This window comes from Acinetobacter sp. YH12041 (assembly GCF_013419975.1).
Classification (GTDB): domain Bacteria; phylum Pseudomonadota; class Gammaproteobacteria; order Pseudomonadales; family Moraxellaceae; genus Acinetobacter.
Window position 1 is genome coordinate 115,344 of sequence record NZ_VOZC01000008.1, and the last position, 57,671, is coordinate 173,014.

The following is a 57,671-nucleotide window of genomic DNA, read 5'->3' on the forward strand; positions in this document are numbered from 1 at the left end:
AATATTATTCATTGGGTACAGTCAGCCAGTGAGTACGGGTGAATTCCTCAAAAATCCAGCGTCCATTAAAACGCCCAAGCCCAGAGTTTTTCTCTCCCCCAAACGGAGCATTAGCCTGATCTGCCACACTAATACCATTGATATGAGTCATACCGATATCCAGCTGTTCTGTAAAACTGATACCACGTTCAATATTCGAAGTACAAACCGCACTGGATAAGCCAAAACGGGTATCATTGGCCAGCTTTAAGGCATGTGCTTCATCACGAGCTTTCAGTACTGGCAGAATCGGTCCAAAACTTTCTTCCTGAGCCAGTGGAGATTCAGGTGCTACCCCAGTAAAGATATGTGGATAGACCAGATTACCTTCTATACCCCCTTCATATACCAGCTCTGCACCCTGCTCTTTTGCACTCTGAATAATCTGCTGATGTTTTTTGACCTGACTCTGATTGATGATCGGCCCAATGATGGTCTCTTCCAGATTTGGATCACCCACAGCAACAGTTTTCACTCGCTCTAAAAGCTTTTCCACATAGGCATCATGGATGGATGCATCAACAATGACCCGATTGGTGCTCATACAGATTTGCCCCTGATGCATAAAGCGCCCCATGATTGTCAGTTCTACTGCCAGATCAAGATCAGCATCATCCAGAATCACCAGTGGTGCATTTCCGCCCAGTTCCAGTGCCAGACGTTTAATTCGAGGGCTGGCTAAGGCTTTGCTTCCTACATTCTGACCCACTTCAGTAGAACCCGTGAATGAGATCATTTTTGGAATCTGATGTTCGACAAAATAATCACCGATTTCACTGCCTGCACCTGAAACCACATTGAGCACACCTGCGGGTAAACCAGCTTCTTCAAACAATTTGCCTAATAAGGTTCCACCTGTCACTGGTGTATCACTTGCTGGCTTGAGTACCACACTATTTCCACAGGCAATCGCTGTTGCTACCGAACGCATGGATAAATGAAATGGAAAATTCCATGGGCTAATGACGCCAATCACACCCAAGGGTTTACGCAGTACCAGACTTTTACGTTGTGGATCTTTGCTCTCCAACTGTTCAGTCTTGATCTGTTCTGGAAATTTTTGACTTTCCTGAATAATAGATAAAGCAGCGCCAACTTCCAGACCAGCTTTAAAACGGGTACTTCCAGACTCAAGAATTAACCAGTCAATAATTTCATCTTGGCGTGCCTGAATCACCTGTTGTAGTTTTTGCAGGATTTGCTGTCTTAACTCAACTGATTTAATAGCACCCTGTTGAAAGGCTTTATCAGCTGCCGCATAAGCCGCATCAACATCTGCTGTACTGGCAGCCTGCAAAGTAAAAATCGTATCTTGAGTATAAGGATTCAAATTCTGAATCATTTTCTGGGAACGGCCAGGTTGCCACTGACCCGCAATAAACTGCTGATCCAAATTTTGATATGCCATGCTGTTCTTCCCTGCAATTTATTGATTTGCTTTTACTTTAGCAGAGCCATTTCAGGATGGAAATGACAGCGACGAATTGTTACGCTTTTATCTTTAGCTTTATAAGTAAGTGGAACTTACTGATGCATGATTCTCTTTTATCGCAGTTTAAATCTTCCAGTACATCAGCCAAAATACGATTCTTAGAAATTAAAAATTGAGAATTAAATTGAGTCTTAAATGTCATGATCCAAAGCTCTACAACTACCCAGCATGAGGAGCTGTAAACGCTCATAGGAATACCGACTGGCAGATATAAAGCTACTGTTTAACAGATAATTATTATTAAAGTTTTCTTCTGTGACATTGTTCTGTTTTAGGTGTTCAGTCAGTTAGTTTACCTTCCAAAAGAACATTTTTATCCTTAGATCTTTTTTAAGAGCAATAAAAAAAGCCTCCGAAGAGGCTTTTTTCAAGTTACAGGATTAGTCACCTGTATAACCTTTAAGTTTTAAACGTGCTGCGTGTAGAAGCGGCTCTGTATAACCTGATGGCTGTTCACCACCTTTGAAGATCAGGTCAGAAGCAGCCTGGAATGCAATACTATTGTCAAAATCAGCAGCCATTGGCTTGTACAGTGGATCATTCGCATTTTGCTCATCCACAATTTTCGCCATGCGTTGCATTACTTCTTCAACCTGTTCACGCGTTACAATTCCATGACGTAACCAGTTGGCAACATGCTGAGAAGAAATACGTAAAGTTGCACGGTCTTCCATCAAGCCCACATCATTGATGTCTGGAACTTTAGAACAACCTACACCCAGATCAACCCAACGAACGACATAACCCAAGATACCTTGACAGTTATTTTCCAGTTCTTTCAGTTTCTCTTCTTCAGACCAGCTAGTATCAGTTGCAAGAGGTGGAGTCAACAAATCATCTAAAGGCAACGCTTCAGTTGCAAGCAATTCTTGCTGACGGTTTGCCACGTTAATTTGGTGGTAGTGAATCGCGTGAATCACTGCACCTGTTGGAGATGGAACCCATGCACAGCTTGCACCTGCTTCAGGATGTTCAGTCTTGGTTTTGTACATGTCTAACAGCATGTCTGGTTTTGGCCACATGCCTTTACCAATCTGTGCTTTACCACGTAGACCTGTTTGTAGACCTACCATGACGTTACGGTTTTCGTAAGCTGGGAACCATTTTTGGCCTTTGATTTCGCCTTTACGAACAAATGGACCTGCTTCCATGAAGGTATGGATTTCATCACCTGTACGATCCATGAAACCGGTGTTAATGAAGATGGTACGGTCTTTTGCCTGAGCAATACAGTTTTTCAGGTTAACTGAAGTACGACGCTCTTCATCCATGATACCAATTTTCAGCGTTTTCGCAGGTAAGCCAAGCGCCTGTTCAGCACGTTCAAACAGTTCAACCGCAAATGCAACTTCTTCCGGACCGTGCATTTTTGGCTTAACGATGTACATAGAACCGGTACGTGAGTTCTTGATCGTGTTCTCACCACGGATATCAGCCACAGAAAGCAATGGAGTTACCAATGCATCCATAATGCCTTCATAAATTTCTTCGCCATCTACAAGGATCGCCGGGTTTGTCATCAAGTGACCAACGTTACGAAGCAGCATCAATGAACGGCCATGAACCTTGGTCTCACCGCCTTCAACATTTTTGAAAGTACGGTCAGCATTGAGTTTACGGGTAATGGTCTTGCCATTTTTTTCGATAGACTCTTCAAGTGTACCTTTCATCAAGCCTAACCAGTTACGGTAACCTTCTACTTTTTCTTCAGCATCAACTGCTGCAACAGAGTCTTCCAAGTCCTGAATCGTCGTTACAGCTGCTTCAAGCACAACGTCTTTTACGCCTGCTGCATCTGTTTGGCCAATTGGGCTGTTTGCATCAATCTGGATGATTGCATGCAGGCCATTATTTTTCAGTACGATTTCAGTCGGTGCAGAAGCTTCGCCATTGTAACCAACGAATTTAGAGCTATCCGCAACAGTTGTGGTAGAACCGTCTTTCAGCGTTACAACCAGCGCATTACCTTCAACTGCATATTTGGTTGCATCAGCATGTGAACCTTGTGCCAGCAGGAATGTTTCATTTAAGAAGTTTTTCGCGAATGCAATTACTTTCTCACCACGTTTCGGGTTATAGCCTTTACCTTTTTCAGCACCATCTTCTTCAGAGATCACGTCGAAGCCGTATAAAGCGTCGTATAAAGAACCCCAGCGTGCATTCGCTGCGTTCAGGCAGTAACGTGCATTACGTACTGGAACTACCAGCTGTGGGCCAGCCAATAGGGCAATCTCTTCGTCTACATTTTCAGTGCTGATCTGGAAATCTTCTACTTCTGGTAATAAGTAGCCAATTTCAGTCAAGAAAGCTTTGTAAGCTTGTAATTCAAATGTGTTATTGCGATGCCATTCATCAATTTTAGCTTGAATATCATCACGCTTAGCCAAAAGTGCTTTGTTTTTAGGGCTAAGATCAACAACGACTTGTTCAAAGTTCTTCCAGTATGTTTCGCTGTCCAAACCAGAACCTGGTAGTGCTTCATTTTCGATAAAATCGTAAAGTTCTTTAGCAATCGCTAACTTGCCTTTTTGAATACGTGCAGTCATTGTCTTTCCTGATATTGCTACTTTTTATACAAGAGATTCTAGTATACCGATTAAAATCTAGCTGAATAGTACTATCACACCGTAAAATAATGAGCATTTTTCCAATAAGAATACCCTCATATCCTTATTAAATGATGTCTCACACGATGCAATATCATCCTGCTAAATACCCTCATGACAGTGTATAAAGTTTTTGAAATGTAGAAATTAGACTTAAGTTCAGATTTTTGAATAAAAGTTGTCCGTTCTTTTTATACAAGGTCATATTTAGATCAAGATTAAGCCATGTTTGGCTGAGCTTGTCGATCTTTGACGCAATGGAATGCATAAAAAAGCGCCGGTCATGACCAGCGCTTGTTGTATTTATTCAGGCTCACTTGAAGCTATTTTCTCGATCTGGCGATGTTCTGAATGCAGATATTCATCTGATTGCATCTCTAGCAAACGTGAACGGGTCCGTTCAATTTCGAAAGCCAGTCGCTCACCTTTATAAAGATCAATAATATTATCTTCTGAAGTTAGCAGTAATTTGACTCCACGGTCATAAAATTCATCGACCAGATAAATAAAACGGCGTGTGGCATCATTTAGGAAATCGGTTAAATGCGGCACATTGCTGACCAATACCGTATTGTAAATATTCGCAATTTCAATGAAGTCAGCCGGACTACGCGGTTTTAGGCATAGTTCAGAGAACTCACACCACAACACATCTTCAGTATGTGCAACAGTTTCAACAATGCGGTTATTGATGATGATTGGTTCTTGAGAAGAGGTTTGGGTTTGAGTCAGTGCGGTATAGCGATGTGCCAACCAGTTTTTATTATCATGCGTTAGTGGATATTTGAATAATTGCGCCTGCTTTAAGACACGTAAACGGTAATCCACACCAGCATCTACATTCAGAATGACACAGTTTTTCTTGACCATTTCAATGGTTGGCAGAAAACGGTCACGGTGAATCCCGTTTTTATATAAACCATCCGGTGCAATGTTCGAAGTCGCTACTAGCGTAATGCCACGTTCAAACAGCTTCTGGAACAGATCGCTCAGGATCATGGCATCTGTCACGTTAGATACAAAAAATTCATCAAAGCAGATCACCACAGCATCTTTATAAATCTGATCCGCTACGAGATCCAGCGGATTACGCTGACCTGAAAGCTTGTTTAACTCACGATGCACATGCTGCATAAAATGGTGAAAGTGCATACGGGTTTTGCGGCGAAATGGAATCGACTCATAAAACTGATCCATGAGCCAGGTCTTGCCACGACCTACTCCGCCCCACATGTATACACCCTTCGGCGAAGTCTGACGGCGGAAACGGCGAAAGGCTTTCTTAGACGCTTTAAAGCGCTGAATTAATTCCAGCCAGGTACGATTTAGCTCATGTACTGCCATGGCCTGTGCATCATCAGGCATAAACTGTCCTGAAGACAAAGCCTGTGCATAACGTTCTGCAGGAGAGATCGGACTAAAAGCGGTGCTGTGCTGTGAATTAAAATCGGACATAGGTTTCGTACTATTCAGGATCTGTTTAATTATAGCGGAGTTTAGAACGCACACTATAACACTTTGGCATTAACTAACTTAGGCTATTTTATATATTGCCGAGGACTTTGCCCAAACCAGCGCTTAAAGGCATGGTTAAAAGCAGCCGGTTCGGAATAACCCAATAACTCTGCAATCATTTCAATCGAATACTGTTTATATTCAATGAGTCGCAAAGCTTTATCTTTAATAATCTCTTCGCGAATCTGTTTATAACTGGTATCGAACTGCTGTAATTGATGGCGTAAAGTACGTTCTGGAATATTCAGAGCCTGAGCCGTTTCAGCCATACTCGGCATCAAACCGGTTTGCAGCTCCAGATAGTCCTGTACTCGCTGTACCACAGTCGGGACATCCGCATCTTCCGCCAGACGTTCCAGTTCAGCCAGACACTTTGCTTCATAGACTGCAAAGGTCTCCGCATCTGCTGAAGGAATCCGGATATCCAGAATAGCCTCATCAAACCAGAATGCAGCTCTTGCAGCACCAAACTGTACCTGTGTTCCATAATAATCATGATAGATTTTCTGGGTAGCAGGTTGTTCCGGTGCGGCGAAAGGCAGTTCAATCTGCAAGTCAGGCTTGGACAAACCCATCATCTTGTAAATATCGCGAATGAACTTGAAAGTACCTGAAATCTCAGCTTGCGCGACCAGCATTCCCAGATGATCTTCCGTTTTCTTGGGATAATAGCAAAGCGCACTGCGGTACTCACTTTGCTCCACTCCCAACTGACCGGTAAGATGCGTCAATTGCTGAAAACGAATCACCTGATGCATCGCATCACGTACGGTTGGACTGGTCACCAGCAACATCAGCAAAGGCCCATAACCTGCCAAAGCATAATGCTGGCCGATCAATAAACCCTGTTCTGGCTGGATATCCTGACCCACCACCTTGAGCACATCATATTCCACGCTTGGGTGAATAATTGAAGTCGGATCAAGCGCATCAACACGCAAGCCGATATTTTGCAGTTTTTGATCGACCTCTATGCCAGCCTTGCGCATGCCCTGGATCAGATACATCAGACTGAGAACAGAACGTTTCATAACCATACAAATACAATGTGATAGCTCTAGTTGTACTATAAAAATAAGCAGTCGGCTATTGCCGTTTAGATCAATTTTATATCTAATAGCCAGTTAATAAATCAAGATAATTATCCATTATTAAAATAAGCAAGGAATGCGAAGATACTGGACAATACAAGCCCTACCCACACCCATCCTTATACCAAAGTGGCCATTATCGGTGCCGGTTTTGGCGGGATAGCGATGGCAATACGTTTACAGCAGCAAGGCATCCATGATTTTATTATTATAGAAAAAGATAGTGATTTTGGTGGAACCTGGCGCGATAATCAGTATCCGGGAGCGGCCTGTGATGTGCAATCACACATGTATTCCCTTTCTTTTGCCCCCAAAACTGACTGGTCAAAACGCTATGCCGAAGCACCGGAAATTTTTAGCTATATTCAAGATTTAGTCAGTGATTATAATCTTCGGGCTTTTGCTCGGCTGAATACCGAAGTACTTGGGGTTCATTACCAGCAAGACCGATGCTTATGGCAGATCCATCTGCAGGATCAAAGCATTCTGGAAGCCCAGTTTGTAGTATTTGCCTCTGGCCCTTTACATGTTCCTCAAATTCCCCATATTACGGGCATTGAAAAATTTAAGGGTAAAATCTTTCATTCTTCTCATTGGGATTATCATTATGATCTCAAGGGGAAAAATGTCGCATCGATTGGGACAGGTGGCAGTGCAATTCAATATATCCCTGAAATTGCACCCGAATGCAAACAGCTCTATGTCTTGCAACGTACTGCGGCTTGGGTCATTCCACGGGATGAACGCTTATATCATGACCTGGAAAAAAAGCTGTTTTCCAAATATGAATGGTTCCGCAAATTACACCGGATTCGGCTGTACTGGTCCAATGAATCGCGTGTGGTGCCTATCGTAAAACCAACTGTCATGAAATATGCTCAGAAACTCGCAGAAGCTTATATTCGCTATCAGGTCAAGGACAAGGAAACTGCCAAGAAGTTAACTCCAGGCTACATCATGGGCTGTAAACGGATTCTGGTGTCTAATCAATATTTCCCCACCTTTAACCGTAAAAATGTGGAACTGGTTACTGAAGGCATTCGTGAAGTGACCGAAAACAGTATTATTACAGCAGATGGTAAAGAACGTCCGATTGACTGCCTGATCTACGGTACCGGATTTATTACTGATCCTAGAATTTATCTGAAAAATTTTGATTGCACTGGCTTGAATGGCATTCACTTAAATGATGTCTGGAAAGATGGTGCCGAAAGCTATTATGAAATCTGTGTGAAAGGTTTTCCGAATCTGTTCCAGCTATTAGGACCGAATACTGTGCTGGCACATAACTCAGTGCTTTTCATGATTGAAGCCCAAGTAAGTTATATCCTGCAAATGATCGCTCTAGTGGATCAATCACATAGTGATGCAATTGTGGTCAAAGATCAGGTACAGGAAAAATTCAATCAGGATGTCCAACATATGCTGGACAATACGGTCTGGCAATCTGGCTGTGTCAGCTGGTATCAACAGGAAGGTGGGAAAAATTTTGCCTTATGGCCTACCTATACCTGGAAATACTGGCTCAAAATCAAAACCCTTAATGCGGCAGATTACTATTTTTTAAATAAAGCCAGTTAAAAGCCCTTCACATACATAGTGCTAGCGATGGCATAATAAAGACTGATTTATCATACTTTTTTATTATGCAATCGCTTTGGTTAGTATCCCAACTTCTGGTCTGTTTAGCACTTGGCTTTGTTTTTGCGAAACGGCTTCCTGCTCCCTTCACAAAAATCTGCTTTAAGGTTCTTCCTTATTTTAGTTATATCTTGCTGATTGCCATCGCTTTTGAGTTTTCTGAACTTTTAGCGGAATTACCTCATCCTGCTCAGATTCTAAATACCTCTATTACAATTGCTTTTCTCACCTCTATTGGGGCATTTGGCTGTTGTTATCTGCTCTTTAAATGGGCAGATTTTCAACCTTCTTCTGGCCGAGTCTCCACTGAGCTAGTGATTAAATCACTGATCAATATCAGTTATGCGTTCTTCGCCTTAGCCGCTGGCTACTTGCTGCATTATAGTTCCACTCAAATGGGTCTTTCTATTCAAATCAGCACCTGGCATTTATTACTGGTCTTTATGTTTCTGATTGGACTGGATCTTGCCTATTCACCACTTGATCGCTCATGGTTGAACTGGAAAATCCTGCTGGTTCCGGCAGGTTGTATTGCTGGTTCATGCGTGGCAGCAATTGTCTATTCTTTCTGGAATCCAGATATTCATTTAAAAGACCTGATTATGCTGTCGCAAGGTTATGGTTTTTATTCCATGTCGGGTGTTGTCGTCACAGAACTGAGAAATGCAGAACTGGGTAGTATTGCCCTGATGAATGACCTGTTTCGGGAAATTTTTGCGATTTTACTGATGTATTGTGCCGGCTGGCGTTACCCAAGATCAGCAATTTCTGCTGCAGGTGCGACTGCGATGGATGTGACTTTACCCATGGTCAAACAGGCCTGTGGCAATGATTTTATTCCACATGCCATGGTGAGCGGTTTTATTTTATCTGTATTGGCGCCAGTAGCGGTAAGTGTGTTGGCGGTAATTTAAAAACCCCTCCCGACCTCCCTTTTTTAAAGGGAGGAGAAGTCCCCCTTTCATAAAGGGGGATTTAGGGGGATTCAATTAGAAATAAAATAAACTACGGAATATTAAAAATTCAAATCAACCCTACTCAATGAATCTCCTACTGTCTCCATCATCTCTGAAGCGAGTTCTACAATATCTATGCTATCAAGGCCTGACATCCAGTCCCATGAACCCGACTGTGCCTGTTGTTTATATTTTTCCTGCTGTTCGAACTGATCTGCTATTTTTTCCATCTCCAGCCTTTGTTCTAGCATTTTTTGTTCTGGTGTCTTTATTATTCTCATTTGAAATTCCTTTTTATTTTTATACAGCTTTTCTCAATGTATAAAAAAAGCCTTTCATATGAAAGGCTTTTCATCAGGTAACCGGAATTACAATGTTGCCAGAATATCTTTTAGGGTTTGACGAGGATTTTCAGACTTGGTAATTGGTCGACCAATCACCAGATGTGTTGATCCGTCCAGCATTGCCTGCTTTGGTGTCACAATACGTTTTTGATCGTCTGCATTTGAACCTTCAGGACGAATCCCAGGAGTGACCAGTGCAAAGTCTTGTCCAATGGTTTCACGCAGCATTTTCGCTTCTTGTGCGGAACAGACCACCCCATCCAGGCCACTGTCTTTGGTGAGTTGAGCCAGACGTTTTACATGTTCATTAGGCTCGATATCCAAGCCAATATCTTTCAAGTCTTCACGCCCCATTGAAGTCAACACAGTTACCGCAATGAGTTGAGTCTTATAGTTACCTGCTTTTAAACGCTCAACACAGGTCTCCATCATTTTACGACCACCTGAAGCGTGGACATTGACCATCCACACGCCCAAGTCTGCCGCAGCACATACCGCTTGTGCAGTGGTATTCGGAATATCATGGAACTTCAGATCTAAAAACACGTCAAAACCTTTGTCTTGAAGTGCTTTTACAATGATAGGACCTTCATGAGTAAATAACTCTTTGCCCACCTTTACTCGACATAAGGCAGGATCGAGCTGCTCTGCAATCGTTAAGGCATCAAATTGACTTTTAGCATCCAGTGCAACGATGATACTCATGAGAAGACCCTTCAAATTGACAAAATTAAACCATTATACGGATTAGCCCTATAACAACCAAGAATATTTTCGCAAAAATGATTTTTTGATTCAAATTAAGTCATTTATTTATATAATTTTTATATATTTTTTCTAAATATAATTTAACAATAAAAAAACGCCTTAGAAGCTAAGCTAAAAGGCGTTTAATCAAAACAGGCGAAGTAAAAAAATCAGTAGATTACTTCGACTTCTCATTTTTGTCTAAAGCGGTGCCGATGGCCTGTCATTAGAATTAATATCTAATACTGTTTTCTCATGTCGTGTATGAGCTGCCGCTTCTGCTGCCATCATCTTGGCAGTATTCAACTGTTCCTTACGTAGATGTTCAATATCTTTACGTAGTCGTTTAATTTCCCAATTACTCTGAAAAACGCGGAAAACCTGCACACCGAGTAACAAGCCAACCACTATTCCTAAGGAAAGAGTCAAAAGGAGCAATAACCCTAAGCGCATTGCAGGAACTTGAGTAAATAACAAGTCCACTGAGACCTCAGTCCCGTTTTGCAACACCAAAGCTAATGAATAGCCAAAGACGAGCAATAAAAGAATGACCAGAACGTAACGCATGAACACCCCGTAAATATCTTATTTATTTGTTTGCAGATTCGTTTACTGCATCACGAAGTGCTTTACCTGGCTTAAAGTGTGGAACAGCTTTTGCTGCAACTTCAACAGATTTACCTGTTTTAGGATTACGACCCACACGAGGCTCACGATGATGCAATGCAAAGCTGCCAAACCCGCGAATCTCAATACGGTTATCAGATGATAAAGCTTCAATCATTTGATCAATCATAATTTTAACTGCTTCTTCCACTAAAGGTTCAGCCAAATGCGGATTCTTTAGCGCGATGCGCTCTATTAAGTCAGACTTATTAAGTGCTTCAGTAGTCATCTGCGACCTCTTTAATTATCAAGCTACTCGGGATCTATTTTCCGATAATAACCTGTTTAAATACAAAACGGTAGCGCAATAATTAAATACTACGCTACCGTTTACAGTATTTGTGTAAAAAGTATTACTTAACTTACATTAACAATACAATTCACCATCTACTCTTAGTGATTCATTTGCGCTTTGATCAAGTCACCAATAGTTTTAGGACCATTGTCTTGACCAGCAGCAGCTGTTTTCAGGTTAGCAACAGCTTCTTTCTCTTCAGCTTCGTCTTTCGCTTTGATAGACAAGTTGATAGAGCGAGATTTACGATCTACATTGATGATCTTAGCTTCAACTTCTTGACCAACTTCTAGGAATTTAGTCGCATCTTCAACGCGGTCGCGGTTGATTTCAGATGCTTTAAGAGTTGCTTCAACTTCATCAGCTAACTTAACAGTAGCGCCTTTAGCGTCAACTGCAGTTACAGTACCTTTAACAAGCGCACCGCGTTCGTTAGCAGCTAAGAAATCGTTGAACGGATCGCTGTTCAATTGTTTGATACCAAGGCTGATACGGTTGCCTTCAGCATCTACAGACAGGATAACTGCTTCAACAGTGTCACCTTTCTTGTAACGACGGATCGCTTCTTCGCCTTGTTCGTTCCAAGAGATGTCAGACAAGTGAACTAGACCATCGATACCGCCTGGTAAACCGATGAAGATACCGAAGTCAGTGATTGACTTGATAGTACCTGAAACTTTTTCACCTTTGTCGTGGTTCTTAGCAAACTCTTCCCATGGGTTAGCACGAGTTTGTTTGATACCAAGAGAAATACGACGACGCTCTTCGTCTACTTCAAGAACCATAACATCAACTTCGTCACCGATCTGAACTACTTTAGATGGGTGGATGTTTTTGTTAGTGTGGTCCATTTCTGAAACGTGTACTAAGCCTTCAACGCCTTCAGCGATTTCTGCGAAACAGCCGTAGTCAGTCAGGTTAGTTACGCGAGCTTTAACGATAGAACCTTTAGGGTAACGGCTCATGATCGCTAACCATGGATCTTCACCTAATTGTTTAAGGCCTAAAGATACGCGGTTACGTTCGCGGTCGAATTTAAGTACTTTAACAGTAACTTCTTGACCCACTTCAACAACTTCTGATGGGTGCTTGATACGTTTCCAAGCCATATCAGTGATGTGAAGAAGACCGTCGATACCGCCAAGGTCAACGAATGCACCGTAGTCAGTAAGGTTTTTGATAGTACCAGTAACTGTTTGACCTTCTTCAAGCTGAGCAAGAAGCGCTTCACGGTCAGCTGAAGATTCAGCTTCCATAACAGCACGACGTGAAACAACAACGTTGTTACGTTTAGCGTCAAGTTTGATTACTTTGAATTCTAACTCTTTACCTTCCAAGTGAGTAGTATCACGGATAGGACGAGTATCAACTAAAGAACCTGGAAGGAACGCACGAACTGGACCGATGTCAACAGTGAAACCGCCTTTAACTTTACCAGAGATAACACCAGTAACGATTTCGCCGTCTTCAAAGATTTTTTCAAGTTTAGTCCAAGTCTCAGCGCGTTTAGCTTTTTCGCGAGAAAGAACTGTTTGACCCATACCGTTGTCAAGTGCTTCAACAACTACGTCTACAGTGTCGCCAACTTGAACTTCAAGTTCGCGCTGTTCATTTAAGAACTCAGCACGGTCAACAACGCCTTCAGATTTAAGGCCAGTGTCAACAGTTACCCAATCAGAGTCGATGCTTACTACAACGCCTTGGATGACTGCACCCTTTTCAACGTTGAGGTTTAATTCGCTTTCTTCAAAGAGGGCTGCAAAAGATTCGGTCATGATATATCCGATAAAGTCAGCGGTCTTGGATCAGACAAGGCCGGTTTAATTAAGCATCTACATAGTCCATATAAAACTGATCAAGCTATGCGTCTGCTGAAATAATAGGGTTATTGAGCTAATTGCTGATCCACATACGTGGTCATCAGCTTGAATACTTCATCGATATTCAGATCTGAACTGTCGATGATGTACGCATCAGTAGCAGGTTTGAGCGGAGCGACAGTGCGTTCCATATCTCGTTTATCCCGCGCTTCGATATTAGCTAAAATGTCGTTTATTTTAACATCCAGCCCCATACCCTGCAACTGCTTTACACGTCTTTGCGCACGGGATTCAGCCGAAGCTGTCAAATAAATCTTGGCTTGTGCATCTGGGAAGATACTGGTCGCCATATCGCGGCCATCTGCCACTAGACCAGGAGCTTGAGCAAAAGCATGTTGACGGGCCACCAGAGCAGTTCTAAGTTCAGGAATTGCAGCAACTTTTGAAGCATACTCACCCACCCGTTCGGTACGGATAGTTTGGGAGACATCTTCACCATTCAGCCATACCTGAACACCTGATTCAGTGCTGACAAATTGGATATCCAAATTTGTTGCAATTTGTACGCATTCAGCCAGTTTAGTATCCAGTTCATCGAGTAAATTATGGTGATGCAATGACAGTCCTAATAAACGATACAAAGCCCCTGAATCCAGTAAATGAAAATGGTAATGTGCTGCAAGTTTTGCAGCCAGTGTGCCTTTGCCAGATCCACTTGGACCATCAATGGTAATAATTTGAACTGTCATTACTTTCCCGTTATTTATACAGATTTTGCAAGTTTTGCGAGGCCTAGTTTAATCCCTGTCTTGAGCTGTGCAAGAATTAATTTACTGACAAATGGAAGACGTGCCTGCAATTCTATCGTATAAGTCACCAGACTTTTGTTATCGTCCAATGCTTCAAACTCAATAATACCCAAATGATGTTTAATCAAAGGATTCTTTACGATCTTGTATTCAATACGGGAGTTCGGCTCTAGCAAGGTAATTTGCTCTTTTAGCGGCTTGACTGGACCTAAACCCATGCTACGCACAGAACCCACACCATCTGGGCGCTCAGGGTCTGCCGAATCCTTAATCCGTTCCACCTGCATTGGTGCAAAAGCCACGTTATAAGCATCGTGTTTAGACAGTAATTCAAAAACCTTATCAATCGCTGCTGGGAATTCTTTTTTTACCTGAATCGCATTTTTCATTTTTCTTTTTCCTAAAAATAAATGATTTTAAAGTGAGCAAAGTTTAACGAATTAGATTCGATTTATTTATGAGCATTCAGTAATTTTTCTTGCAATTTCAGCTGGCGTTTCTGTTCACGGCGCAACTTGAAAAATGCACTGAGCTGCTCAGCACACTGCTGCTGCATACAGCCCGAGTCAAATGGAAATACATGATTATAGTAGCCAGTCTCAAAAAGCTTGCGTGCACTCACCAAAGAACCTGCTTTGGGCTCAGTTGTACCAAAGACGACCCGTGAAATACGCGAATGCACCAAAGCCCCTACACACATAGTGCAAGGTTCTAAAGTGACATAAAGAACAGCATCTTCAGGCAGGCGGTAGTTTTTCAGGTTCTGACAGGCTTCACGCAATGCTATGATTTCAGCATGCGCAGTCGGATCATTTAAAGAAATTGGCGCATTGTAGCCACGGCCAATGACCTGATTTTGGCTGACAATCACAGCACCTACAGGAATTTCACCCTGCTCAGCAGCAAGTGCAGCCTGCTCATAAGCAAGCTGCATCCAGTATTCATCGGTAAATTGTGTTTCGGACATTCAGACTTAAATCACACCATAGTGTTTGAGTAGCTCATTCCAGCTTTCAATAGTGGTCACCGGTGGATTCTGAGACAGAATGCCTTTCAGGCTTAAATCACTGCCTTTTTGCCATTCTGGAGACAGATCCTTATCGACCAGACGTGCACGTACGCCTTCAACAAAATCAGGATGACGGATTTTCCAGTCTGAAATCTGGGTTTCTAGTTCAAAAATTTCATTCCATGAATGAACCTGTTTACCCCATTGCCACAACAGCCAGCTTAAAGCAGCGGTTGCAGGTGAACCTTTTTGCAGGTTTTCGCTGGCCTGACGCAACCAGTCACTGCGCGCATCACTTAAACCAATAATCGATTCATAATCGTGCTCGAAGTTTACGCCACGACATACACTGTGGATTACATCCAGTGAGTTTTGCAAAGGACCCGGGCCTACCGGACGGTGCATGCTGTTCAAAGTGTCATCAATCGCACGGAAATCCCCAGCTGGATAATGTTCCCAGTCTATATTTACGACCTTATCTAATACTGAATCACGCTGTGCATCACAGATATGAGTCGCCCAGCCAATACCGTAAGCACCCGCAGCAGTCATAATGGAACCCGTTAAACCTGTAAACAGGCCAATCGCTCCACGGTCTGCCAGGAAGCGGGTCGCACCCACATCTGGATATAAACCAATATTAATCTCAGGCATCGCCAGACGCGAATACGGCGTCACCAAACGGAATGGAGCCGCCATAAACAGGCCTAAACCGCCACCCATGACATAACCTTCCCCCCAGACCAATACCGGCTTGGCATAGTTATGCAGCAATAGATCTAGCGCATATTCCTGTTCAAAAAACTTATTAGCGGTTGCCACTTCATCATTAATTACTAACTGACGCAGCTTACGTACATCGCCACCGGCACAAAATGCTTTCGGGGTAGTTGAATCTAACCAGATCGCTTTTACGCTGTCATCTGTATGAAAGTCCTGAAAAACTTCCAGTAGTGCAGAAACCAGAGATTCATCTAAAGCGTGTAATGATTTTGGACGATTCAGGCGTACAATGCGCCAGCCATTGTTGGCTTGTTCAACAATCAGGTCCGGATGGTAAGGTTTAGTTACAGGAGAATAAGTCATGCGTCCAGCTGCCAATCTATAGGCTCAATGCCATGTTGTTTGAGATAATTATTCGTTTTCGAAAAAACTTTACAACCAAAAAAACCACCCCGGTTTGCTGACAAAGGCGAAGGATGTGCTGCCTTTAAGACCAGGTGTTTATTTTGATCAATGCGCTGTCCTTTACGCTGTGCGTATGCGCCCCAAAGAATAAAAACGATATGTTCACGTTGTTCATTCAATACATCAATGACGTGATCTGTGAATTCTTCCCAACCACGTTTCTGATGTGAAGTTGGCTGTGCTGCCTCTACGGTCAGTACAGCGTTGAGCAGAAGTACACCCTGTTCCGCCCAATGAGTTAAATCACCATGTTTAGGGATTTTTACGCCTAAATCATTATGTAACTCATGAAAAATATTACGTAAAGATGGAGGTAATGCAACCCCTTTTTGCACCGAGAAGCTTAAACCATGCGCCTGATTCGGACCATGATAAGGGTCCTGACCAATAATGACCACTTTAACCCGGTCTAATGGCGTCGTATTCAAAGCATTAAAAATCAGGTGATTTGGTGGATAAATTACCTTGTCTGCTTTTTTTTCTTCAATTAAAAACGTTTTTAACGCATCCATTTTCGGACTCAGTAAAAAATCACTGAGTCCATATTTCCAGCTGTCATCTAACTGAACTTTATTCAGTTTCGCAATTTGCTGTTCATTTAAAGACATGCTTCAATCCTAAATCTATGTCAGTCTGCGTTTATATTCGAATTTTTAAGGCTGGACTTGCAGATCCACAGCCGGATTATGAAATGGAAGACCCTGTTTCAGTTTCGCAAACATCTCTGGATCTGTCCACTCTGCCCGCACCTGCTCCGAGAATTCAATCTGTTCCAGGCTAAGTGGACCCATCTGTTCATTCTGGATATCTTCCAAGAAGCTTTGCGCATAGCCGGTATCAGTTTCATGAACAATCACAGAATAAACTTCAACATCCCCTTCACCATTCTGAGTAATGGTGGATGCCAATACCTGTTGAGCCAGGAAGAAGAAAATACGTGAAAACTGTTCTGCAGATGGCGAAACCGGCAAAGATACCCAGCGCGCGCTAAAATTCTTGCATGCCTGAATATATTCAGGATCATCTTTTTGCCAGAAGCAGATCGCATGGTCAAAAGAATCAAAAAAATCCTTAATCACCCCTTTGAGCAGACCAAAATCATATACCATCTGGCCATGATCCAACTTCGACGCTTTCAGCAATAACTCAACTTTATAACTGTGACCATGAATCGAACGTTTACAGCGATCCGAGGTGCAGTTACGCACAATATGAGCATTTTCAAACTTAAATAACTTACGAATTAACATATGCCGTAATGTCGTCAAAAAATAGGTGAATTAATTCCAATTATAAAGCAAAAGTAAACCGATGAGGATTAATTTTGCAGTTCGTCATGATAGGCAAAAGGGATTGAAGCGAAAACAGATTAAATTCCAAAAAATGAGATTATTTAAAAATGGTGGAATTTTAAAAAGGTGCCATGCTTCGATAGGCAACATAAACCTTCTTGTCCTGCCGCACCAGATCACTACTAAACTGACGTTTACGCTCACTCAGCATCACTTCGATACGTGCTTTAAAGTGATTGGATTGCACCCCAAGCAGGTTATTAAACAGGTTGTGTTTGGCTGCATCCACCTGGGCAAAGGGTTCTAGTGTCCAGAGATCAGCCACATTGGTAAAATATTCCAGATTCGCCTGACGGCGATCCAGCAATTGCTGCACAGCATTCACATCCAGCTTTTCATCCATGCTCGCCAAAAGAAATGCAGATGCGGTATTAATATTGACCGTAGTATCTGCTACAGGCACAGTACTTAGATAAGGTGCAATTAGTTTGTACTTGTTTTCTTCAAAGCCTCGTACCAGTTTCAGCTCTTCAACGCTATGAAATTTGGCATTCGGAGGTAGAGAACCATTCGGCAAGCCCTGATAATAATTAGATTCTGCGCCCATTGGTCCACTTGGCATTTCATCTTCATCCTGCCAGTCGATCACGGCTTCACTCAACTGCTCTGGCAATCCAGCACGTTTTAATATCAGCTCAAACCAGGCTTTAGCATTTTCATTCACCGTGCCTTCTGCTGTAATCAGGCTATTTAAATTAAACTTACCCGACTCATCTTGCAGTATTCCCGAGACATAACCATCTTCAACCGGAAAAGCCGGCATCGGCTGCGCCCAGGTTTCATTTAAATGATCAACTTCTGCTGCATTCTCTGCGTCATCGACCAGCAATTCAGAAAAAAACGCTTCAGCACTTTTGGCATACATCAAAGACTGGTTTTGTCGCATTAAATAAGCGGTACTTTCAACAGTTGCAGCCTGACGTTTAGCAATAGCCGCAGCCAAAATAGTTGCAAGCGCCACCATCACTAGAATGGTAATCAGAGCAATCCCCCTCTGCTGTTTGATCATCATTGCTTTGTTCATCTGCATTTTATTATTCTTTGTCAGGTTAGTTTTTGGGTTTCAAGCAGGAAATCTGTATTCAATAAACTGAAAATCCACTCATAACTGACCCCATTAACCATTAAGTTAATTTTAATGCCTTTGGGTAAACGCTGTTTTTGCTCAATCTGATTTAAATCAAAAGATGAGTCTGGCCATTGGGTCATTTCATTTGGATTAAGTACTACGATCTGAAACTGCTCAACATCGGACAACAACACACTGGATTCAGGTTGATCACGCCCGGTCTGGTTTAAATTCCGGTATTTCAGGCGATAGAGTTTTTGTTCATCTGCCCGGTACTGATATTCAACCCGTTCATCTGGAGAAATCCCCTCTTCCAGAGGATCGGTGACTCCAGTCTTACTAAAGTTAAAACGCCCGTTTTGCAAAACCAGTGCCGGCTGAATATCACCATTAATATTGGCCGTCAAAGGCACCGCCTGCACCGTATCACGCAAGATCTGCTGATAAGTATCTTGCAACTGACTTAAGCGCTGTTCATGCACTGCATTACGGTCTTTGGTTTGTACAATATAATCAAATACTTTCCAGCCTAGAGCAGAGAGTAAGGCGAAAATAGCAATAGCAACCAGTAGTTCGACCAGCGTAAATCCCTTAGACTTCATGGCGCTTCATTCATCCGGTGATTAAAGAACATCAAGCTGCTAATTCCATTTTCTGCCTGACCGGTTTCAGTGTTGACCAGACTCACCTGTAATTCAATGCGTTGTACATTAGGACTTACGGTAGGCTCACTGCGCTTATCGATTTGCCAGGTTTCGCCCTGTTGAGTGAGTTGTTTAGATTCTGTACCAGTAAGCCACTGCTGATTGATTTCCATTAGTGCTGCTTCATTCAAGGCAACAAACTGGGCTTGGGTTCTCAAAATGGCATTCGAAGTCGATTGGGTATATTGCATAGCAACTTTAGTCAGGGTCATGGCTGCTGTGGCAAAGATCGCCAGCGCGACCATCACTTCCAGCAAGGTAAATCCTGAGGCACGATTAAGTCGAGTAATCCTCGACCTGAGCGGCATTGTCGCGCAAGAAAGTCCGAAAGCTGTGCTTGAGGAGCCGCGATGAGTGAAATGCTGTTTTACCGCTGCGCAAGACGAAGAGCTATGCCCGGAGTGCGCACGATCAGCATTTGACTTAAATAACTTGATTACATCAGCTCCGGCACTCTGCTTGAAAACCCTAGCTTTCATGGACTTTACCCAAGTGATCAATTTCAATCGGATTGCCCACTTCACGATCTTCCAAATAGAACTGGATTCTGACCGGTTTAACTTCACCATTGCCTAACCAGATTAGCTTAGGTGCATTAACTTCAGTAAGATCCCGATTTTGGGCATTATTATAATGTTGCTCTAAAGGCTGAATCCGGAAAGAGACCTGCTCTGGTAAACTGCGCAGATTAAACTCCACATAATTTTGCCATTTCTGCTGATTTAAAGTCGATTCTGCCTGATTAGGTGAACGATATTCCACGACTCCGTAGCGAAATGGTGAAACATCAGTGGCAGCCTGAACATCAAGCGCAAGAATACGGGATTGATCATTAGCTTCCCGCAAGATTCTTTGCAAATCCAGTAACAGGACTTCTCGTGCCTGCATTGCCTTGCGCTGATCTACTCCACCAATATTCAATACAACTAGTGATGCCATAATACTCATAATCACAATCACCACCATCACTTCGATTAGAGTGAATCCACGAATGGAGGCGTGATGTGATCTGATCATAGGCAACTCTTAGGCGAACTGCTCGGCAGGATGGACCTGTTTCGGTAAAGCTAAAGCTTGATCAATAAGGGCAACGCGCAAGGTATCGCGTGAACCGAGATAGCGCTGATAAAAACTGGAGTTCAGAATCGCAGCTGCACCATGGGTCATCGACCAAATTGAGGCCAGATAATCACGCACCGACATGCTGCTATTGATTGAAGCCAAATAGCTTTCAGTCATACGGATAATCAAACGTAAGCGCTGTTTGCGCACCTGATAAAGTTCGCTAAACAGGTGCTGAATTCCAACACCTGTTGTAGAAAGACGCTCTTCAATCTGATGAAAAAGGACAGTACGTTCAGGGTGATGCAGATGATGCAACATAAAGAATGCCAGATGTTCAGGAAAAGCCTTATCACTATCCTGGATCATTTCCAGCAACATGCGCTCATTACGGATAATCAGCAATATGTACAATTCATCTTTACTCTGGAAATGCTTATAAAGAGTGCCTTTGGCCAGATCCAGTTCTGCTGCCAGTGCATCCAGGGTCATCCCTGCTTCACCATTTTCTAGCAGTAACTGTTCTGCAACTTGAAAAATCAAGGTTTCTCTTGCTCGAAACTGAGCCTGACGATCCATCTTCACCCTATAACTCTCTTGTACTCTTATCTAACTTTACTTACTTTGAATTCAGAAGATTCTCAAAGTTCTGCTTTGTGATATAAGCCATTTCTTCTAGCGACTTATCATATACATCGCAAAGGGCTTTGGCTACATAAGGAACGTATTTTGGTTCATTAGATTTGCCACGATATGGCATTGGAGCAAGGTAAGGACTATCCGTTTCGATTAAAACCCGATCAAGTGGAACCTGTTTGGCCACGTCACGCAAATCCTGGGCATTTTTAAAAGAAACAATACCGGAGAAAGACACATAATAACCGCAGTCTAAAACAGTTTTAGCGGTTTCCCAATCTTCGGTAAAACAGTGCAAAATGCCATGGGTAGATTTTTCTGCACGGATAATATCAACCGTGTCATGCTTGGCGGAACGAGTATGCACGACGACAGGTTTTTTCACGATTTGTGAGGCATGGATATGACGGGCAAAACAGTCTTTTTGCTCGGCAATAAAATCGGTGCTGTGATAATAATCGAGCCCCGTTTCACCCAGCGCCCAGACTTTTTCTGGCTGTGCCAGTTCAACCAGATATTCAGTGGTCGCACGCGCCATTGTCGCCGCATCTTCGCAAGGATGTACACCAACGGTATAACCGACATCAGGATGACGGGCCGCGATTTTTGCCAGCTCGATATGATCATCCAGATCCACCGAGATACTCATAAACTTGGATACGCCTGCTTCACGGGCCTGAGCGAGCGCCTGATCCAGATCACCGTTATAAGGTGTTAAATCGAGCAGCGTTAAATGGCAATGAGTATCTACAAACACAATGAGTTCCTACCAAAGGTAAATTAACTACATAGTGTAACTTTTACGTCCATCAGATTTAAGACCCGCAACCAGACGATCTGCTTCATTTTTGAAGAAAACGCCTTTTTCACCGGTGAGCTGAATCCCAAAACCTTGTGGCTTGATGCCATTCTGCTTTTGAGATATCCAGATTACTTTTCCGGTTAATGGAATTTTCTGCGTCTGTTCAGGTAAAGTCGTCAAAACAAAAACTTCTTCACCTAATTTTACTGGCTGCTTGGAAGGAATAAAAAGTCCACCACCTACAACATATGGCATATAACTGGCAAATAGTGTTTCAATATCCGGGATATTAGCCTGAATAATACCGCCCATACGTGGTTGCATCTTGTTTTCCCCTTAAGCTAAAGATTCATCAGCTTGATACACAATTCATCGAGCACCAGATTACTTTGTACGTTCTGCTCAAGATATTGTTTGGCTCGCTGAAAATCCTCATAAATTTTAAAAAGTGTTTCCAATGAATATTGTTCGGCCAATACATTAAAGTCCAGATCAATGTTTTTTACGGCCTGATTTAGCTTGACACAAATTAAATCGGACAACAAGTATTCAAACATTTGACCAAATTCACCAAAACTCAGGCTTTTATTCCATTTGGTCGCAATTGCCATTGGCATATTTTTTTGAATGACCAGTTTTTTCCAGTCTTCCATGAATTCCTGACGTAATGGCAACCAGGAACTTTGTGCAACCTCAATCGCTTGCAAAGGCATCTGATTGGATAAATTCATTAATAGCTGCTGCTGGCTCGAACCTGCTTCAGGTAACTGCGCCTCTACATATTCACTAAATTGCGCTGATGAAATCCGGTCTAAAGCAAAATGCTGTAAACGGCTGCGAATAGTTGCAGGCAATTTCAGATAATGATCCGCAAGCAGAATAATGACAATATTTTCACCCGGTTCTTCCAGAGTTTTCAGCAAGGCATTAGAAGAAGCAATATTTAATGCTTCAGCGGGTTCAATGACAATGACACGCCAGCCATCGACGGTCTGCTGTACAAAAGGCAGAAGATCACGGATCTTTTCAATTTTAATTTTGGCATTCTGTTTTTTATTGTCTTCATCAGTGCTGATATAGACGTAATTCGGATGGGTATCCGCTTTCAGCCACTGACAACTGCCACACTCACCGCATGGCCCCTTAGGCTGACGGTTCAGGCATAAAACCCAGGCCAGAAACTGCTGGGCAAAGGCTTCTTTACCACAGCCTTTTTTTCCATAGAACAATAAACCATGCCCAAGCTTAGGAAAACGCCCGGTTAGCGTATCCCAAACCTGTTGCTGCCATGGATAAATCTGTGCATTGACATCAAGCGGCATGGAGAATTCTCAAATTAAGCAAAAGAAGATGGATCCATCTGGTTCAGGCGATCCAGATCTTCCTGCGTATCGACACCTGGCGGTAAATTGGCTTCTGCCACAGCAATGGCAATACGGTGACCATTTTCCAGTACACGTAACTGTTCTAAAGATTCCAGTTTTTCCAGCACACCCATTTCCCAGGTTACATATTCCTGTAGCAGTTTCACGCGGTAAGCATATAAGCCCAAATGGCGATAAGCCTGATCATGCAGTTTCTGTTCAGCCAGCTTGGCACCATCACGGTCATAAGGAATCGTAGCACGACTAAAATACAGTGCCTGATTGTGCTTAGACATCACAACCTTAACGATACTGTCACGCTTGAATTCCTCTAAATGATGAATTGGCTCACACAGAGTCGACATTGAGCAAGCTGGTTGATCTTCTAAGAGTTGCGCGACCTGTTTAACTAACTGGGCTGGCAATAAAGGTTCATCACCCTGTACATTCACGATAATGTCATCACTCGCCCAGCCCTTGATTCGAGCTACCTCGCTTAGACGATCGGTACCTGATGGATGATCTGCTGAAGTCAGGACCACATCAACACCTTCAGCACGGCAAACTTCGGCAATACGTTCATCATCTGTTGCCACACACAGGTCATCAAAGCCCTGTACTTTTTTGGCCTGATCCACGACACGCAGAATCATCGGACGACCATGGATTTCCAGCAAAGGTTTACCCGGCAAACGTGAACTGGAGAAGCGTGCAGGAATAACTATATGTTTCATCGTAAATAAACCTTAGGAAATAGAAATACCCTGTTGCTCTAATTGCTGCTGCAATATTGTATAACAGGCAGGTGACAAGACTGCATCGACTGGCACCACCCAGATATCGCGATGATAATCTGGATACTGTTTGAGTAATGCCATAATTTTAACTGCATCTTTTTCAGTCGTAATAATCGGACTATTGTCATCGAATTGCATATCTTCAATTTCATAATCATGATGATCTGGAAATTCATGACACTGAAATTGCTGCAGCCCCAGATGTTCTAGTGTTTGATAAAAACGCTGTGGAAAACCGATGCCGACTACTGCATAGAAAGCCGCAGTTGGATCAAAGCTTTTGATAACATCCTGATTTAATAAATACGGCTGAGAGGCTGCAAGATGCATATGCAAAGGCGAAACTGGATTTGCTGCATGTTCAATCACGGTACCTTTTTCCAACCGGGTAACGGGTTCACGCAGATAACCTTCTGGTAAAAGTTTCTGGTTGCCCAAGCCTCGGTTATTATCCAGCACAATCCATTCAATCTGACGATTTAAAGCCCAGTGCTGCAAACCGTCATCACAAATAATTAAATCCAGTGCATGCTTTTCTAGCAGAAGCTCAATGCTCTTTTGACGATTTGGCCCTACAGCCATCGGCACACCAGTCGCTTGGACAATTAAGGCTGGTTCATCACCTACCACTTCAGGCAAGGTATTTAAATCTACATAAGCAGGAAAAGGACCTTTACCACCATAACCTCGACTGATTACACCAATCCGTAGGCCTTTTTCAGTGAGGTAATCCACCAGATGAATCAGTAAAGGTGTTTTACCACTCCCACCTACGGTAATATTTCCAATCACCATTACTGGAATAGGTGCGGTATAGCTTTTTTTAATCCCTTTACGGTAAAGCCAGTGGTTACTGACAAAACCCAAGCGGTAAAGCCAGGACAAAGGACGCAGCACAACCAGCCACTTTGCCTGTGTATTCCAAGCATCCTGAATGATCTGTGCCAAAGCCATGACTTAATGTTCCTCGAAATTACGTTGGTGCAGCTGATAATAAGCACCTTGACGTGCAATCAGCTCAGCATGATTACCCTGCTCTATAATACGACCTTGATCCATCACTACAATGCGGTCGGCATTTTCAATTGTTGATAGACGGTGCGCAATCACAATCGTAGTCCGATCTTGCATCGCCTGATCAAAGGCACGCTGAATAAAGTATTCAGATTCATTATCCAGCGCACTGGTCGCTTCATCCAGAATCAGAATCGGTGCATTTTTCAAAATGGCACGGGCGATCGCAATACGCTGACGCTGACCACCTGACAGATTCAGACCTTGAGCACCTAGTGGCGTATCATAACCTTGTGGCAAGGCCATAATGAAATCATGCGCATAGGCGGCTTTTGCTGCTGCAATGATTTCTTCATCACTCGCATTTTCTAGCTGGCCATAAGCAATATTTTCACGAACAGTACGGTTAAACAGCACTACCTGCTGGTTTACCATCGCGATCTGGGTACGTAAAGCAGTCAACTCATAATCAGTAATCGATTTTTGATCCAGTAAAATTTGCCCGGATGTAGTTTCCTGATAACGTACCAACAGATTCACCAGAGAAGTTTTGCCTGCTCCTGAACGTCCAACCAATGCTACAGTCTCGCCCGCTTTCACTTCCAGGTTAAAGTCATGAATCGCATGGTGACCATCGCCATAAACCAGATTGACATCTTTAAATTGAATGTTGCCTTTTAAGGCATCATTGAGTTTGCCGGTATTATGCTCTTCAGGCATATCTAGCAATTCAAACACAGAATGTGCGGCCGCCATACCACGCTGAATTTTTTCATTCACATCAGTTAATGTCTTGATTGGTCGCGCCAACATACCTGCAGCTGTAATATAAGCAACAAATTCACCCGCAGTCGTATCTCCCAAAATTTGTGGGCGCAATGCAATATACATCACGATACTGAGTGAAACTGACATGATCAGCTGTACCACTGGACTGTTCAGCTGCTGTACTGCCACCATTTTCAAGCCACGGCGTAGATTTTCCAAAGAATTCTGTTTAAAGCGTTCCTGCTCATAAATCTGACCACCAAAACCTTTGACAATCAGATTGGCATTTACCGTTTCCTGAACCACATGGTTCACATCACCCATAGTGTCCTGAACCTGTTGTGATAGCTTGCGCATCCGTTTTGAAGCTTTACTGATCACAAAACCAATCACGGGTCCAAAGATCAGAATACACATGGTTAAACGCCAGTTGGTATATAAAAGATATCCCAATAAGGCAATTGTGATCAGACCTTGCTGAATGATCGTTCTAAGTGCTTCAGTTGAGGCTGCGGTGAGCTGCTCAACGTTATACATAATTTTGGCCGTAATATGACCGCTGGTATTGTCCAGAAAATATTGCGCAGGCAAACGCAATATTTTGGCAAAGACTTCCTGACGAATATTAAATACCAGATTACGGGAGATGACCGCCGTATAATACCCACCGAGGAATAGACCTAAGCCCCGGAAGAACATCAGTACTACCACTAAGAATGGGAAAAGTAAGGTGAAACCCTGGTCTCTGTTTTGTATCGCCTCAATGATATATTCCAGTAATTTGGCTACAGAAACTTCTGTGGCCGCATTAATAGAAAAACCAAGCAGGACAATTAAGGCTGTGCCCCAAAATGGTTTTAAATAGCTTAAAAGGCGAAGATAGACCTTAAAATCGTGCTTCACTAATAACCTCGAGTTGGTACTTTCGTACTGATGTTGACATTGACAAAGCCAAGTTGCCCTGCAACGTCCATGACACGAATAACATCCTGATGTGTCGCTTTTGCATCAGCGGCAATGACAAACATTAAATCACGACGTTCATTCGAAATCTGTTTAATTGCCGTATTTAAATCTGCTGCGTCCTTACTGGCAATAGACTGACCATTTACGGCATAGTGACCATTGGCATCCACAATCACTTCAATTTTCTGGTCAAAATTCTTGGGCGGTACACCTTGTGCATCTGGAAGCGTCAGGTTCATCCGGCTCATCTGGTTAAACGTGGTTGAAAGCAGCAGAAAGACCAAAATAAATAGCAGGCAATCAATCATGGGTGTCAGATTGATATGTACATCTTCCACCTGGTTACGTTTAAATTTCATGCCCCTGCTCCTAGCTTGCTTTCTTGATGCGTTCTTCTACATCATCTGAAGCATTTAAATAGAACAGGTTGGCATGAAATAACGTTGCTTGCTGCTCAAGTTCCGCTACATATTCCTGAACCAGACGCTGGAAATAACGATGTGCAAATAAAGCAGGAATAGCAATCAGCATACCCGCTGCTGTCGTGATCAGTGCTTTGGAAATACCCGGCATCATTAATACTGGGTCACTATTAGTACCGACATCAATCATTAAAAATGATTCAATAATTCCAATCACTGTACCGAGCAAACCGAGTAGAGGCGCTACTGCACTCAAAGTACCCAGAAAATTAATATTCTTTTCCAGATAGCCAATTTCCTGTGAAGCTACCACTTCCATCTGGGCACGAGCATATTGCTCAGACTGGTGACGCGCTTCAAAACCAGCTGTAAATACACGACCCAAAGTACTGTTTTTCAAAGCTGAACTTTGTTGCAGCTTTTGCATAGCTTGTTCTGCATTTTGTGCAGGACCCATCAGAAGTGAGTTGGGCAGTACCAGACTCTTTTTTAAACGAATGAAGCGCTCAACTGAAATCGCCAGCATAAATATCGAACACAACACCAGCGGCAGCATCAACCAGCCGCCTGCTTTAACCAATTCCCACATCTGATTTATTCCCCAATAAAAACAAATTTTAAATTAATTATTCATTGCCCAGGATTGAAAGAATCCCGTCCAGCTCTTCTAAAGAATGATAGCTAATAACCAGCTTGCCTTTCCCTTGCTTGTTATAGTCAATTTTAACATCCGCACTAAAGCGCTCAGACAGACGCTGAGTGAGCTGCTGAATGTCTGGCGCAATCGCTGCTTTTGGTTTTTCTGTTTTCGGTGCATTGTAGTCGCGTACCAACTGTTCGGTTTGGCGTACTGAAAGGCTCTTTTCAATGACCATCTCAGCAACTTTAAGCTGATCTTTAGCCTTCAAAGTCAGAATGGCACGTGCATGTCCCATATCCAGCAGGCCCTGCTGCATAAAGTCTTTTACTTCTTCAGCCAGAGTTAGCAGACGCAGCAAATTGCTCACTGTGGTACGCGCCTTACCGACGGTATCGGCAATTTCCTGATGGCTTAAACCAAACTCGTCATGGAAACGCTGCAAAGCCATCGCCTGATCAATCGGGTTCAGGTCCTGACGCTGAATGTTTTCGATTAAAGCCAGTGCAATTGCGACCTGATCATTCAGCTCACGCACAATCGCAGGAACTTCAGTCAGACCTGCTAACTGTGCCGCACGCCAGCGACGCTCACCGGCAATAATCTCGTATGGATAGCGTTCATCATCGACCGGACGGATCACGATTGGCTGCATGATGCCATGCTTTTCAATCGATGCGGCCAGTTCCTGCAGATCCTGCTCATTGATATAACGACGTGGCTGATATTCACCACGTTTCAGCAGATTGACATCAATCTGTTTCAACTGACCATGATCAAGACCTTGTGCTTCGAGTTGTAATTTTTCTTTTTGAATTGATCCCAGCAAGGCATCTAAACCACGACCTTTGGCGAGTCCACGTTTCTTGACGGTCATGCTTTACTTCCTTTTTTCACTTTGCTTTTCTTTAATACTTCAGCTGCCAGATTTAAGTAAGCAACTGCACCCTTTGAACTTTTTTCAAAATAAATAACCGGTAGACCATGTGCCGGCGCTTCAGCTAGACGGATATTACGTGGAATCACGGTTTCATAAAGTTTTTTACCAAAATATTGCTCTAACTCTTCTGAAACATCACGGGTCAAGGCATTTCGAGCATCATACATGGTACGCAATACACCCACGATCTGCAGGTCTGGATTAAGTGCTTGCTGAATGCGGTCAATGGTTTGTGTCAGATCAGCCAGGCCTTCGAGAGCATAATATTCGCATTGCATCGGAATAATCACGCCATCCACTGCTGCCAGTGCATTCACGGTAATCAAGCTTAAGCTTGGTGCACAATCAACAATGATATAGTCGAATGAGGATTCAATTTCCTGCAAAGCTTCACGCAAAATAAATTCACGGCCTTTTTGCTCAGCAATCGCCAGCTCCACACCAGCCAGGTCACGGTTTGCCCCTAAAACCTTGTATCCAACTTCAGCCTTGGTGATCGCAGTTTCAATCGGCACTTCACCCAGCAATACATCAGTCACTGAATACAGCAGGTCATTTTTCTGAATCCCCGACCCCATGGTCGCATTTCCCTGAGAATCCATATCCACAAGCAAAACGCGTTTTTTTAGCACAGCGAGAGATGCCGCCAAATTTACTGCGGTTGTGGTTTTACCGACACCACCTTTCTGGTTGGCAATCGCAATAATTTGTGCCATGTTGACCCCGATCCTTCAAAAATTTTAAATACGTTTTAATAGAAGTAAATGACGTTGTTCGTCCAAGCGCGGAACCTTCAGTTCAATAATCTGACAGCTAAATTCATCTTTTAATGCTGCCACTTCCTCTTCAGGAATCAAACCTTTCATGGAAGCAATAATACTCTGCTCATGCATATACGGTTTAGACGCATTCACAAAATCTGTCAATGAAGCAAATGCACGACTGGTAATCACATCAAACTGACCCAGCTCATTGATACTGTCTTCATTTTCCACACGGGTTTGTACTGCAATGACATTTTTTAATTTTAGGTCTGCAATAAACTGCTTGAGGAAACGAATTTTTTTACCGTTTGAATCCAGTAGTACGCAATCACGCTCAGGCTGACATAAAGCAATGATCATGCCCGGCATACCCCCACCAGTTCCGATATCGAGCAAACGACCTGCAGGCAAATCCTTCAAAATACTCAGACTGTCAAGCAGATGCTTGACCAGCATTTCTTTAGGATCACGGATTGCAGTCAAATTGTATGCTTTATTCCACAGTACCAAAGCGTCTTGGTACTTGAGTAATAAATTTAAAGCTTCATCCGACAGCTCTAAACCTAAAGCCTGGCTACCCTGCTTTAGTTCTTGAAAAAACGTGTGCATAAACAATCAACGCTCGAAAAAGTTAAGTGGAAGTATACCGTTTTCTCTATATTGGCACAGTAGGGAGTGCTTAGTGAATATTCACTTAAGCAGACTTCCCTTCACGGATCATTGAATCTAGTGCATTCAAACGCTCAGGCGTTCCTACATCTACCCAAATGCCTGTCAATTTAGAGGCAGCAATCTTATTTTCCAGCATTGCTGCTTTTAATAATGGTGCCAAAGGACGCTTTCCAGCCTCTAAGCCTGCAAACATTTTCGGATGAATCACTGATACACCGCTAAAAGTCAGATTTTCACCACTGATCTGCTGATCAAAGGTATAAGCCTTGCCGTCAGCAAGCGTGAAATCACCGTTTGGATGCTGTTCCGGGTTTTGTACCAATACCAGATGTGCCAAATTTTCACCCAGCTCAACATTCAATAAAGGTGCAAAGTCCATAGTCGTCCAGACATCGCCATTGACCAAAATGAAAGGCTCATCACCAAGCAGTGGTAAAGCATTAATAATGCCACCGGCTGTTTCCAGACCTTCACCTTCATGTGACCATAAAATCTTGACACCAAACTGTGAACCATCACCCAACGCCTGAGCCAGTTTTTCACCTAACCAAGCCGTATTAATGACAACTTCATTCACGCCCATCGCAGCCAGTTTTTCAATATGCCAGACAATTAGCGGCTTACCACCCACTTCTAGTAAAGGTTTTGGCGTATGCAAAGTTAAAGGACGCATGCGGTTGCCCAAGCCAGCCGCGAGAATCATCGCTTTCATTTAGGCCGCTACCTCGTATGAACCATATTTTGCTTCAAAAGCTGGCATCACTTTTTCATGAATGAACTGCATAAATGGCTGTAATTCAGGATAGTCTTTGGTTTCTTCCAGCAGATACCACATCACACGTGGCAGGTCTTTTAGATAGCCAGATTTACCATCTCGCTCAAACAAGCGGACAAAAATACCTAAAATCTTGATATGGCGCTGAATGGCCATCATATCCGCATCTTTTTTGAACTGTTCGAAATCACGGTCCTGTTTTGCCGCTGCTGGTAACAGATCATAGAACACTTTAAACCAGCGATACACCCGATCTGCATTCCACTGCACATAGGCATCACGGGTAATCGAAATCAGGTCATAGGTATCAGCACCGATTACTGCATCCTGAAAATCAATTACACCCAGTTCGGTTTCATTTTCGATTTTCATCAGGTTACGGCTATGGAAATCACGATGCACAATGACTTGTGGTTGTGCCAAAGCAGCATTCGCCAGTATCGCGAATGTGCGCTTGATCAGAGCAGACTCTGATTCTGTTGGCTGAATTTTTAGAGCAGGTAGCATCCACTCAGTCAGCAGCTCCATTTCAGAAATAAGCTTCTCATAAGAATAAGCAGGAAACTGACCTTCTCCAGGAATGGACTGCAGCTGAATCAGCTGTTTAAAACTTTGCTCATAATAGGCATCAACCGTCTGATCATTCAGCAGATTTGATAACAGCACATCACCAAAATCTTCGAGCAGCAAAAAGCCATTTTCCAGGTCTTTGGCCACGATGTGTGGAACACGTACGCCATGGGCATCAAAAAATTCATCAATCGTCACAAAAGGCACACAATCTTCTTTTTCTGGTGGTGCATCCATGAGCATAAATGTTTTATTATTCAGTTTGATTCGTGCATAACGACGAAAACTTGCATCGCCTGCTAAAAAATGTGTTTCAAATTGATCTGAACCGAGTACAGAAGCAATCCAAGATTGTATCAATTGTTCGCGTTGAGTATTCATTTGCAATAAATTCTAGTACAGGCTGAGTTTTTAAAGTGCTAAGTGTAGCTACTTATCAACTTTTTCTCTATGATGCGACAATAATTAATTGCGATAAAAGCATGATTGGTTAATGAGACAAATGAAGCATCACTTTAAAATAAACCCTCTAGCGACTGCGATCTTAACCCTTTTATGTAGTAGCTCGGTCTCAAGCTATGCTGCATCAAATGACTCATCCAATGTAAATGCGGAACAACTCAAACTGCGCATTAATGAGACCTACCCCGGTGAAGCATTCTTCTCACAATATTATGTGGATAAATCTTCACCAGAAGCACAGCAGCGTCAAGGTAAATATCTCAGTTCAGCCTATTGTGAAGGTGCCTGGGTCACTCCTATTGCACCTGATGCACCGACGATTGACCCTGAACAGGCAACTTCAACCATTACTGCAGACTATGGCCATTATAATCCGGCCGGTGATTCCTATTTAGAAGGCAATGTGGTCATTGATCAGGAAGGTCGCCAGATTCGTGCGGAACGCGTGACGATTGATCAGACTCAAACCTATGCTAAGGCAGAAGGTCAAGTCCAACTGGCCCAAGGTGGCTTGATTTCGCAAAGCGATGATATCAATTACAACCTAAAAACCCAGCAAGGTGACTTAAACAACAGTTTCTTCATTGCGGAAGAACAGCATGCGCATGGCCGTGCTGAAAAGATTGCCAAAACCTCAGACGATACGCTTGAACTGGAAAATGCCACCTATTCTACCTGTCCACCTGAGCAAAAACCGACCTGGAAAATTCAGGCAGATCAAATCAAGCTGAATCAGGAAACCGGTCGCGGTGAAACCCGTAATACCAAGCTCTATGTGAAAGATGTTCCGGTACTGGCTGTTCCTTATTTTAACTTCCCAATCGATGATCGCCGTACCACAGGGATTCTGACGCCAACTTTCGGATTTACCAATGATGGTGGTCTGGAATTGGGTGTGCCGGTTTATCTTAACTTGGCACCACAATATGATGCGACCATTACACCACGTTATATCAGTGATCGTGGCGCGATGCTGGATGGCGAGTTTCGTTATTTAACAGAAAACTATGGTGAAGGCCGGATTTGGGGTGGCTACCTGCCCTCTGATGAAAGTTATGGCGATAAAGACCGTAAAGACCTGCACTTCCTGCATAACTGGCAAATCAACGATCAGTTCTCAACAAATCTTGAATATAATTACGCATCAGACAAGGACTTTTTTGCCGATCTGGATAATAACCCAGATTCAAAAACAGACCTGAACTTGCGCCGCGCCTGGGAAGTTAATTATAAAAATGGTATCCCCGGCTTAAAAGCTCAGTTTAAAGTTGAAGATTTCCAGACGCTTGATCCTGCCGTTTTGGATGAAGATCGCCCTTATGCGCGTTTGCCGCAGCTTTTGGTGAATTATAAGACCGGTAACCCGTTAGGTTTGCAATACGAATTTAATAACGATACAGCTTATTTCCAGAAAGACATCAGAAATACCGAAAATATTGATACCGGTGATGAAGCCATCTATCAACCAAGTGGTACACGCATCTATAATGATTTCTCGGTACGCTATAATCACTTTACCCCTTGGTCATTCTTCATTCCTCAGGCAACATTACGCAATATCAATACTTTCTATGATCAAGATACTATTGATCGTATTAATAATAATCAAACCAGCTCATCAAGTGAAAATCATTCTATCGTAGTGCCACAATTTACGCTGGACACCGGTTTAATTTTTGAAAAAGATGGTCGCTATTTACAGACCTTGACGCCTCGCCTGTTTTACGCTTATTCACCGTATGAAAATCAGCGCAATCAGCCAAACTTTGACTCTGTCGTAGCCTCAATTAATTATGACCAATTATTTAGTGCACGCCGCTTCTATGGTAATGACCGCTTAGAAGACAATAACTTCGCTTCTTTAGGTCTTAGTTACAGTTTATTTAATGAAGAAGGTTTAGAGCGATTACGCGCCAGTGTGGGACAAAGTTTCTTCTTTGAAGATCGCCGTGTCACATTAGATCGTGAAGCAGATAAATTTGACCGTGAAAGCCATACTGGTCCAGTTATTCAGCTTAGAAGTCAGTTAAACAAAAACGTGCATGTCAACCTAAATTCTAGCTGGATGTCGAATGGCTCCAATGCCCAGCGTGATGTACAGGTTTATTATACGGGCGATCAGGGCGATCTATATAACGTAGGCTATTTCTATCGTAAAGATATTCCAAACCGCCAGGAAAGTTATGATCAGGTGGTTGGCTCATTTATCCAGCCAATTGCCAATAACTGGCGTCTGGTCGGCCATGCGCAATTTGACCTGGATAATAGTGTCGCACGTGAATATTTACTTGGCGTAAACTATGAGTCATGCTGTTGGGGAGTATCTGTCTATGGCCGCTCATACTACAATGACCTAGACGATATCAATGACCCAGATGTGAAGGCGAAACGTGCAGTAATGGCTGAAGTAACGCTTAAAGGTCTTGGCGGGTTAAGCAACAAGCTAACCTCATTACTAGAAAATCGTATTCTAGGTTTTAACAATATCAATCAAACTTGGACAGAACGTTAATGAAGACAAAACAGTTAAAACAAATTTTTAAAGCGACCGCACTTGCGCTATGTCTTTCTTCAGCGATGACGACTTTTGCTGTTGCCCAACCTAAAGATGAAGTTGTAGCTGTTGTCGACAATAGCGCTATTCTGCGTAGTGATCTAGCACAAAGCGTTGCTGAAATTTCTCACCAGTTACAAAAGCAAAACAAGCCTGTTCCACCGCAACCTTATCTTGAACAACAAGCACTTGAACAGCTAATTGTACGTCAGGCTCAACTGGAACAGGTCAAACGCTTCAATATCCGTCCAGATGAAAAATCTTTAAATGAAGCAGTGCTTAAAGTAGCACGTGATTCAGGCTCCCCTAGCTTGGAAGCTTTCCAGCAAAAACTGGATGCTATCGCGCCGAATACGTATGCCTCTTTACGTAACCGTATTGCAGAAGATCTGGCACTTAGCCGTTTACGCCAGCAAGCCGTAAATTCACGTATCCAGATCAGTGATCAGGATGTGAAAAACTTCCTGAATACACCACAAGGTCAAGCTCTGTTAGGTAGCCAGGTACATGTTCTGCATTTACGTATAACCGGAGAAAATGCTCAACAGATTGCTGCGCAAGTAAGAAATGACTTGAGCAGCAGCAATGATATTCAGGCGATCAGCAAAAAATATTCAACTGGCGATATTAAAGTAGATGCGTCTGATATGGGCGTGCGAAATTTATCAGAAATCCCAGGCGAACTCGCTGCACGTGTTTCTACTTTGCAAGCGGGTCAAACATCTGAACTGATTCCTGCGGCAGATGGCGTGCATGTCCTGAAACTTTTAGAGCGTAAAGGTGGTGAGCAGAAAGCATTGGTTCCTCAGTACCAGACCCGTCATATTCTGATTCAAACATCAGAAGTGGTTAGCCCAGAAAATGCTAAACAGATGATTGATAGCTTATATACGCGTCTTAAGCAAGGTGAAGATTTTGCAGTATTGGCGTCTACTTTCTCTAATGACACAGGTTCAGCGCGTGATGGCGGAAGTTTAGGCTGGGTCAGCCCAGGTGTCATGGTACCTGAATTTGAACAGCGTATGAAAAATACGCCAGTAGGTCAAATTAGTGAACCGTTCCAGTCACAATTTGGCTGGCATATCCTGCAAGTGACCGATACACGTCAACAGGATATGACTCAGGAATATCAGGAACGTATGGCACGCCAGATCCTGGGTGAACGCCAGTTTGATGCTGAGCTAGATAGCTGGTTACGTGAAACCCGTAGCAATGCCTATGTAGAAATCAAAGATCCTCAGCTAGATCCTAAACGCGCTCGTTAATTTAAGAAAAGAAAGCCAGCATAATGCTGGTTTTTTAATGGCTCAATTCTTTAAGCAATAAAAAAGCCTCTTATTAAGAGGCTTTTTTATTTCAGATCCGATTAACGATTGTTTTCGTCGTCAGAAGAATCTTCAAATTTTGAATCGTTATCAAAACCAGCGCCTTGACCACCGAAACCAGCGCCTTGACCACCAAAGCCAGCACCTTGACCACCGAAGCCACCTTGACCGCCGAAGCCTTGACCACCGAAGCCACCTTGACCGCCGAAGCCTTGACCACCGAAGCCAGCGCCTTGACCGCCGAAGCCACCTTGACCACCGAAGCCACCAGCAGCGCCTTGACCACCGAAGCCACCCGCGCCACCTTGACCACCGAAGCCCGCACCTTGTGAACCAGCAGGAGCACCAGCTGGACGAGGGTTACGTGCAGGTACTACTGTAGAAATCGCATGTTTGTAAACCATTTGGCTTACTGTATTTTTTAATAATACAACGTATTGGTCAAAAGACTCGATGTGACCTTGTAATTTGATACCGTTTACCAGGAAGATAGAAACTGGAATACGTTCCTTACGGAGAGAATTCAAGAATGGATCTTGTAAAGTTTGACCTTTAGACATGTTATAACTCCAAAAATTTAAAAATCAGCGCAAAAAACTATCTCTATTTTTCAATTAAAAATTATAAAAAAGATAGTACTCAAATTTTGCTTTATCCGTGACAGTTTCGCAAGTCTTCTTGGGCCTGCTCGAGCGTAAAATATGTTGTAAATTTATGCTTTTCTTGCAAAGATCTCAACCAGGTATATTGACGTTTGGCAAGTTGTCGTGTCGCAAATAAAGCCTTATCCTCCATTTCCCGTTGTTTTTCATGACTTAGGTCACCTTTTTTTAAGAATTCTATGGCTTGGCGGTAACCTACTGAACGCATTGAGGGTAAATTTTCGTCAAAATCGTATTTTCCCATTAATCCTTTAACTTCATTTAAAAATCCGTTTTTCCACATAATTTCAAGACGTTTTTCAATACGTTTGTGCAATTCTAACCGATCGGGCATTAAGGCATAATTATGGAAATTGTAACGATATGGTAAATTTTTTGGTTGTTCTGCTTGTAGTTTTGTAATCGGCTCACCTGTTAGCTTAAAAACCTCTAATGCACGGATAATTCTCTGTTTATCACTGACTTTAAATTTCTGGCCTGCTAAAGGATCTATCTGACATAATTCAGCATACACCGCTTCCCACCCTTCACGAGCGGCTTTCTCTTCGATCTGGGCACGTACTGCGTAATCTGCACTTGGCAAATTGTCAGATAAGCCTTCAAGTAAGGCCTTAAAATACAGCATGGTGCCACCCACCAAAATTGGTGTTTTACCATGCGCATGAATATCATCAATCAGACGGCAAGCATCTTCGACAAAGTTTGCTGCAGAATAGACTTCGAGCGGGCTAATAATATCAATCAGATGATGCGGATAGCGCTCTAATTCCTCTTTAGAAGGTTTCGCTGTACCAATGTCCATTTCCCGATAAACTAGCGCAGAATCGACAGAAATCAGCTCAAAATGACTTTGCTCGTATAGTTCACATGCCAAAGCAGTTTTACCGCTTGCAGTTGGTCCCATTAAATTGATGACCGGCAGTTGATTGGACATGTAAGGCTACTCTCCTCGAGCGAAAAGTTTATCAAGTTGAGACAATGGAAATGCTCGCCAGGTTGGACGACCATGATTACATTGGCTCGCAAATTCAGTTTGTTCCATCTGGCGCAGCAAAGCGTTCATTTCTGACAGACTCAACATTCGATGTGCACGTACTGCACCATGACAGGCCATACCTGCAAGAATCTGGTCACGTTTCTGCATTAAACCCTGTCCCTGATCATTAGGATCCAGATCATTCAGTAATTCAGGGATCAAGGCATCAAAATCAGCCTTATGTAAAATGGCCGGTACGCCTCGCACAATGACCTGTTCATCACCATACTGGTCAATTTCCAGGCCTAAACGAGCAAGTTGATCTTTGAGCTCGTCAACACGCATGGCTTGCATACGACTAATGCTCACCACTTTAGGAATCAGCAATTGCTGGGATATCCAGAATTCCGGTTTATCCCAAGCCATTTTCATCTGTTGCAACAGAATACGCTCATGCGCCGCATGCATATCTACGATGATTAAGCCTTCGGTATTTTGCGCCAGAATATAAATCCCATGCAGCTGGGCGATCGCAATCCCCAAAGGATGCTCATCCACTTTACTGTGTAAATGTGACTGAAATGCATCCGATGCTGAATTAATGGTTTCCGGTTCAGTTTCTCTTAAAGGCGCGAGATAACTTTTCAAAGCATTATTCAGCTGTTGCGAACCCGAATATAACTTATTGTAATCCTGCGCATAATGCACAGTTTGTGGACCAGATGACTCAAAATCCGTTAACACATCAGAAGCTTCTTCTTCACGCTGATGATACGGAGATGTGACTGAAATAACCGGTTGAGTGACTACGGACTGATGCAGGCTAAACTGCTCCTGATAGCGTGGCTGAGGTGTAATCGCAACAGCTTCAGACTCAGTTTTCATGGCCTCAGCCAGATCAGCGCTCGCAGTCTGGAATTGTGCCAGGGTTTCCTTGGCATAGTGACGTACAAATTCATGTACTTCACGCTGGTTCAGGAAACGAATTTCATGTTTGGTCGGATGCACATTGACATCAATACTTTCTGGATCAATTTCCAGAAATAGTAAATAAGCGGCATGCTGATGGCCATGCAGGATCCCATCATAAGCCATACGCAAAGCGTGCGAAATGGTCTTGTCTTTAACGATCCGGCCATTCACATAGACATATTGCAAATCGGCTTGAGCCCGTGCATCCGAAGGATGTCCAAGCCAGCCTGATAAACGCATATTGATACTGTCTGCATCAATCCAGTAAGCATTTTCAGTAAACTGACGGCCAAGTAATTGTTGCACACGTTGAAAACGCAAAGCTCCACTATCTGCAACCGGCAAATTCAGCTTGATCGTTTGGTTATGCTCCAATACAAAGCGAATATCGAAATGCGTTAAAGCCATACGGCGAACAATTTCTTCGATATGTCCAAATTCAGTGCCGGGCTTTTTCAGGAATTTGCGCCGCGCCGGGACATTGAAGAATAAATCCTGCACCCGGATCTGGGTACCTTTGGAGGCTGCGACAGGTTGAATCTCCTGATGATCAAAAGCCGTACCGTTCACTTCAACCTGATAGCCAATGCCATCTTCATTCTGGCTACTGGTTAAAGTCAGACGAGACACTGCGGCAATCGAGGCCAGCGCTTCACCACGAAAGCCCAAACTGGTAATCGCATGCAGCTCTTCAGCTGTCTGAATCTTACTGGTCGCGTGACGCATCACAGCCAGTGGCAAATCCTCATAATGAATGCCTCGGCCATTGTCAATGATTTCAATCAGCGTACTACCGCCCTGTTCCACCCGGATGATCAGCTCGGTCGCACCTGCATCAATCGAGTTTTCCAGCAACTCCTTGACCACAGATGCAGGACGTTCAATCACCTCACCTGCGGCAATCTGGTTCGCCAGCGCAGGATCAAGTGCACGGATACGGCGTATACTTAAATCATCAACCATTTGGGAATTCACGCTCCAAAGCTTGCTGTAATGCCAGATTAGAAGAAATCAGACTTGCAGTACGGGTCAGCTCATCTTCTGATTTTAAAATTTCAATAATTAAATCGGCTTGCGGGATTTCATCACCCCCCTTAGAAGGCCATTCAAATAGAAATAGCGCATTGGGAGTTTCTAAATAATCCCGGATTCCCATCAATTCAAGTTCATAAGGGTCATTGAGACGATATAAATCAAAATGAAAGATATCCTGACCATTCACCTGATACGGTTCCACCAGCGTATAAGTCGGACTTTTTACTGAGCCTTTATGACCGAGTTGTTGTAAGTAATAACGCGTCAGCGTGGTTTTCCCCGCACCCAAGTCACCAATCAGATATATAACGCCCGAAGAAAAATTATTTGCCAGAACTTTGGCCAGATTTTGGGTGTCATCTTCATGTTTTAAAGTGACATTAAATGAATAAGGCATATTACTCACGACATGATGAAAAAGAATAATTATGATAGCATCGCAACGCTTTAAAAGCCTATTCACCTCTGTGAGAAACTGTATTTTTTCACAGCATCCGTTCCAGACCAGAGATAGATCCACGTTGTGATGACTTCGACTGTTGAATTTAGCCCACCCATGCTGAATGGGGTTACGGCAAGTAAAGTATTCCTGCAAGCGACAGCTGATTCACCCAAGACAGTCTATTCCTATCTCTGTGCACAATTTCCACATATTGAGTCGAGCGAATGGCAATCCCGTTTCGATAATGGTCTGGTTTATGATGCTCAGGGTAATACCTTAAGCATCGAAAGTTCTTTTCAAGCGAATACTCATTGTTTTTACTATCGTTTTTTGGCACACGAAGTGCATGTTCCTTTTCAGCATCAGATTCTGTTTGAGAATGAACATCTGCTGGTCGTTGATAAACCGCATTTTCTGACCATGAGTCCTACTGGGCAATATGTACAGGAAACCTTGCTGGTACGCCTAAAACAGCAAACCGGAAATGAACATCTCACTCCAATTCATCGCTTAGATCGTGAAACGGCAGGTGTGGTGCTGATTTCAAAATGTGTGCAATCGCGTGGCGTTTATCAGCAAATGTTTGCGACTCGGCAGGTACAAAAAACCTATCATGCGATTGCGGCTTATCGTGATGATTTAAGTTTTCCGCTCATCACAAAGCTGAAAATGGAGAAAGGCCAGCCCTTTTATACCATGCAGGTGGTAGAAGGAGAGCCTAATAGCGAAACCGAAATTCAATTGCTGCAACATGATCAGCAATGGGGCAAATATGAGCTAAAACCGCATACAGGAAAGCAGCATCAGTTAAGGGTACACTTAAGTCATTTGGGGATTCCGATCCAGAATGATCCTTTTTATCCGCAGGTTTCCCATAAGGCGGATGATGATTTTTCTGCACCTTTACAGCTACTAGCCAAACACATTCAGTTTACGGATCCAGTTACCCAAAAGCAGATGCAATTTAGCTCTGAACTTGAATTGACACTGTAAATCTCTTGTCATTACAGATTATTTTCTAAAAACGGCAACTTGAGGATTGAAATCCCGAAGTTATCGATTAGAATAAGGCGAAAAGTTAAGTAATTTAAAGCTTTGAAAATATTATGAGAAAAACTGAAGTTTATCAAATTCGCCTGGATTCCCAAGAAAAGAAACAGGCATTTGCAGTATTTAAACAATTGGGGATTACGCCGGCTCAGGCAGTTCGTCTTTTTTTTAAACAGGTGGTTCTGACCAAATCAATCCCCTTCTCGATTGAAAATCAGAATATTAATCTGGAACAGCTGATCAAGTTACGCAAGCAGAAACAGAATGAAATTAAGGCAGAACAAAGCTCAAGTCCAAGTGCTACAGCGATTCCAGCAGATCATCAGGAAATGAATCTGGATGATGATCATTTTGATTTATTTGAAGAACTGAATGCTATTTTAGGTGAAAGCGACAAAATTTAACATTGTTGCATTTACGAACAATTCTTAAGTTTCTCTCCTTTCAAACTTCGCTATGCTTGATGTTAATGATAAATAATAAAATTAACATGGAGTAAGCCGATGATCGTGCGACGTGCCCAGTCAGAAGATCTACCTAACCTGGCCGTTTTATTTGATGAGTACCGTCAATTTTATGGTACTTCTTCCAATCTGGATTTATCTTACGAGTTTTTGAAACAGCGTTTTGAAGATGGTCAAACTGTCATTTTTATCAACACCAAGGATGATATTTTTACCGGATTTATTCTGCTGTATTTAAGATTTTCCTCAGTCGCATGTTCTACCTATTATGTGCTGGACGATGTCTATATTAGCCCGCCTTATCGCCGGCATGGTGCAGCCAAACAACTAATTGATACTGCTATTTTATTTGCCCGGCATGAAAATGCGCTTCGAATCAGCCTGGAAACGCAAAAAACCAATTATCAGTCACATAAACTTTATGAGTCACTTGGGTTCATTCAGGACAATGAATTCGTAACTTTTCATTGTTTCCTGAAATAAATTCCAGACTTTATTCGGTACGGAATTTTGCCTGTGCCACTTGTTCTGCGTCCAGATAGGTCCATTCCCCTATTGCCAGTTCATTCAAGGCCAATGCACCAATCTGGGCACGATGCAGCTGCTCCACTTTATTGCCAACAGCTGCCAGCATACGTTTCACCTGATGATACACACCTTGATGAATGGTCATTTGCAGTCGATTGTCATTCAGACGAACAATATCTGTAGCAGCAAAGGTGCCTTTTTCATTTCTCAATTCCACACCCTGTTCAAGCTGTTGAATCTGCTCATCTGTTACGGGATCGGCAGTAGTCATCTGATAGACTTTCGCCACATGTTTCTTAGGATGGGTCAACGCTTGTAAAAACTGACCATCATCCGTCAGCAATAACAGTCCGGTGGTGTCCTGATCGAGACGACCTACACATTGGATTCCACGGTTTAACAAGGTATCATCAAACAGATCAAATACACTGAAATGATGGGTAGCCTGATGTGAGCATTCATAATCTTGAGGCTTATTGAGCGCGATATATACTTTTTCCCGATAGCGATACTCATGACCATAGACGCTAAAAGTCAGATCTTGCAGATTCAGCTTATGCTTGGGGTTATCGATGAGTTCGCCCTGAATCGAAACAGCACCATTTTTAATCAGTTGCTGACAATGTTTTCGTGAGCCGAAACCTTGTGATTGCAACATTTTTTCCAATAGCATCTGTCTAAACCTGTTTAAATGAGGGATAGGCGCATTCTATACTGAAAACTAACCAGATTCATTTCTTGTAGAGCATTCTCCCTTTAAATGGCTAAAAAGCCTATAATCCTGTGACTTTTCATTTTTTTATCTCCTCATGTCCCAACTTGATCTGAATCTGCTTGTTCTTCTGGTTCTACTGGCTTGCGGTATTTTTAGTCATAATACTGCTGTGACCATTGCTGCGGCCGTGTTGATCGTATTAAAAATCACGCCTCTCAATGAACTCTTACCTTATGTACAGCAACATGGCCTAAATATCGGGATTATTATTTTAACCATTGGCGTATTGACTCCGATTGCTAGCGGGAAAATTCCTGGTGACAGTATTCTTAAATCATTTCTGAGCTGGAAATCTTTACTGGCAATTGCAATCGGTCTATTCGTTGCCTGGCTTGGTGGACGTGGGGTGAAACTGATGTCGAGTCAGCCTGATGTCGTTGCAGGTCTATTAATTGGTACAGTCGCAGGTGTCGCGGTACTTCGTGGTGTCCCTGTCGGGCCATTAATTGCGGCCGGGATTTTATCGTTATTGATTGGAACGCAATAAGCCTTTAACCATGATTGTGCAATATTCTTAAAAATTAACATTCTAAAATTATGAACTGCAAAGTATTAAATCACATGATCAGCGACATGGATGTCGCTCGTTGGATTGAGGTACAGGATGTACCTTCAATCCAACAAAAGATTTTTGTTACTTTTGATCTTTCAAAAGTAAAAGCTCAGGTTAAATACTAAAATTTAAAAACTCAAATTTTATTCCACAAACAGCAAAGCCAAACGTACCTGATCATAACCCATACGCGGACTGGTCAGTTCCACGATCGGACGTAATTTAATACTGCCATCATCATTAAAATGATCTGAGTTTTGACGTTTGGTTAGACGTTTATAAATCTTGCGGACTTGTTCAACGACTTCTTCACCCGGATGAGCCACTGAGATATCCAGCCCTTGCTCCTTATGCAAACGCCCCAGATGGTTAATGATGGTTGCCGGCGTTAAACCACGTTCAGTTGCAATATCGGAAATCTCATAACCTTCTTCAAACAGTTCACGGGTTTCATCCAAGGTTGCAGTCGCGTAGTTTTGCTTGCCACCATTTTTGGCAATTTTCTTCTCATTGCGCTGGATCTCGACTTCGTTCAAAGTGCCACCACAATGACGGATAAAGGCCTTATGCTGTACAGTCAAATCCACGTTTTCAAAATTCGCTTCAGCTTCATCCGACAGTTCCCGAAAGCGGCGATCAGCTTTAATGGCAAGACTATCCAGTTCCAGAGCCTGTTCATTAAAGCCTTTCAAACGTAGACCATTTAAGCTTTTCAAACGGGATAATGCTACATAACCTTGACCTTTTTCAAAGGTATGGCTCAAGTCAATCTCAGCAGCTTCTAGCGTCATGCCTTGAGACTTATGAATGGTAATCGCCCAAGCCAGACGTAATGGAATCTGCTGGAAACTGGCAATGGTTTTGCCTGCTTCATTATCCACCGACCAGGTTTCAGGCTCTACAATCAGGGTAGTTCCATCTGTCAGTTTGACCTTTGGCAGAACGCCATGCTCATCATCATCTTCAAAGCCGATCACTTCACCCAGACTGCCGTTGATATAGCCCATATCAAAGTTATTTTTCACGAACATGACCTTGGCATGTTTTTTCAGGGTTAAGGCTTCGGGTGCACGGACTGAAGACTTTAAGGTTTCTATCAGTTTTTCATTGCCATCACATTGCGCATCAAACTGGCGTGGATCCTGATCAATTTCATTCAGATGCTTAAAGTTAATGCTGTCTACATCCATATTGTGGGTATAGAGACGTGTATAGTTATCGCCAATATTCTGCTGACGTGTAGCCTGCAGTGCTGAACGATGTTCAGGTGAAATGGCCTGTGCACGAATGGCATTCAGAATATCATTCAGATAGTCATTACCCTGACGATGCTGCTCGGTCAGATAACAAACCCGAAACTTGGCTTCAACCCAAGCATCCGACATAAAGCAGAATTTATCGCGGTTACGTTCATCATTTTTTCCAACGGGCGGCAACTGGAAAAAGTCCCCTGCGACAATGACCTGAATCCCACCGAAAGCTTCATCACTTTCCCTGAAATATTTCAGTACCTGATTGACCAGATTGAGCTGCTTGGCATGCAGCATAGAAATTTCATCAATAATCAGAACTTGCGCATTTTCCAAGTGTTCTTTCAGGTATTTACGCTCTTTCATCCGCTTCAGGTCTTCTTCAGACAAAAAGTCTTTGATCCCGATTCCGGCCCAGGTATGAATGGTCATACCATTCATATGCGTTGCCGCAATACCAGTCGACGCAGTAATGGCGACCGACACCTTACGGGCTTTCAGATAATTGATATATTGATTGAGCGTATAAGTTTTCCCTGCACCCGCAGAACCGGTTAAAAAGACATTTTCCCCTGCTTTTAAGAGCTTAAGTGCAGTTTCCTGTTTCATAAAAGAGATACCGTAAAAGAACGGCTATAGCCTAACGATTTTTGCCGGAAAAGTTAAGCTTCACGGACAGAAAAGCACTGAATCAGGTCAAGCCTGCAGGTTTAACCAGTTAATAAAATGCTGGGCAATATTGATATATTCAACTTCCGCTTTTTGATTATTTGGGTACTCAAGCTGGTCAAAGATGACTTGATCATTCTGCAACTGGCAGCCTAAAATCAGAGGTAACTTGATGGCAGGATGTGACATGCGAAAGACCACATATTCACCTTCGACTATACGCTGTGCATAACTTGCAGCCAGACAGTTCCGGAATATTCTGGCCTCTTCAATAATCCGCTCCAGTGTTTTCAACTCCTCAAAACGCCAATTAAAATACAGTAGAAAATGTGCCTGTGTCAGCGGTCTCCAGCTGGCAAGCGCAAAGTCTTTTTTGAGCTTGGCAATAATCTCTTGCTTCTGAATCTGTTCATGCCAGGCAACTGCCTGCGTAAATAAACTGGTCCAGCTTAAATTTTTAGGCACTTCTGTTTGAGTAGAAAAATACTGCGGCAGATAATCGCGGATATAACCGTCAAAACAGGATTCACGTACATGCCGAGCGTGTAAATAAAAACGCTTTCTAAACTCTACAAATGGAATCTGGTTACGTTGTAGCACGTTATAAAAATTACGGTCTTGCTGAGTTTGAGGCCGAATATAAGCCAACACATCCTCCGGCAAATCACAGGTAATCTTATACAGATGCTGCATATAAGCTTGCATCACTCGGCTTAAGTTGGCATAGACCCTTTTAGTTATCTGATCATCCATTGCCACTACATCCCGCAATAATCCGATCCATTCATCCAGATATAAAATCGATGGACTAATCGCAATGCGATGATCCTCAATAGCCTGACGCGTTCCTTTGAGAACAACTGTTCGATTCCGCTCATGCTCAAACCAGTGATGCTGAAGGGCATATTGATGAACATCATCAATAAACAGACGTGCTGCGATATATTGAAAATACTGCAAGGTGGCTAAAACAATCTGCGGATGAATATGATGCGTATCAATAAAGCTTAAAGCTGTTGCCGCCACCCGCACACTGCTATGTTGAATATTGCCGCTCAGCCAATCCAAGATTTCCGCAGGCTGTTTAAATAGCCAGTTCACTACCCGATGACAATCAAATAAGGGAAGTTTGGCGACTTTTTTTTGCCATAAATAAGGATTATTTTCCAGAAAATTGCGTTTGGATAGCAGATCACTCCGATGCCAGCTATCACGATTCATCAGCCGGACAAAGCCCAGTAGATGACTTTGCTCTTCGGCATGCCGATACAGCAAACGGATATCGTCAATATGGTCATTCAGTTCATGCAGATTGAACCGGTTTTCAAAGGATAAGGAGATAATCCGGTAGGTCGCTGGGTGCAGAAACTCAGGCGCACTGAAACAGAATGCATCCAGACTGTCCATCACTGACTGAATCGATAGAAACTCATCTGGCTGCAAATATTGCAAGGAAAAGATTTGCTGTAGCTGTTTTAAAACATGCGCCGGAATCTCATGTCCACTTTGAAGACAATTACTGATACAAGGCTGAGTATAAACTTCGGCTTTAATCATAAAGGAGTCGATGATTTCAGCCTGCACAAGCGACATCTGTTTTAAGCAATTAGCAACTCGGTCAGGCGCATTAACCCATATATAGACTTGATCAATAATAAGTTGACGGAGCTGTTTGGCTTTATCACGTAAAAACAGGGAATGCTGGGGCTTTAAATCCCCAGTCAGAAAGTAAATATCCTGAAAGAAAAACTCTTCCAAAGCCTCTGCTTTAGCCAGCCTGGAATCAATCTGCATTTCTGCTAAGGCATGGGGACTTTCCAGATTTAAATCTTGAGGTGTATATAGCTGTATATTTAATAAGCCATTAAGCAGATCAATTCGATGCTCATCCTGATGAATCCTGAACAAATTCTGGGCATTCACATGACCAATAAGCGCCATTTGATCCAGATACAGCTGATTTAACTCAGGAAAAATACTGAGGCATTGTTCAGCGAGCTGTCTGAATGGCAGTAACAAACCCTCCTGTTCCATATTTCCCCCTTCGTTTTAACCCTATTGAGTTACAGACCTACTGAATTTCAATCCTTTAAAATCGCTTTTTCCTTTCTATTACAGAAATTGAAGCATGGTGATTTTTTAGACGATTCGATCTCAATGTAAAGCAAAGCAGGAATGATGAAAAGACCTAGACTTCATCTTGCCGACGTCTGTCAGCCAACAGTTCTAGCCCCTGATAGATCTTGTGTTGTAAATACTCACGAAAATCAATCAGATCATTCTCGTGCTGCACATGATGAATTGGCTGCCGCGGCATAAACTGAAAATAAAAAGGCAAGCGTTTGGGAAACAGATTTTTAGGTAAGGAAGGAATCACGTCACTATGACGTAATAATTTATTGAGTTGGGGAATTTTTAATAATTTTTGAAAATACTTATGTTGAATGATCTTATTGGCATCAAATCCAATCTCATAGATTTCATCACCGCCCAGTGCAGCAAAAGGGACTATATCGTATTGAAACTCTTGAGCCAGCTTAAGGAAGCCATAACGCTCTTTCCAAATCAGCTGATACTGCTCACCTTCCCGTTTCAGCACTTCACGGCCACCCCCCGGAAAGACCAGAATCGAGTAGCCTTGCTGCATGGCCGAGCGGACATAGTCCTGTATGCCATCAATAGCACCAAATTTCTTCACTGCTTCACGCCATAGCGGCACATAAAAATGGCTATGATCAGCAATACTGACCACAGCCACTTGATGTTCATTGTACAGGTAATCAATCAGCATTGGCGCATCAAAGATGCCATACATGGAATGATTACCGACATACATTGCAGGTCGACTGGCATCAATATTTTCAGCCCCTAAAAAAGTAGGCGTGAAATACAGTTTGGATAAGGCACTTAAGCGCCTGATCCATGCTGCGTCATGCTTGACCTGCAAAATATACTCCCGGCTTACGCCACGCGTTTTTGTACCAGGATTGAACCCACTGAATAGCCTGCACCAAATGAACACAGTACGCCATATTCGCCGTCTTCAACTTCATTTGCAGTACGATGTAAGGCAATAATGACACCTGCGGAAGAAGTATTGGCAAACTCATTCAGAATGATAGGTACCAGACCTGGTTTGGCATTTTCTTTACCCACTACCAGTTTCAGAATCAATTCATTCATGCTGGCATTGGCTTGGTGCAACCAGAAGCGTTTTACATCTGTAGGTGCAATATGATTTTTCTCAAGTTGAGCAGTAATCATCTTGGCAACCAGTGGACACACTTCTTTAAATACCTTACGACCGTCCTGACGGAAACGTTTGTCGTCAATATCTGCATTTTCAGACGTATTCAGGAAGCCGAAGTTATTACGGATATTGTTTGAGAACTGGGTAAATAATGATGTATCCAGAATCTCGAAACCGGTTTTAGTTTCAGTATCTTCAATGATCGATGCAGTTGCGACATCACCAAAAATAAAGTGACAGTCACGTGAACGGAAATCGGTATGTGCAGAGGTAATTTCGACATTTACCAGCAATACACGACGTGCACCTGCTTTGATGGCATCGGCAGCCTGTTTTAAACCAAAAGTTGCTGCTGAACATGCGACGTTCATGTCATACGCATAGCCTTGAATACCCAGAGCAGTCTGGATTTCAATCGCAACCGCAGGATAAGCACGTTGCAGGTTTGAACATGACAGGATCACGACATCGATATCTTCAGCAGTGACACCGGCATTTTCCATCGCCTGTTTTGCGGCAATCACGCCCCATTCTGCCTGAAGGGAAATTTCATCATCTGAACGTTCACGTAGATTTGGACGTAAACGTTTTGGATCGAGGATGCCAGTTTTTTCTGACACATAACGGCGTTGTACGCCTGACGCTTTTTCAATAAATTCTGCGCTAGAACCACGACGCGCATCTAATTCGCCTGCAGCGATTTTATCTGCATTTTCGTGATTATACAGTTCCACATAAGCATTTAAACTTTCAACTAACTCTTCATTGGTAATGACATCTTCCGGATGGAACAAGCCAGTACCCGTAATACGGATGCCCATGTAAAACTCCTTCTCAAAATGACCTATATCTTAACTGATTCCAAGACGTTCCCATACTTTTTGCAGGCGAGTTGGAGAAACGGGTGTTTTCGTTTTCATCGGTTGAGAAAACAATGAGATCCTTAACTCCTCAACCATAAAATACAATTCTTTAAGGCGAGCGTCATTTTTAAACTTAAATAATTTTTCCATCCACGGATCAATTTGGTCAATGGCGGAATCATCCCTCTGTAGGTTATTTGGCAAGCGCTCTAAACGCAAGATCAGGGCTTTCAAATAACGTGGAAATTCTGACCATACGTCGGAAGGTTTCCGATAAACGAAGTCAGAAAGACTCATCAAATCAAGCTGATCCTCAATATCATCAATATTTTTTCCAAATATAGATGGGTCTAAAACCAGTAATTTACGACGAATTTCCTGCCACTGGATATAAATATCCGTGATTTCTTTCAGTGCAGTCTGGCCATGAGTCAGGAAAGATTTTTTTACATCCTCTACCAACTTTTGGAACTCTTGCATATTGACAGGCAGCTCATTAATTGACAGGTGCAGTGTGGCATAAACTAACATTTGCTCCAGTTGGGCCTTATCGCCAAGCGGTGAATATGCCAGTGCCAGCGGTTTGGAAATCTGTTTTTTCAACTGACGCACCAGATCTCCGAGCTGCATATGCACCAGTCGGATAATCCCTTCACGATGCTGTTTGACCGCTTCAGCCTGATCATTAAAGGTCTGAATCACGACACCAGATTCATCTTTCTGTTCCAGTGCAGCAAAGTCTTTGGTCGGAACCAATGCCTGATATTGCTTGACCACTACACCCGTCACTTTCTGCGACGCTTCAAAGACAAAGTTTTCCGGGAAGGTTTTAAACTCACCTTTTAACTGTTTCACCGGACTATGAGTTTCAGTACGGCAACGGGCTTTCAGCTCGGCCAGATTACGGCCTTGTTCAATCACGCGACCTTTTTCATCTATCACCTTGATCAAAGGCAAGAGATATTGCTCAATCCGATCCAAGCTAAAATCTTTTACTGTAATCTGCTCGCCACGCAACTGGAAAGCCAGAAAACTGAAAATATGCTCACGTAAATTGACTGCATCAATACGGGCTGCCAGCTTTTTCGCAGTATCTGGAATCGGCACCAGACTACGGCGTTTATCTTTAGGTAAACTCTTTAATAAAGCTTCGATCAGCTCCAGACGCCAGCCCGGAATCCCCCATGACCAGATATTTTCATCGACCTGCGGCAAAGCCTGCAGCGGGATTTTAACCGTTGCACCATCTTCATCATGACTTGGGTCAAAACGGTAACTGGTCGCCAGACGCAATTCACCATTACGTAAATAATCCGGAAACTGTTGCGTGGTTGGACGATCATTCAGCCAAAGCGCATCATCATCAATAAACAGATAACGTGGATCATGTGGTTCTACTGTCGCACGCCAGTCCTCAAAACTGCGGCGACTGGCTACTTCAGGTGGCACTTTGGAGGCATAGAACTGGTAAATGGTTTCTTCATCCACCACCAGATCACGACGGCGCAGTTTGTCTTCTACCCGCTCCACTTCTTCCAGTTTCAGCAAATTATGCTTCAGGAAGGGTGGATTAATACCGAGATTGCCAGTCGTCAGTGCATCACGCAGGAAGATTTCATGCGCAGCTGGCTGATCCACTTTCTCATAATTGACCGGACGTTTCGGTTCAATGATCAGACCAAATAGAGAAATCTGATCATACGCATTGACTACACCCGCTTTTTTCGACCAGTGCGGCTCAAAATAGTGATGTTTCAGTAAGTCCCGCGCAGCCAGCAGAATCCATTCCGGCTCAATCTTTGCCAGAGTTCGTAAATACACCTGCGAGGTTTCGACCATTTCAAAAGCCATCACCCATGGGGTATTAGTTTTGTGCAGTGTTGATGCCGGGAAAATCCTTGCTTTCTGCTGACGAACTGCCATAAACACATTACGTTCATCAGTCTTGTTGGCGATAAAAGACAGTAAGCCGGTCAATAAAGCACGATGTAGATTTTCATAACTGGCTTTCTTTTCATTAAAGGACAGCTTTAAGCCTTTAGCCAGATCCACCAGCTGCTCATGAGTTTTCTTCCATTCACGCAGACGTAACCAGCTCAGGAAATGATTCCGTGCAAAAGTACGACGTTTGTTTTCGCTCATACTTTCACGGTTGTTATGCAAGGTATCCCAGAGCTTGATATAAAACAGGAAATCTGAATCTGCTTCACGGAACAAGGCATGTTTCTGATCGGCCTGCATCTGCTTATCCGCAGGACGTTCACGTGGGTCTTGTACTGCCAGCGCCGCGACAATCACCAAAGCTTCATTCAGCGCACCAAAATGCGCACCGCCAAGAATCATTCGCGCCAGACGTGGATCAATTGGCATTTTTGCCATTTGCTGACCGATCTTGGTTAATCCCCCTTGTGTTCCCCCTTTCTTAAAGGGGGAAGAAGTTGCCGACTGCTTTTCGTCGGCAACTTTAGGGGGATTTTTCTCCGTCATTGCCCCAAGCTCAATCAAGAGCTTGCGACCATCATTGACCAGACGGTGATCTGGTGGCTCAATGAAATCAAAATCTTCCAGTGAACCTAGGCCCAGACTTTGCATCTGTAAAATAACAGATGCCAGATTGGTCCGTTTAATCTCAGGTTCGGTAAATTCAGGACGACTTAAAAAGTCTTCTTCACTATACAGACGAACACAGACACCTGGCGCAATACGGCCACAACGACCTTTACGCTGATTGGCAGCAGCTTGAGAAACCGCTTCGATCGGTAAACGCTGCACCCGTGAACGATAGTTATAACGGGAAATACGGGCAAAACCGCTATCAATCACATAACGAATATTCGGAACAGTTAATGCTGTTTCTGCTACGTTGGTGGCGATAATAATCCGTCGACCGCCGCCCGATGGATTAAAGATTTTTTGCTGTTCTGCTAATGCTAATCGTGCGTAGAGTGGTAACACTTCCGTATGACGTGGACCATGCTTGATCAGGGTTTCCTGCAGTTCACGAATTTCCTGTTCGGTACTGGCAAAAATCAGGATATCGGCATGTTCAGGATGACCTTTTTCCTGTGCATCCTGAAAACATTCTTCTACTGCTGCAACCACTGCACGGGGCAGATTTTCTTCAAAATCATCAAACTCGTCGTCATCACTGCCGACAATGCTCATTTCAGAAATTGGACGATAACGCACTTCTACCGGATAGCTACGCCCTTCCACTTCATAGATCGGTGCGCCATTGAAGTAGTTACTGAAACGGTTTACATCCAGCGTTGCCGAGGTAATGATCACTTTTAGATCTTTACGACGCGGCAAGAGCTGCTTGAGATAGCCCATGATGAAATCGATATTCAGCGAACGTTCATGCGCTTCATCGATGATAATGGTGTCGTATTTGGTCAGGAACCGGTCATTGGCCAGCTCTGCCAATAAAATACCATCCGTCATCAAACGGACGATCGAATCCTGCGAGCCCTGTTCATTAAAACGGACTTTAAAGGAAATTGACTCACCCAGTTTCTCGCCAACTTCTTCCGCAATACGCTGCGATACACTACGTGCGGCCAGACGACGTGGCTGGGTATGGCCAATCAGACCAGTCAGGCCGCGACCTGCCAGCATGGCGATTTGTGGTAATTGTGTGGTTTTACCGGAACCGGTTTCACCAGCCACAATAATGACCTGATGCTGCTGGATCGCTTCAATCAGCTTGTCTGCATACTGGGTAACAGGCAGATCCTGATTCAGCTTGATATTGGGAATGCGTTCGATACGCTGCATGACTTTGGCATGCGATTTTTCAAATAATTCTTGATATTGCTTTTGGTTGGCATCTTTACCTTTTTGGAGTCGATTTAAACGATGACGGTCACGCGCCATAACGAGCTGATCTACATTTAAAGGACTCTGCACTGAGAAAACACCTGATATAAAAAAAGACAATAGGCAGCTATTTTACGCTGTATTGCCCCTAAGCGAAAGAACGGCCATTTTGAATATTTTTATAATTTTTTAATTTTTGCCCTTGAATTTTACTGCTTGCGGCATCATGTCTGAAGAGGCATTAAACCGGGGTGAGTCTTGTCATGATGTATTCACCATTCTACGGTTGAATCATTTATATCAAGAGCAATGCTGTTTGTGCTGATGGTGTTTTATTTTTAGCTTAATTCGGTTTTTCCGATGTATGTTATGTAAAAATACTGTTTCAGCAAGAAAAATAATTTCTGTACCCTATTGGAAATTAAATACAAACCTCAATCATGGAGACAATGATGAGCTTAATTAATACTGAAGTTAAACCGTTCAAAACAACTGCGTTCCAAAATGGTAAATTCATCGAAGTAACAGAAGCTGACCTTAAAGGTAAATGGTCTGTAGTATTCTTCTACCCAGCTGACTTCACTTTCGTTTGCCCAACTGAACTTGGCGACCTTGCTGACAACTACGAAGAATTCAAAAAATTAGGCGTTGAAATCTACTCAGTTTCTACTGACACTCACTTCACTCACAAAGCTTGGCACGATTCTTCTGAAGAAATCAAAAAAATCCAATACGTAATGGTTGGCGATCCTACTTGGACTCTTGCTAAAAACTTCGACGTACTAATCGAAGCTGACGGCCTTGCTGACCGTGGTACTTTCGTGATCGATCCAGAAGGTAAAATCCAAATCGTTGAAATCAACGCTGGCGGTATCGGTCGTGATGCTCAAGAACTTCTTCGTAAAGTTAAAGCAGCTCAATATGTACACGCTCACCCAGGCGAAGTTTGCCCAGCTAAATGGAAAGAAGGCGACGCAACTCTTGCTCCTTCAATCGACCTAGTTGGTAAAATCTAATCTGTATTAGATTGAACTGATTCAAAAAAAACCACGCTTTTAGCGTGGTTTTTTTTTGAACATTTATTTGATTGCTCTATTGGCCAACTGTTTTATTTTCCTTTTTCTTCTATCTAAAGCCATCCTGCCAAATCTTTATTTTTCACTTTAAAGATCATATAAAAATCAGGCATGCATATTGCATCCTCTCCATAACAATCCCCTACTTATGCTTACAATTCAGTTATACATCTTCAATGTCAGTTGGCATAAGTTCAAGACATAAGATAATAATATTCAGTGGAGGAAAACGTATGCAAAAACTGCTAACCGTGATCTCATGGGCTTATAGTCCTTCTAGCCGCCACCTGAAAATCATTTATAGCAATGGCGATATAGAGCTCTACCATCCTGTTCCCGAATTTGTTTATGACAACCTGTTAAGACGACAAGATAAAATGGCCTTTGTACAGAAATATCTTGAATACAACTTACATTTCGACCGAGTTTGCCTGTTTTAATTTAACTAATTTCTGCTTAACGATAAGTCACCATGAGTAAGCCAGCTCCAATCGGCAATGTACTCATGATAAAACCTGAATCCTGCTGGATCAGCTGAATAAATTCTTCTACTTCCGCAGCATGTGAAATCACATTATCCACCAGCAATACTCCACCTTTTGGCTTGAGTAATCGGGCCAAATGGGTCCAATAATCCACGTAAGCATCACGTTCTGCATCTAACAATATAAAATCAAATACGTCCTGCTCAGCGTGCAGATAATGCAAGGCATCTGTCACTTTAAAATCAATCAAATCCTTCAAGCCTAGCTGACTTGCATACTGCTCGGCCTGCGCAACTCTTTCTGCATCTATTTCTAATGTTGTAATCGTCGCTTGAGTCTGCCGGGCAGCTTCGGCCAGCCATAAAGTGGAATAGCCTGTAGAAGTCCCAATTTCCAGAATACGTTTGGACTGCTGGGCACGAATGAGTAATGATAAAAATCGGCCTGATTCAGGCTCAATATTTCGATAGCGTTGCAGACGTTCAGTTTGCTGAAGATCATGCGCATGAAAGGTCTTATACAGCTCCTGCATGAAACTTTCAAAATGTTGTAATTGATTCATTGCTCTTCCCTGAGGTGATCTAAATAAATTTTTTATGGATTGATTAAAGTGCCTGAACCAATTTAAAGCGTTCTACTTCACGATCATCACTGGTATTAATGCTTTCCGTAAACATGGATAGCGGTCGAACCCAAATCGAATAGTCACCATAAAGACATTGATAAACCACCAGCTTTTCCTCCGTTTCACTATGTGTTGCCACATGCAGGACCTGATAAAGCTTGCCCTTATAATGTTGATAAATACCGCGTTGTAATTCCATCGTTCAACTCTCAAATGCAGAATTCCAATCTTAACCGAAAAAGAGCAATATCATTCTAAACTACTTGAAAATTCATGCTAAGCACTCATATATAAGCTTGAAATTAATCATGAATTTTTCAATACATTTGCAAAACCGATCAAATTTATAAAAACAAACTGTTTTGTCTATTTATCGATTTAGCTTAGTATCTACTTATCGAATGAATTCTTACTCCTTTGGAGACGTTAGCAATGTTAGATCAAAATACTTCAGCTCAATTAAAAACACTACTTGAACGTTTGGAAGGCCCGATTGAATTAGTGGCAACTCTGGATGGCTCTGACAAATCAGCCAAAATCAAAGAACTGGTTGAGGAAATCGCTCAGCTTTCTGATTTAGTCACTGCGCGTTTTGACGGTACCAACAAACGTGCACCAAGCTTTGGTGTGGCAAAAGCCGGTGAACAGCCTCGTGTGTTCTTCGCAGGCTTGCCGATGGGCCATGAGTTTACTTCCCTGATTCTGGCATTGTTGCAAACTTCAGGCTATGCACCAAAAGTCTCTGCTGAAGTTCTGGAATCGATTAAAGGTTTGGGCATCAAATCTGACTTTGATGTATTTGTCTCACTCAGCTGTCATAACTGTCCGGATGTTGTTCAGGCATTGAACCTGATTGCTATCTATAACCCGGGTACAACAGCAACCATGATTGATGGGGCTTTCTTCCAGGACGAAGTGGAAGAACGTAAAATCATGGCCGTACCGATGGTCTTCCAGGACAATGAACATATCGGTCAGGGTCGTATGACGCTGGAAGAAATCATTGCCAAACTGGATACCAATGCCGCAGCCAAAGACGCGGAAAAACTGAATGCCAAAGATGCATTTGATATCCTAGTGATTGGTGGTGGACCTGCAGGGAATACTGCAGCGATCTATGCAGCACGTAAAGGCATCAAAACTGGCATCGTGGCTGAACGCATGGGCGGTCAGGTGATGGATACCATGGACATCGAAAACTATACCTCAGTGCAAAAAACCCAAGGTCCAAAATTTGCTGCGGAGATGGAAGCACACGTTCGTGAATACGGTGTTGACATCATGAACCTGCAACGCGTCTCTGATATTAAAGGTGCAGATAGCACAGCCAATGGTCTGGTAGAAGTGACTTTAGAGAATGGTGCCAAACTTGAATCTAAAACAGTCATTCTGTCTACCGGTGCACGCTGGAGAGAAATGAATGTTCCAGGTGAACAGGAATACAAAACTCGTGGCGTGGCTTACTGCCCACACTGTGATGGTCCTTTGTTCAAAGGTAAACGTGTTGCAGTCATCGGTGGTGGTAACTCGGGTGTAGAAGCTGCAATCGACCTTGCGGGTATTGTTGAGCATGTAACGCTGGTTGAGTTCGATACCAAACTTCGTGCGGATCAGGTATTGCAGGACAAACTGAACAGCTTGCCAAACACCACTGTAATCAAAAATGCACTTTCTACCGAAGTGATCGGTGACGGTTCACAAGTCACAGCGTTGAAATACAAAGACCGTGCAACTGATGAAGAGCACACAGTAGAACTTGCAGGGATCTTCGTTCAGATCGGTTTGTTGCCGAACACTGACTTCCTGAAAGGAACCGATGTTGAGTTAACTAACCGTGGTGAGATTGTGATTAACGAGCGCAACGAAACCAATGTGAAAGGTGTATTTGCTGCAGGTGACTGTACCATTGTTCCTTACAAACAGATCATCATCGCGACTGGTGAAGGTGCCAAAGCATCATTATCTGCCTTCGATTACATCATTCGCTCTGGTCAGTAAGATTTAAAATTCATGAATTAAAAAAGCCCGCGCAATGCGGGCTTTTTTTATATCTTAAAGATATCTTAAAGCTGACTTATTCCTGTAAAAGTTGAGCAGCCAGTTTTTCAATATTTCCCATTTCAGGATGTACAACAGCGACATTGGCTAAAATCGTCACTGCCTTTTTCTTGTTTAAATCAATCATCAAAATAGCAGAATGCCCTGCGGTATTTCCCCCATGCCAGATGATTTTGGTGCCATTTTCCTGTTCTCGCACAAACCAGCCCAATCCCAATTGGTAGCTACCTGCTTGTTCTGTGGTTG

The 57,671-nt window shown here is 42.9% G+C and carries 57 protein-coding genes (1 of these 57 only partly in view); 11 read left to right on the top strand and 46 right to left on the bottom strand.

The features are described 5' to 3' along the window. Window positions 1-4 precede the first annotated feature (4 nt). The 4 genes from FTU00_RS09065 to FTU00_RS09080 all read right to left on the bottom strand — a co-directional run bounded on the left by FTU00_RS09065 (window position 5) and on the right by FTU00_RS09080 (window position 6,683). Window positions 5-1,447, bottom strand: coding sequence for an aldehyde dehydrogenase family protein (locus tag FTU00_RS09065; protein WP_180179576.1), 1,443 nt, complete (start codon window positions 1,445-1,447; stop codon window positions 5-7). A gap of 464 nt (window positions 1,448-1,911) precedes the next feature. Further along, on the bottom strand, window positions 1,912-4,077 hold the full coding sequence (locus FTU00_RS09070; protein ID WP_180179577.1) for a malate synthase G: 2,166 nt from the start codon (window positions 4,075-4,077) through the stop codon (window positions 1,912-1,914). A 363-nt stretch (window positions 4,078-4,440) separates the two neighbouring features. Further along, a complete protein-coding gene (gene zapE / locus FTU00_RS09075; RefSeq protein WP_104425963.1) occupies window positions 4,441-5,592 on the bottom strand; it encodes a cell division protein ZapE in 1,152 nt (383 codons plus the stop codon). A gap of 83 nt (window positions 5,593-5,675) precedes the next feature. Beyond that, complete coding sequence (locus FTU00_RS09080; RefSeq protein ID WP_180068789.1) at window positions 5,676-6,683, bottom strand: AraC family transcriptional regulator; 1,008 nt, start codon at window positions 6,681-6,683, stop codon at window positions 5,676-5,678. Between the two features lie 144 nt (window positions 6,684-6,827). Between FTU00_RS09080 and FTU00_RS09085 the strand changes: the two genes are divergently transcribed. Continuing rightward, window positions 6,828-8,324, top strand: a complete 1,497-nt coding sequence (locus tag FTU00_RS09085; protein WP_180179598.1) for an NAD(P)/FAD-dependent oxidoreductase — start codon at window positions 6,828-6,830, stop codon at window positions 8,322-8,324. Between the two features lie 65 nt (window positions 8,325-8,389). Next, window positions 8,390-9,298: a lysine exporter LysO family protein gene (locus tag FTU00_RS09090; protein WP_179992442.1), complete on the top strand. Its 909-nt coding sequence runs from the start codon at window positions 8,390-8,392 to the stop codon at window positions 9,296-9,298. Window positions 9,299-9,399: 101 nt separating this feature from the next. On the opposite strand, the gene FTU00_RS09095 is transcribed toward FTU00_RS09090, so the two are convergent. The 29 genes from FTU00_RS09095 to FTU00_RS09235 all read right to left on the bottom strand — a co-directional run bounded on the left by FTU00_RS09095 (window position 9,400) and on the right by FTU00_RS09235 (window position 31,913). Beyond that, window positions 9,400-9,621, bottom strand: coding sequence for a hypothetical protein (locus FTU00_RS09095; protein WP_005236122.1), 222 nt, complete (start codon window positions 9,619-9,621; stop codon window positions 9,400-9,402). Window positions 9,622-9,708: 87 nt separating this feature from the next. Next, window positions 9,709-10,389 carry an orotidine-5'-phosphate decarboxylase gene (pyrF, locus tag FTU00_RS09100; protein WP_166139453.1) on the bottom strand — a complete coding sequence of 227 codons (681 nt, stop codon included), beginning with the start codon at window positions 10,387-10,389 and terminating at the stop codon, window positions 9,709-9,711. A gap of 243 nt (window positions 10,390-10,632) precedes the next feature. Continuing rightward, entirely contained in the window at window positions 10,633-10,998 is a 366-nt protein-coding gene (locus FTU00_RS09105; protein ID WP_005236124.1) for a lipopolysaccharide assembly protein LapA domain-containing protein, read from the bottom strand. Between the two features lie 22 nt (window positions 10,999-11,020). Beyond that, the gene (locus FTU00_RS09110) at window positions 11,021-11,326 is read right to left on the bottom strand and encodes an integration host factor subunit beta (protein WP_005097312.1); all 306 of its coding nucleotides are present in this window, start codon (window positions 11,324-11,326) and stop codon (window positions 11,021-11,023) included. A 164-nt stretch (window positions 11,327-11,490) separates the two neighbouring features. Beyond that, window positions 11,491-13,167: a 30S ribosomal protein S1 gene (gene rpsA / locus FTU00_RS09115; RefSeq protein ID WP_004783987.1), complete on the bottom strand. Its 1,677-nt coding sequence runs from the start codon at window positions 13,165-13,167 to the stop codon at window positions 11,491-11,493. Between the two features lie 110 nt (window positions 13,168-13,277). Beyond that, complete coding sequence (gene cmk, locus FTU00_RS09120) at window positions 13,278-13,961, bottom strand: (d)CMP kinase (protein ID WP_180179578.1); 684 nt, start codon at window positions 13,959-13,961, stop codon at window positions 13,278-13,280. 14 nt (window positions 13,962-13,975) lie between these two features. Further along, a complete protein-coding gene (locus FTU00_RS09125) occupies window positions 13,976-14,410 on the bottom strand; it encodes an SRPBCC family protein (RefSeq protein ID WP_004783989.1) in 435 nt (144 codons plus the stop codon). Window positions 14,411-14,472: 62 nt separating this feature from the next. Next, window positions 14,473-14,988 carry a tRNA adenosine(34) deaminase TadA gene (gene tadA, locus FTU00_RS09130; RefSeq protein WP_180179579.1) on the bottom strand — a complete coding sequence of 172 codons (516 nt, stop codon included), beginning with the start codon at window positions 14,986-14,988 and terminating at the stop codon, window positions 14,473-14,475. A 6-nt stretch (window positions 14,989-14,994) separates the two neighbouring features. Further along, window positions 14,995-16,116: an enoyl-CoA hydratase/isomerase family protein gene (locus FTU00_RS09135; protein ID WP_180179580.1), complete on the bottom strand. Its 1,122-nt coding sequence runs from the start codon at window positions 16,114-16,116 to the stop codon at window positions 14,995-14,997. Then, entirely contained in the window at window positions 16,113-16,826 is a 714-nt protein-coding gene (ung, locus tag FTU00_RS09140; RefSeq protein ID WP_005236130.1) for a uracil-DNA glycosylase, read from the bottom strand. Before ung ends, FTU00_RS09135 begins: the two co-directional genes overlap by 4 nt. Window positions 16,827-16,871: 45 nt before the next feature. Continuing rightward, on the bottom strand, window positions 16,872-17,468 hold the full coding sequence (locus tag FTU00_RS09145) for a 6-carboxytetrahydropterin synthase (RefSeq protein WP_159123992.1): 597 nt from the start codon (window positions 17,466-17,468) through the stop codon (window positions 16,872-16,874). A gap of 160 nt (window positions 17,469-17,628) precedes the next feature. Beyond that, window positions 17,629-18,600, bottom strand: coding sequence for a type II secretion system minor pseudopilin GspK (gene gspK, locus FTU00_RS09150; RefSeq protein WP_180179581.1), 972 nt, complete (start codon window positions 18,598-18,600; stop codon window positions 17,629-17,631). Window positions 18,601-18,614: 14 nt separating this feature from the next. Then, window positions 18,615-19,241, bottom strand: a complete 627-nt coding sequence (gene gspJ / locus FTU00_RS09155) for a type II secretion system minor pseudopilin GspJ (RefSeq protein ID WP_180068799.1) — start codon at window positions 19,239-19,241, stop codon at window positions 18,615-18,617. Further along, a complete protein-coding gene (gene gspI / locus FTU00_RS09160; RefSeq protein WP_180053395.1) occupies window positions 19,238-19,822 on the bottom strand; it encodes a type II secretion system minor pseudopilin GspI in 585 nt (194 codons plus the stop codon). Before gspI ends, gspJ begins: the two co-directional genes overlap by 4 nt. Continuing rightward, window positions 19,812-20,360, bottom strand: a complete 549-nt coding sequence (locus tag FTU00_RS09165; protein ID WP_180179582.1) for a Tfp pilus assembly protein FimT/FimU — start codon at window positions 20,358-20,360, stop codon at window positions 19,812-19,814. Before FTU00_RS09165 ends, gspI begins: the two co-directional genes overlap by 11 nt. Window positions 20,361-20,369: 9 nt before the next feature. Then, window positions 20,370-20,984 carry a TetR/AcrR family transcriptional regulator gene (locus FTU00_RS09170; RefSeq protein ID WP_125279027.1) on the bottom strand — a complete coding sequence of 205 codons (615 nt, stop codon included), beginning with the start codon at window positions 20,982-20,984 and terminating at the stop codon, window positions 20,370-20,372. Between the two features lie 40 nt (window positions 20,985-21,024). Further along, on the bottom strand, window positions 21,025-21,798 hold the full coding sequence (locus FTU00_RS09175) for a TatD family hydrolase (RefSeq protein WP_166139436.1): 774 nt from the start codon (window positions 21,796-21,798) through the stop codon (window positions 21,025-21,027). Between the two features lie 27 nt (window positions 21,799-21,825). After that, window positions 21,826-22,167 (bottom strand): PilZ domain-containing protein, encoded by a 342-nt coding sequence (locus FTU00_RS09180; protein ID WP_005236142.1) that lies wholly within the window; start codon window positions 22,165-22,167, stop codon window positions 21,826-21,828. Window positions 22,168-22,184: 17 nt separating this feature from the next. Further along, window positions 22,185-23,165: a DNA polymerase III subunit delta' C-terminal domain-containing protein gene (locus FTU00_RS09185; protein ID WP_180002197.1), complete on the bottom strand. Its 981-nt coding sequence runs from the start codon at window positions 23,163-23,165 to the stop codon at window positions 22,185-22,187. A gap of 14 nt (window positions 23,166-23,179) precedes the next feature. Then, window positions 23,180-23,941 carry a 3-deoxy-manno-octulosonate cytidylyltransferase gene (kdsB, locus tag FTU00_RS09190; RefSeq protein WP_104425952.1) on the bottom strand — a complete coding sequence of 254 codons (762 nt, stop codon included), beginning with the start codon at window positions 23,939-23,941 and terminating at the stop codon, window positions 23,180-23,182. A gap of 12 nt (window positions 23,942-23,953) precedes the next feature. Further along, on the bottom strand, window positions 23,954-24,958 hold the full coding sequence (lpxK, locus tag FTU00_RS09195) for a tetraacyldisaccharide 4'-kinase (RefSeq protein WP_180179583.1): 1,005 nt from the start codon (window positions 24,956-24,958) through the stop codon (window positions 23,954-23,956). A gap of 3 nt (window positions 24,959-24,961) precedes the next feature. Then, window positions 24,962-26,689, bottom strand: coding sequence for a lipid A export permease/ATP-binding protein MsbA (msbA, locus tag FTU00_RS09200; protein ID WP_180179584.1), 1,728 nt, complete (start codon window positions 26,687-26,689; stop codon window positions 24,962-24,964). After that, window positions 26,689-27,111, bottom strand: coding sequence for a biopolymer transporter ExbD (locus FTU00_RS09205; RefSeq protein ID WP_004784014.1), 423 nt, complete (start codon window positions 27,109-27,111; stop codon window positions 26,689-26,691). The genes msbA and FTU00_RS09205 overlap by 1 nt, the downstream gene beginning before the upstream one ends. Before the next feature lie 10 nt (window positions 27,112-27,121). Next, window positions 27,122-27,763 carry a MotA/TolQ/ExbB proton channel family protein gene (locus tag FTU00_RS09210; RefSeq protein WP_180033493.1) on the bottom strand — a complete coding sequence of 214 codons (642 nt, stop codon included), beginning with the start codon at window positions 27,761-27,763 and terminating at the stop codon, window positions 27,122-27,124. A 37-nt stretch (window positions 27,764-27,800) separates the two neighbouring features. Beyond that, window positions 27,801-28,688: a ParB/RepB/Spo0J family partition protein gene (locus tag FTU00_RS09215; protein ID WP_180002195.1), complete on the bottom strand. Its 888-nt coding sequence runs from the start codon at window positions 28,686-28,688 to the stop codon at window positions 27,801-27,803. Beyond that, entirely contained in the window at window positions 28,685-29,467 is a 783-nt protein-coding gene (locus FTU00_RS09220) for a ParA family protein (protein WP_004784019.1), read from the bottom strand. The genes FTU00_RS09215 and FTU00_RS09220 overlap by 4 nt, the downstream gene beginning before the upstream one ends. 24 nt (window positions 29,468-29,491) lie before the next feature. Continuing rightward, window positions 29,492-30,124, bottom strand: a complete 633-nt coding sequence (rsmG, locus tag FTU00_RS09225; RefSeq protein WP_166139427.1) for a 16S rRNA (guanine(527)-N(7))-methyltransferase RsmG — start codon at window positions 30,122-30,124, stop codon at window positions 29,492-29,494. Between the two features lie 85 nt (window positions 30,125-30,209). After that, the gene (gene murU / locus FTU00_RS09230) at window positions 30,210-30,899 is read right to left on the bottom strand and encodes an N-acetylmuramate alpha-1-phosphate uridylyltransferase MurU (RefSeq protein ID WP_180068812.1); all 690 of its coding nucleotides are present in this window, start codon (window positions 30,897-30,899) and stop codon (window positions 30,210-30,212) included. Further along, window positions 30,900-31,913, bottom strand: coding sequence for an aminoglycoside phosphotransferase family protein (locus FTU00_RS09235; protein ID WP_180179585.1), 1,014 nt, complete (start codon window positions 31,911-31,913; stop codon window positions 30,900-30,902). It abuts the gene before it with no gap. Between the two features lie 121 nt (window positions 31,914-32,034). Here FTU00_RS09235 and lptC point away from each other — a divergent pair, with 121 nt between their 5' ends. Together lptC and FTU00_RS09245 are read left to right on the top strand one after the other, a co-directional pair. Next, on the top strand, window positions 32,035-34,506 hold the full coding sequence (gene lptC / locus FTU00_RS09240) for an LPS export ABC transporter periplasmic protein LptC (RefSeq protein ID WP_180179586.1): 2,472 nt from the start codon (window positions 32,035-32,037) through the stop codon (window positions 34,504-34,506). Continuing rightward, on the top strand, window positions 34,506-35,813 hold the full coding sequence (locus FTU00_RS09245) for a peptidylprolyl isomerase (protein ID WP_180179587.1): 1,308 nt from the start codon (window positions 34,506-34,508) through the stop codon (window positions 35,811-35,813). The genes lptC and FTU00_RS09245 overlap by 1 nt, the downstream gene beginning before the upstream one ends. 101 nt (window positions 35,814-35,914) lie before the next feature. Here the strand turns inward: FTU00_RS09245 and hfq are convergent, their stop codons facing one another. From hfq to tsaE, 4 genes are all read right to left on the bottom strand, one after another. Continuing rightward, complete coding sequence (gene hfq / locus FTU00_RS09250; RefSeq protein WP_180017623.1) at window positions 35,915-36,433, bottom strand: RNA chaperone Hfq; 519 nt, start codon at window positions 36,431-36,433, stop codon at window positions 35,915-35,917. A 91-nt stretch (window positions 36,434-36,524) separates the two neighbouring features. Next, the gene (gene miaA / locus FTU00_RS09255; protein WP_180179588.1) at window positions 36,525-37,469 is read right to left on the bottom strand and encodes a tRNA (adenosine(37)-N6)-dimethylallyltransferase MiaA; all 945 of its coding nucleotides are present in this window, start codon (window positions 37,467-37,469) and stop codon (window positions 36,525-36,527) included. A 6-nt stretch (window positions 37,470-37,475) separates the two neighbouring features. After that, window positions 37,476-39,446: a DNA mismatch repair endonuclease MutL gene (mutL, locus tag FTU00_RS09260; RefSeq protein ID WP_180179589.1), complete on the bottom strand. Its 1,971-nt coding sequence runs from the start codon at window positions 39,444-39,446 to the stop codon at window positions 37,476-37,478. Beyond that, the gene (gene tsaE / locus FTU00_RS09265; protein WP_034590094.1) at window positions 39,439-39,915 is read right to left on the bottom strand and encodes a tRNA (adenosine(37)-N6)-threonylcarbamoyltransferase complex ATPase subunit type 1 TsaE; all 477 of its coding nucleotides are present in this window, start codon (window positions 39,913-39,915) and stop codon (window positions 39,439-39,441) included. Before tsaE ends, mutL begins: the two co-directional genes overlap by 8 nt. Window positions 39,916-40,044: 129 nt before the next feature. Between tsaE and FTU00_RS09270 the strand changes: the two genes are divergently transcribed. The 3 genes from FTU00_RS09270 to FTU00_RS09280 all read left to right on the top strand — a co-directional run bounded on the left by FTU00_RS09270 (window position 40,045) and on the right by FTU00_RS09280 (window position 41,957). After that, a complete protein-coding gene (locus FTU00_RS09270; protein ID WP_180179599.1) occupies window positions 40,045-40,953 on the top strand; it encodes an RluA family pseudouridine synthase in 909 nt (302 codons plus the stop codon). A gap of 113 nt (window positions 40,954-41,066) precedes the next feature. Beyond that, the gene (locus tag FTU00_RS09275; RefSeq protein WP_159124009.1) at window positions 41,067-41,414 is read left to right on the top strand and encodes a type II toxin-antitoxin system RelB/DinJ family antitoxin; all 348 of its coding nucleotides are present in this window, start codon (window positions 41,067-41,069) and stop codon (window positions 41,412-41,414) included. A gap of 99 nt (window positions 41,415-41,513) precedes the next feature. Continuing rightward, a complete protein-coding gene (locus FTU00_RS09280; protein ID WP_004784033.1) occupies window positions 41,514-41,957 on the top strand; it encodes a GNAT family N-acetyltransferase in 444 nt (147 codons plus the stop codon). Between the two features lie 10 nt (window positions 41,958-41,967). Here FTU00_RS09280 and FTU00_RS09285 read toward each other — a convergent pair whose 3' ends face one another. Beyond that, on the bottom strand, window positions 41,968-42,675 hold the full coding sequence (locus FTU00_RS09285; protein ID WP_180138704.1) for a pseudouridine synthase: 708 nt from the start codon (window positions 42,673-42,675) through the stop codon (window positions 41,968-41,970). Window positions 42,676-42,811: 136 nt separating this feature from the next. On the opposite strand from FTU00_RS09285, the gene FTU00_RS09290 reads away from it, so the two are divergent. Beyond that, on the top strand, window positions 42,812-43,264 hold the full coding sequence (locus FTU00_RS09290; RefSeq protein ID WP_159124011.1) for a DUF441 domain-containing protein: 453 nt from the start codon (window positions 42,812-42,814) through the stop codon (window positions 43,262-43,264). A gap of 209 nt (window positions 43,265-43,473) precedes the next feature. Here the strand turns inward: FTU00_RS09290 and FTU00_RS09295 are convergent, their stop codons facing one another. The 5 genes from FTU00_RS09295 to hrpA all read right to left on the bottom strand — a co-directional run bounded on the left by FTU00_RS09295 (window position 43,474) and on the right by hrpA (window position 53,271). Continuing rightward, entirely contained in the window at window positions 43,474-45,189 is a 1,716-nt protein-coding gene (locus tag FTU00_RS09295; RefSeq protein ID WP_180179590.1) for an AAA family ATPase, read from the bottom strand. Between the two features lie 87 nt (window positions 45,190-45,276). Then, the gene (locus FTU00_RS09300; protein ID WP_180179591.1) at window positions 45,277-47,283 is read right to left on the bottom strand and encodes a hypothetical protein; all 2,007 of its coding nucleotides are present in this window, start codon (window positions 47,281-47,283) and stop codon (window positions 45,277-45,279) included. A 154-nt stretch (window positions 47,284-47,437) separates the two neighbouring features. Continuing rightward, window positions 47,438-48,196 (bottom strand): 1-acyl-sn-glycerol-3-phosphate acyltransferase, encoded by a 759-nt coding sequence (locus tag FTU00_RS09305; RefSeq protein ID WP_180179592.1) that lies wholly within the window; start codon window positions 48,194-48,196, stop codon window positions 47,438-47,440. Window positions 48,197-48,210: 14 nt separating this feature from the next. Then, window positions 48,211-49,320, bottom strand: a complete 1,110-nt coding sequence (locus tag FTU00_RS09310) for a beta-ketoacyl-ACP synthase III (protein WP_004784039.1) — start codon at window positions 49,318-49,320, stop codon at window positions 48,211-48,213. 30 nt (window positions 49,321-49,350) lie between these two features. Continuing rightward, complete coding sequence (hrpA, locus tag FTU00_RS09315) at window positions 49,351-53,271, bottom strand: ATP-dependent RNA helicase HrpA (protein ID WP_180179593.1); 3,921 nt, start codon at window positions 53,269-53,271, stop codon at window positions 49,351-49,353. Between the two features lie 362 nt (window positions 53,272-53,633). Here hrpA and ahpC point away from each other — a divergent pair, with 362 nt between their 5' ends. Both ahpC and FTU00_RS09325 read left to right on the top strand, forming a co-directional pair. Continuing rightward, the gene (ahpC, locus tag FTU00_RS09320) at window positions 53,634-54,197 is read left to right on the top strand and encodes an alkyl hydroperoxide reductase subunit C (protein ID WP_004784041.1); all 564 of its coding nucleotides are present in this window, start codon (window positions 53,634-53,636) and stop codon (window positions 54,195-54,197) included. Window positions 54,198-54,490: 293 nt separating this feature from the next. Beyond that, window positions 54,491-54,697, top strand: a complete 207-nt coding sequence (locus FTU00_RS09325) for a KTSC domain-containing protein (RefSeq protein ID WP_004784043.1) — start codon at window positions 54,491-54,493, stop codon at window positions 54,695-54,697. Between the two features lie 16 nt (window positions 54,698-54,713). On the opposite strand, the gene FTU00_RS09330 is transcribed toward FTU00_RS09325, so the two are convergent. Both FTU00_RS09330 and FTU00_RS09335 read right to left on the bottom strand, forming a co-directional pair. Then, complete coding sequence (locus FTU00_RS09330) at window positions 54,714-55,304, bottom strand: O-methyltransferase (RefSeq protein ID WP_180179594.1); 591 nt, start codon at window positions 55,302-55,304, stop codon at window positions 54,714-54,716. 43 nt (window positions 55,305-55,347) lie between these two features. Beyond that, the gene (locus tag FTU00_RS09335; RefSeq protein ID WP_004784046.1) at window positions 55,348-55,566 is read right to left on the bottom strand and encodes a DUF1653 domain-containing protein; all 219 of its coding nucleotides are present in this window, start codon (window positions 55,564-55,566) and stop codon (window positions 55,348-55,350) included. A 233-nt stretch (window positions 55,567-55,799) separates the two neighbouring features. Here FTU00_RS09335 and ahpF point away from each other — a divergent pair, with 233 nt between their 5' ends. After that, window positions 55,800-57,365 carry an alkyl hydroperoxide reductase subunit F gene (ahpF, locus tag FTU00_RS09340; RefSeq protein WP_180179595.1) on the top strand — a complete coding sequence of 522 codons (1,566 nt, stop codon included), beginning with the start codon at window positions 55,800-55,802 and terminating at the stop codon, window positions 57,363-57,365. A gap of 76 nt (window positions 57,366-57,441) precedes the next feature. Here the strand turns inward: ahpF and FTU00_RS09345 are convergent, their stop codons facing one another. After that, window positions 57,442-57,671: the end of a serine hydrolase gene (locus tag FTU00_RS09345; RefSeq protein ID WP_257229803.1), read on the bottom strand. 865 nt of this gene lie beyond the right edge of the window; the window shows 230 of its 1,095 coding nt (coding positions 866-1,095); its start codon lies off the right edge, out of view; it ends in the stop codon at window positions 57,442-57,444.

Bases quoted from the DNA above. Each gene is read 5' to 3' on its own strand.
- lpxK (WP_180179583.1), bottom strand. From the start codon at position 24,958: ATGGCTTTGGCACAGATCATTCAGGATGCTTGGAATACACAGGCAAAG.
- mutL (WP_180179589.1), bottom strand. From the start codon at position 39,446: ATGGTTGATGATTTAAGTATACGCCGTATCCGTGCACTTGATCCTGCG.
- FTU00_RS09235 (WP_180179585.1), bottom strand. From the start codon at position 31,913: ATGAATACTCAACGCGAACAATTGATACAATCTTGGATTGCTTCTGTA.
- FTU00_RS09095 (WP_005236122.1), bottom strand. From the start codon at position 9,621: ATGAGAATAATAAAGACACCAGAACAAAAAATGCTAGAACAAAGGCTG.
- rsmG (WP_166139427.1), bottom strand. From the start codon at position 30,124: ATGCACACGTTTTTTCAAGAACTAAAGCAGGGTAGCCAGGCTTTAGGT.
- FTU00_RS09280 (WP_004784033.1), top strand. From the start codon at position 41,514: ATGATCGTGCGACGTGCCCAGTCAGAAGATCTACCTAACCTGGCCGTT.
- FTU00_RS09105 (WP_005236124.1), bottom strand. From the start codon at position 10,998: ATGCGTTACGTTCTGGTCATTCTTTTATTGCTCGTCTTTGGCTATTCA.
- ahpF (WP_180179595.1), top strand. From the start codon at position 55,800: ATGTTAGATCAAAATACTTCAGCTCAATTAAAAACACTACTTGAACGT.
- FTU00_RS09070 (WP_180179577.1), bottom strand. From the start codon at position 4,077: ATGACTGCACGTATTCAAAAAGGCAAGTTAGCGATTGCTAAAGAACTT.
- FTU00_RS09335 (WP_004784046.1), bottom strand. From the start codon at position 55,566: ATGGAATTACAACGCGGTATTTATCAACATTATAAGGGCAAGCTTTAT.
- FTU00_RS09210 (WP_180033493.1), bottom strand. From the start codon at position 27,763: ATGTGGGAATTGGTTAAAGCAGGCGGCTGGTTGATGCTGCCGCTGGTG.
- ahpC (WP_004784041.1), top strand. From the start codon at position 53,634: ATGAGCTTAATTAATACTGAAGTTAAACCGTTCAAAACAACTGCGTTC.
- miaA (WP_180179588.1), bottom strand. From the start codon at position 37,469: ATGTCCAATCAACTGCCGGTCATCAATTTAATGGGACCAACTGCAAGC.
- ung (WP_005236130.1), bottom strand. From the start codon at position 16,826: ATGTCTTTAAATGAACAGCAAATTGCGAAACTGAATAAAGTTCAGTTA.
- gspK (WP_180179581.1), bottom strand. From the start codon at position 18,600: ATGCAGATGAACAAAGCAATGATGATCAAACAGCAGAGGGGGATTGCT.
- FTU00_RS09145 (WP_159123992.1), bottom strand. From the start codon at position 17,468: ATGTTAATTCGTAAGTTATTTAAGTTTGAAAATGCTCATATTGTGCGT.
- FTU00_RS09215 (WP_180002195.1), bottom strand. From the start codon at position 28,688: ATGACCGTCAAGAAACGTGGACTCGCCAAAGGTCGTGGTTTAGATGCC.
- FTU00_RS09180 (WP_005236142.1), bottom strand. From the start codon at position 22,167: ATGCAACCACGTATGGGCGGTATTATTCAGGCTAATATCCCGGATATT.
- gspJ (WP_180068799.1), bottom strand. From the start codon at position 19,241: ATGAAGTCTAAGGGATTTACGCTGGTCGAACTACTGGTTGCTATTGCT.
- FTU00_RS09080 (WP_180068789.1), bottom strand. From the start codon at position 6,683: ATGAAACGTTCTGTTCTCAGTCTGATGTATCTGATCCAGGGCATGCGC.
- lptC (WP_180179586.1), top strand. From the start codon at position 32,035: ATGAAGCATCACTTTAAAATAAACCCTCTAGCGACTGCGATCTTAACC.
- FTU00_RS09295 (WP_180179590.1), bottom strand. From the start codon at position 45,189: ATGAAACAGGAAACTGCACTTAAGCTCTTAAAAGCAGGGGAAAATGTC.
- FTU00_RS09325 (WP_004784043.1), top strand. From the start codon at position 54,491: ATGCAAAAACTGCTAACCGTGATCTCATGGGCTTATAGTCCTTCTAGC.
- zapE (WP_104425963.1), bottom strand. From the start codon at position 5,592: ATGTCCGATTTTAATTCACAGCACAGCACCGCTTTTAGTCCGATCTCT.
- rpsA (WP_004783987.1), bottom strand. From the start codon at position 13,167: ATGACCGAATCTTTTGCAGCCCTCTTTGAAGAAAGCGAATTAAACCTC.
- FTU00_RS09285 (WP_180138704.1), bottom strand. From the start codon at position 42,675: ATGCTATTGGAAAAAATGTTGCAATCACAAGGTTTCGGCTCACGAAAA.
- tadA (WP_180179579.1), bottom strand. From the start codon at position 14,988: ATGTCCGAAACACAATTTACCGATGAATACTGGATGCAGCTTGCTTAT.
- FTU00_RS09165 (WP_180179582.1), bottom strand. From the start codon at position 20,360: ATGATCAGATCACATCACGCCTCCATTCGTGGATTCACTCTAATCGAA.
- FTU00_RS09205 (WP_004784014.1), bottom strand. From the start codon at position 27,111: ATGAAATTTAAACGTAACCAGGTGGAAGATGTACATATCAATCTGACA.
- FTU00_RS09290 (WP_159124011.1), top strand. From the start codon at position 42,812: ATGTCCCAACTTGATCTGAATCTGCTTGTTCTTCTGGTTCTACTGGCT.
- tsaE (WP_034590094.1), bottom strand. From the start codon at position 39,915: ATGCCTTATTCATTTAATGTCACTTTAAAACATGAAGATGACACCCAA.
- FTU00_RS09245 (WP_180179587.1), top strand. From the start codon at position 34,506: ATGAAGACAAAACAGTTAAAACAAATTTTTAAAGCGACCGCACTTGCG.
- FTU00_RS09090 (WP_179992442.1), top strand. From the start codon at position 8,390: ATGCAATCGCTTTGGTTAGTATCCCAACTTCTGGTCTGTTTAGCACTT.
- cmk (WP_180179578.1), bottom strand. From the start codon at position 13,961: ATGACAGTTCAAATTATTACCATTGATGGTCCAAGTGGATCTGGCAAA.
- FTU00_RS09185 (WP_180002197.1), bottom strand. From the start codon at position 23,165: ATGCCGCTTGATGTCAATGCACAGATTTATCCATGGCAGCAACAGGTT.
- FTU00_RS09135 (WP_180179580.1), bottom strand. From the start codon at position 16,116: ATGACTTATTCTCCTGTAACTAAACCTTACCATCCGGACCTGATTGTT.
- kdsB (WP_104425952.1), bottom strand. From the start codon at position 23,941: ATGAAACATATAGTTATTCCTGCACGCTTCTCCAGTTCACGTTTGCCG.
- FTU00_RS09110 (WP_005097312.1), bottom strand. From the start codon at position 11,326: ATGACTACTGAAGCACTTAATAAGTCTGACTTAATAGAGCGCATCGCG.
- pyrF (WP_166139453.1), bottom strand. From the start codon at position 10,389: ATGAGTATCATCGTTGCACTGGATGCTAAAAGTCAATTTGATGCCTTA.
- FTU00_RS09220 (WP_004784019.1), bottom strand. From the start codon at position 29,467: ATGGCACAAATTATTGCGATTGCCAACCAGAAAGGTGGTGTCGGTAAA.
- FTU00_RS09330 (WP_180179594.1), bottom strand. From the start codon at position 55,304: ATGAATCAATTACAACATTTTGAAAGTTTCATGCAGGAGCTGTATAAG.
- FTU00_RS09275 (WP_159124009.1), top strand. From the start codon at position 41,067: ATGAGAAAAACTGAAGTTTATCAAATTCGCCTGGATTCCCAAGAAAAG.
- FTU00_RS09170 (WP_125279027.1), bottom strand. From the start codon at position 20,984: ATGGATCGTCAGGCTCAGTTTCGAGCAAGAGAAACCTTGATTTTTCAA.
- FTU00_RS09300 (WP_180179591.1), bottom strand. From the start codon at position 47,283: ATGGAACAGGAGGGTTTGTTACTGCCATTCAGACAGCTCGCTGAACAA.
- FTU00_RS09065 (WP_180179576.1), bottom strand. From the start codon at position 1,447: ATGGCATATCAAAATTTGGATCAGCAGTTTATTGCGGGTCAGTGGCAA.
- FTU00_RS09310 (WP_004784039.1), bottom strand. From the start codon at position 49,320: ATGGGCATCCGTATTACGGGTACTGGCTTGTTCCATCCGGAAGATGTC.
- murU (WP_180068812.1), bottom strand. From the start codon at position 30,899: ATGAAAGCGATGATTCTCGCGGCTGGCTTGGGCAACCGCATGCGTCCT.
- FTU00_RS09125 (WP_004783989.1), bottom strand. From the start codon at position 14,410: ATGAAAAATGCGATTCAGGTAAAAAAAGAATTCCCAGCAGCGATTGAT.
- gspI (WP_180053395.1), bottom strand. From the start codon at position 19,822: ATGAAAGCTAGGGTTTTCAAGCAGAGTGCCGGAGCTGATGTAATCAAG.
- FTU00_RS09270 (WP_180179599.1), top strand. From the start codon at position 40,045: ATGACTTCGACTGTTGAATTTAGCCCACCCATGCTGAATGGGGTTACG.
- hfq (WP_180017623.1), bottom strand. From the start codon at position 36,433: ATGTCTAAAGGTCAAACTTTACAAGATCCATTCTTGAATTCTCTCCGT.